The organism is Paenibacillus aurantiacus (assembly GCF_042431225.1).
Classification (GTDB): Bacteria; Bacillota; Bacilli; order Paenibacillales; family Paenibacillaceae; genus Paenibacillus_Z; species Paenibacillus_Z aurantiacus.
In genome coordinates this window covers 173015-222155 of sequence record NZ_JBHMDO010000008.1, presented here as the reverse complement: position 1 = coordinate 222155, position 49141 = coordinate 173015, and the positions used below count along the sequence as shown (strand labels likewise).

The following is a 49141-nucleotide window of genomic DNA, read 5'->3' as shown; positions in this document are numbered from 1 at the left end:
CGCCAGCGTTCGTCCTGAGCCAGGATCAAACTCTCCATGAAAGTTTGTGACTCATTACTTTACTAGCTTTGACATATCGCTCATTGTTCAGTTTTCAAGGAACAAGTTGTTTCTTCTCTTGCTTGGCCGATCGTTTCTCGCGACCGGAATTAGAATATACCATAGGCTCTTCAGATATTGCAACTGTTTTTTCAAAAAAACATTTTGTGCGCAGGTATCGGGTACATACATTCCCCATGATCTCAATTACAAGTCCGGCCTTCTATATAAGAGAACCAGATACACAACGGCACCGATGAAGCCTGCGGAGGCCGTTATTATCCACGCTACGCCTACTACCGTATTCCCCTTGCTGAGCCCGCTCTTCTCGACTGGGGCACTCGTTGCGGCATGACTTAATAGGTAAGTCAGGTCTTCTCCCGCAGCGTTGGCTCTTGCGGATGGTGCGCAAATTGGGTGCTCCCATTCGCCGTTATCATTATTCAGATATAAAAGATACAACTCTTCGTCCGGCGCGTCGCTATTCGTTAACAAATTGCTTTCACTATTATCCGCAATCGTTATTGCCCCCGGCTCCATGCCTTTAAAGCCCTGCATGACTTGAAAGTCTATCCGGCTGCCATCTACTCCAGAATGTTTTTGCTTCACATAGCCGAGCACGACGGCGTCATACTTATTATAGGACTCTTCCACGTTAGTCGCCTGCACGCATTTGGTCGCATAAGCGGATGGAGCCCCTGTCGCCATTATGGACCACGCCAGGATCGCCAGCATGATAAAGCGAAACACCTTATTCATTAAGTACTCCCCTTCCTTGTTCCCCCAACTAATCTAATCCAGTGGTATCCGGCAACAAATTTTTATCCCCCAATAAGCTTAATTCCCATTTACACCCATGTAAAGATGTGCTACTGTTATTTCTATACTTGTAGAAATAAACACTACGCTAAGGGTGAGCCCAATGATCGACGACCACGCCAACATTCAGCAAGCAGTCAAAATTTATAAAGCGCTCGGCGAACCAACCCGGCTTAAAATCGCGCTCCTGCTTATGGAAGAGCAGAACCTGTGCTGTTCCGACATTAACAGTAAGTTGGAATCCGTTGCGGGTTCGACGCTATCCCATCACTTGAAACAATTGACGGAAGCCGGCGTGCTTACGCTGCGCAAAGACGGTACGTACATCTATTACAGCGTCAACCGCGAAGTTGCAGAAAAATACGCTCCATATCTTTTGGAGTAATTTTTTCGGTTTTTATTTCTATAAATTTAGAAATATAGAATTAGTGAATTGTGGGGAGGAGCTAGTCACAATGTCGAATGCTTGGAAGATTTACATGTTGGCGGCGGTTAGTTTTCTGGTCGGAACATCGGAATACATTATCGCCGGCATTCTGGACCGGGTTGCTTCGGACATCGGCGTATCGGTTGGTGCCGCCGGTCAGTTAATTACAGTATTCTCGCTTGCTTATGCGTTCGGTACTCCTGTCTTAATGGCTCTCACCGCCAAAGTTGAGCGTCGGAAGCTTCTGTTCTATGCGTTAGCGGTCTTCGTCATCGGTAATGCGATGGCGGTCGTTCTGCCGGGGTTCGGGTTCCTCATCGCCTCGCGCATCATCCTCGCCGCCAGCACCGGCGTCTTCGTCGTCACTGCCCTGACCGTTGCCGCTAAGCTTGCGCCGCCCGATCGCCAAGGCAGTGCGATCGCCACCCTCGTCATGGGCTTCAGCACATCGCTCATCATCGGCGTTCCCGTCGGTCGGGTCATCGCCGCCAGCTACGATTGGCGTACGATCTTCGGCGGCATCGGCTTGCTAGGCTTGCTCGCGATTATTCTGATTGCTTACGCCATTCCGAAGACGGAAGGCGATGCGCCGATCCCGCTCCGCGATCAGTTGGCGCTGCTGAAGCAGCCCCGCATCGCGGTCGCCCTCTCGATCACGTTCTTCTGGATTGCCGGTTACGCTATTGCTTACACATACATCTCGCCTTTCCTGCTCGAAGTGACGGGCATGAGCGAAAACTGGGTAAGCGCAGGGCTGTTCGCGTTCGGGATCGCCAGCCTCATCGGCTCCAAGCTCGGGGGATGGAGCACCGACCGCATCGGCGTCCCGCCAACGCTTGTAGGCGGCATGCTGCTGCACGCCGTCATGCTCGTCCTCCTGTCGCTCACGGCGCATACGCCGGCACTCGTTTTTCCGCTCCTCATGCTGTGGTCGTTCTCGGCATGGTCATCGGGTCCCACGCAGCAGTATTATCTCCTGACGCTCGCCCCCGAGGCTTCCGGCATCATGCTTAGTTTGAACACCTCGGTGCTGCAGCTCGCCATGGCGGCCGGCGCAGGTCTGGGCGGGATCGTCACTCGCGATGCCTCGCTGCTGTCGGTAACGTGGATCGGCGCCGGCCTCGTCACGATCGCCGCAGGAACAGCCGCGGTATCGCTCGGTCTTGCACGCAGCCGAAAAATCGCCACGGCTGAGCGTCCGCAACGGAACAGCGCTTAAGCGAAGGAGCGGCGGAACCTGACGTCCCGAGCGCAAAGCCAAGCTGAAAGCGGCGGACTGAGGCTCGCACGGGCGAACATACAGGAAGCACGTCGATAGCGCAAAACCGACTCACAAGCACCGCCTATTGCGGAGCTTGTGAGTTTTTGCGTTTCATGGCGCGAGGCTGCGTCATTGGAAGAAAGCGACGCGATACTCGCGCTCGCCCGTCACCCATAGGTATACTAGGACTACGAATATACGAAGGAGGAATTCCGATGGTTGAACCGTACGAACCAGCCCTGACGGAGATGCTCCGCAATTGGCAGGACATGTCGTCGGCCGAAGAAGCCGAGGCCGAAGAAGCGGCCGAACGATTCGAAGCGTCGTTCTACCGGTTCATCGACGCCTTCCGGGTATGGGTCTGGCGACTTGCTTCGCCGCCGGTAACAATAGACGAACTGTTGGCGCTACCCGCCGTCCGGTTGTTGACCGACCGCCTTCCTGCCCCGCTACTGCTGAATTTCGAGACAGAAGCAGAGCTGATCTTGGAACGGCAAGGCCGCGAGGAAGAGGAGAAATATGATTAATGCCATCGAGTTAAAACATGTCCTTATCCCGTATGCCGAGGATGAGCTTGCCGAGGCGGAATCGCTTGAGCGATTTCTTCGCTCCTTGCTCGTCCAACTGCGCCAGTATTGCGATCGACAGCCTTCATTCGCCGATCTCGCACTATGCGTTCGCCGCTGCTTGGATACGGAACCTGCCGCTTATCAGGCTGGCTGGGAGCTGGTCAAACCGCCTAGTAAAGAAGACACATACGGCGAGTATGCGGACGTTGAGCGCATCCTGCATTTTCAAATCGCGGATTTGCGCAAAATGGAAATCGTCGAACAGCGTCACCGCGATCATTTCCTGGGCACGACCTCCCGCATGCCGCATCTCTGGAATAACCTTGACCCCTCGTCATATATCGAAGGCGCCGCATCCGGGCTGGCTGGGGAATATCGCGACGTTCCAGTTTGCGGCTGGCCCGGCATAGCTCGATTCCTTGAGCTGGGTAGATTGAACGAGTCTTGAGGGAAGCGAGGGGAATATCTGAAGACTCGCGTTACCACTTTAGATTGCAGGCTGGAGAGAAAAAGTCGTACAGCGCGCCAGAAATTCAGTTGACAATGATTGGCAGGATGATTATATTTTATTTATCAGTCAATAAATGAATGGAAGGATACAGCAATGACATCGAGAGAAGAAGTCTCGCAGAACCGGAAACAACAGATCCTAGAGGCCGCCGCTTCGCTTTTCGCCGAATCGGGGTATTACAAGACGACTACAGCGGAAGTCGCCCGCCGAGTCGGGGTCACGCAGCCTTATGTTTTTCACTTCTTCAAAACGAAGGAAGAGCTGTATTTGGCCGTATTGGACCAGGCTTCGCGACGCATCCTCGACGCCTTCACAACGGCCGAGGCGCCTCCGGAACAGCTGACGGAAGCGATGGGCGAAGCGTTCACGCGTCTGCTGGTGAGCCATCGCAACGAAATTTTGCTCGTCTTGACGTCCTTCGCCGCGCCGGAACCGACGATCAGGGAATACACGAGGGAGGGCTTCGACGCGGTATACGAACGCATCAAGGCCCGTTTCGAAGAAGCCGGTCTGCCGGAGCCCAGCAGAAAGGCCAGTGAATTCCTCGGGCAGGGCATGGTTATTGCGCTGGCCGAAACGCTGCAACTACCGAAGCTTCTCATCTGGCACGAGAATAAAACGCACGGGTAGCACCGCGCGGCATTCCGAAAAGGCAACAACACAGTCCGTTGGCAAAATGCTGCGTTTCGAACTTGAAACGCAAACCAATTTGCATACGACTGCGAATTGCCTTCTTTTTCGGACACTCATTTATTTATTAATAAATAAAACAAGGAGTGAAGTACACATGTTTACAGGAGCAAGAATTCGCCTTCTGGCGGTCACCTGCGCAGCGCTGTTCATGGCCATGCTGGACAATTTGGTGCTTGGGGTCGCCCTGCCTTCTATTCAACAGTCGTTCGAAGCAAGCATGAGCGATTTGCAATGGTTCATGAACGCTTACACGTTAGCGTTCGCCATTCTTCTAATCCCCTTCAGCATGGTTGGCGAACGTTTCGGTCGCAAGAAGATGTTTCTGGTCGGCGTCGTGCTCTTCACGCTCGGATCCGCCCTCTCCGGACTTAGCGAAAACGCCATCTCGCTCATCCTCTCCCGTGCGCTCCAAGGGATCGGCGGCGCCGCGATCGTACCGCTCAGCTTAACGCTCGTCAATGGCGCATTCCCGGAGAACATGCGGGCCGCCGCGCTCGGCATCTGGTCCGGGATCTCCGGGCTTGGACTATCCGTCGGCCCACTCGTCGGCGGCCTGATCGTCGAAGGCGCTCCGTGGCAGCTCATCTTCTGGATTAACGTACCGGTCGGGATGCTTGCTTTTGCGCTCGGCATGTTCTGGCTGCAAGAGTCCAAGGGCGAGCGCAAACCGATCGACATACCAGGCATCCTGCTCCTCGGCGCCGGTCTGTTCGGCATTATATACGGCCTCGAGAACGGCAACGACAAAGGCTGGGGCTCCGCACTCGTCATCGGCTCCATCGCGGGCGGCCTACTGCTCCTCGCGCTGTTCTACCTGCTGCAGCGCAATAAGCCGCATCCTTTCGTCAGGTTCAGCTTGTTTCGGCGCGGCTCGTACGCCGCGTATATCTTCACCGGCTTCTGGATGAACGCAGGCATCTTCGGCGCGATCTTCCTGCTGACGCTGTTCCTCCAGCAGGGGCAGCAGTATTCCGCGCTGGAAGCCGGCGTCCGCACGATGGCTTGGACCGGGTGCACGATGCTGACCGCCCCGCTCGCCGGCTTCGCGGTCGGCCGCTTCGGCAACCGGGCGCTGCTCGCCACCGGGTTGTTATTCCAAGGTGTTGCGCTAATCGGTTTTAGCGTGCTGGTCGTTACGTTCGGCGTCGATTTCCCGTTCGGCTACCAAGCGCCGTTCATGATGCTCGCCGGCACGGGCATGGGCCTCAGCTTCACGCCGCTTGCCCATGGCGTGCTCTCCTCCGTGCCCGACGCATCCTCCGGCGAGGCCAGCGGCATCAGCAACGCAACTCGCGAACTCGGCGGCGTCTTCGGCATCGCAATCGGCGGCTTGATCTTCCAAAGCGGGGACGCGATCCGCTCCGCCTCCGATTTCGGCGACCATATCGTGCCCGCCTTGTTGACCAGCGCCGGCATGATCGCGCTCGGCCTGGTCAGTGTGCTGCTGTTCACCCGATCACGTGCCGCGAAGGGCGCGAACATCGCGCCGGTTCAACCGGCTGGAGAGGCTTCTTAGCACGGTGCGGACGATCTGGTCGGGGAGTTCTCATAACCCGACGCGGGCGATCGGACCCGGCTAATTCGGCAGCCTAATATCGGCAGCCATATTGGATGGAGCATCCCCCGGCCTATGGTGGCAGATAGATGCGAGAAAAAGCAATCCCTCCCATGCTCCGAGCCGCGCATACCAAACAGGACCTCACCTCATGCGAAGCGCATGGGATGAGGTCCTGTTTCATGGATACCCTATTAGACGCATCAGACGATCGCATAACGACCGCCAGTGCCGATTCCGCCACCGACTTAGATCAGCGGAAAATGGCACGCCACCTGCCTGTCGCCTTCAACAGTACGCAGCAGCGGTTCCTCCGAGCGGCAGCGATCCTGTACATAGGGGCAGCGCGTATGGAAACGGCAGCCCGACGGCGGATTCGCCGGCGACGGCACGTCGCCCTCGAGAATGATCCGCTCCCGCTTGACGCCCGGCGTCGGGATTGCGGACAGCAGCACCGACGTGTACGGATGCAGCGGCTTGGCGAACAGGTCGTCCGTCGGCGACACTTCGACCATTTTGCCCAGGTACATGACGCCGACCCGGGTAGAGATATGGCGAACGACGTTCAACCCGTGCGCGATGAAGAGGTAGGTTAAGCCCAGCTCCTTCTGCAGCTTCATCATCAGATTGAGCACCTGCGATTGGACGGATACGTCCAGCGCGGATACCGCCTCGTCGGCGACGATGAACTTCGGCTCGAGCGCCAGCGCCCTGGCAATGCCGATCCGCTGGCGCTGACCGCCGGAGAACTCGTGCGGATACCGGTTGCGCCGGCTTGCGTCGAGCCCGACCAGCTCCATTAATTGAACAACGCGCGCATCGATCTCGGCGCCGCTCATCCGGCGGTGCAGCTTGAGCGGTTCGCCGATCAAATCGCTGACCAGGAAACGCGGATTGAGCGAGCCCATCGGATCTTGGAAAATGATCTGCATCTCCTGACGCAGCCGCTGCATCTCCTTCGCGTTGGTCGTATGGATGTTCTGGCCTTGGAAAAGCACTTCGCCGTCCGTAGCGCTCTTCAGATTCAGCATGACCCGGCCGAGCGTCGACTTGCCGCAGCCCGACTCGCCGACGAGCCCGAACGTCTCGCCTTCGCGAATGCCGAACGAAATATCGTCCACGGCCTTGACGTTCCCCGTCACCCGGCTAAGCAGGCCGCTGCGAATCGGGAAATATTTCTTCACGTGCCGCGCTTCCACCAAATACGTATCAGTCGCTGTCGCGCTCATCGGTCATGCCCCCTCCTTCGGAAGTTCTTCCAGCCAGCACGCCGCGCGCTGTCCGTTCTTGCCTGGAATGAGCGGCGGCTCTTCCCGGAGGCAGCGGTCCATGACGTACGGGCAGCGCGGATTGAACCGGCAGCCGGTCGGCAGATCGTTGATGCTCGGAATGCTGCCTTTGATCGTATACAGCTCGGCGCCCCGCTCGCCGTCCAATCCCGGAATGGAACGAAGCAACCCGACGGTGTACGGATGACTTGGGTTCTGGAACACTTGATCGACCGTACCTTCCTCCACGATCGCCCCCGCGTACATGACCGCGATGCGGTCCGCAATCTCCGCGGCCACGCCCATGTCGTGCGTAATGAGCAGTATCGACGTCTTCAGTTCGCGCTTCAGCTTCGCCAGCAGGTCGAGGATCTGTGCTTGTACCGTTACGTCCAGGGCGGTCGTCGGCTCGTCGGCGATAATGAGCTCCGGCTCGCAGGCGAGCGCCATCGCGATGACGACGCGCTGGCACATGCCGCCCGACATCTCGTGCGGGTATTGATGCGCGCGTATCTCCGGACTCGGAATACCGACCACTCGGAGCATATCGACGGCCTTTGCCCATGCTTCCTTCTCGCCCAGCTTCTTGTGGGTGCGTAAGCTCTCCGCGATCTGCTCCCCCACCTTGAACACCGGATTAAGCGCGGACATCGGATCCTGGAAAATCATCGCCATCTTGCTGCCGCGGATGCGCATCATATCCTGCTGCTTCTTGCCGGCCAGGTTATCGCCCTTGAACAGCACCTCGCCGCTCTCAATGAAGCCGCCCGCATAATCGATCAGCCGCATGATCGCCAGCGACGTGACGCTCTTCCCGCTGCCGGATTCTCCGACGATGCAGAGCGTCTGCCCCTGCGCAATCGACAACGATACGCGGTCGGTTGCCTTGACGAACCCGTTCTCGGTCTCAAAGCCGGCCGTCAGGTTGCGTACTTCGAGTAAGTTTTGCGTCATTTGCCGAGCCTCCTCCGGGGTTTGACGGTTTTCTTGCGCGGATCCAGCGCATCCCGCAAGCCGTCGCCGATAAAGTTGACCGATAGGACGACGATGAGGATGCAGAGACCCGGATAAACGGCCAACAGCGGATCGACCAACATAAATTCCTTCGCGTTTGAGAGCATGACCCCCCAGCTCGTATCAGGCATCTGGACGCCGAGTCCCAAGTAGGACAAGGCCGATTCACTCAAGATCGCGCCTCCGACCATGAGCGTCGCGTTGACGATGATCGGCGCGGTCGCGTTGCGCAGCAGATGCCGGATGATGATCCCCCAGTTGGATACGCCGATTGCGCGCGCCGCTTCCACGTACTGCATCTCCCGCAGCTGCAGGAACGTGCCTCGCACGAGACGGGCAACGCCCATCCAGCCCGTAAGCGCGAGGATGAGAATCATATAGTAAAACTTCGCATTGAAGATCGCCAGCACGAGAATATTCAGAAACAGCAGCGGGATCGCGTTCATCACGTCGACGAAACGCATGAAGACGGTATCGATCCACCCGCCGAAATAACCGGATACCGCGCCGATGAACGTGCCGATGATGACCGTGCCGATCGCAACGCTGAACCCGACAAGCAGCGAGATCCGGCCGCTGTACAGCAGACGGGACAAAATATCGCGGCCGAGTTCGTCTGTCCCTAGGAGATGGCCGTCGCTGCCGGGCGGCAGATTCGGCAGCATCATGTCGATCTTGGCGGGATCGTACGGAGCCAGCAATGGCGCAGCCAAGGATACGACGATGAAGAACAACAAGATGACCAACCCCGACATCGCGAAAGGATTACGGGAGAACTTCTTCCAGCCGGTCGCCCATAACCCCGGCGGTCGCTTCGACGGCGCGGTCGGACGGCTTGCGCCCGTGAGCGGTGCAGTCGTATTGCTCATGCGCTAGCGCCTCCTTTCCGTCCCAGCTTCACCCGCGGGTCGACGACCGCGTACAGGATGTCCGCGATCAGGTTGCCGATAATGACGAACACCGCAATTATCAGCGTAATGGCCATCAGCACGGAATACTCCCGCTGCGTCGCCATCTGGATGAACAGCCTACCCATCCCCGGCCAGTTGAAGACGCTCTCGGTTAACGCCGCGCCCGCGACGAGAATCGGCAGGTCGAGTCCGAGAATCGTAATAATCGGGATAAGCGCATTGCGAAGCGCATGGCGGAATACAACTTTCCGTTCCCCGAGTCCTTTGGCCCGCGCGGTGCGGATATAATCCTGATCCAGCACCTCGAGCATGCTGGAGCGCGAATATTTGACGTATCCGGCCAGGAAGCCGAGCGTCAGCACCGTTACCGGCAGAATCAAATGCATCACCAGATCGCCAATGTCGCCTTCATTGCCCATCGTATACATGTCCGATAGCGGCAGCAGGTCCCATTTTAGCGCGAACAGCTCCTGCAAAATAATCCCGAACCAAAAGGTCGGCATCGCGAATCCGATATAGGCGATAAAAGAGGCCAGTTGATCCGACAAGCCGTACTCCCGTGTACTGTTGTAAATCCCCCATGGGACCGCAATAATGAGCGAGAGAAACCACGCCGTACCCATCAATATCATCGTATTGCCGAGCGTTGGCCACACCAGATCGCCCACCGGCAAGTTATTCTTGAACGTATAGCCGAAATCGCCCTGCGCCAAATCGCCGAGCCAGCGGAAATATTGCACCGGCAGCGGGTCGTTGAGCCCCAGATTCTCGGCCTGCTGCTCCGCCACTTCCGGCGACAAATTCGGATTGAGGTAAATTTGCTTCGGCCCGCCGGGCGCCGCATGGATGAGGATGAACGTCACTACCGTAATGAGCAGCAGGACGAGGACCGACTGGAGCGTACGGCGAATCAGATACTCGGTCATTTGCTTTCCCCCTTGTCAAATACAAAGGGGAAGGGCCTACTGGACCTTCCCCCTTGGTCAAATCATCTGGATGAAGATATGAAGTTCATTATTCGGCGATCCACCACTTATTGATGTGGAAGAAGTAGCCGTACGCCAGCGTGGATTCCGGTTTGTCCTCTTCCGCGTATTTGATCGTTTTGGATAGCGCCTCCGGCAGACCGTACTGGTACAGGAACACGTAAGGCAGATCGGTCGAAATCTCTTTGCCGGCCTCCGCGTAAATTTTCTTCCGCTCTTCTTGGTCGGCCGTCGAGTAGCCTTTCACCCACAGCTCGTCGAGCTTCTCGTTCTTATACCAGCCAACATTCTGGCCAGTCGGCGGATTGTACTTGGAGGAGAAGATGCTTTCGTTGCCGTTCGGATCCGGGTTGTTCAGCGACCAGGACAGCAGAATCGCTTCGAATTTGCCCGGCGTGACATTCTGGTCGATCCAAGCGGCGAAGTCGATGCCCTTCGGTTTCACTTCGATGCCGACGTCCTTCAGGTTCTGCTGGATAACGGCCGCGACTTGCTCGCGACGGCTGTTGCCCGCGTTGTACTGCAGTTCGAAGGAGAAACGTTGACCGTCTTTCTCGAGGATATTGTCTTTGCCCGGTACCCATCCGTCTTCGGCCAAGAGCGCTTTCGCCTTCTCCACGTCATACGGATACGCCGTCGCGTTCTCGCCCGGATCCGCCCACGAGCCTGGCAGGAACGGCGCGTTCAGCGGAGTGCCCGTGCCCTTCAGGATGTTGTCGACCATGCCTTGGCGGTTCAGCGCCGTTGCGATCGCCTGACGGGTCTTGATTCCGGCGAATGGCGATTTTTTGCTCGCGAAGTTCTCATCCTTGAAGTTGAACGCCATGTACTCGTATTGCGGGCCTGGCGCCAGAATGACGTCGATGTTGTCTTTCGCCTTGACTGTGTCGAGCATCGGCAGCGGGATCGCTTGCGTCAGGTCGACGTCGCCTTTAAGCAGCGCCTGCACTTCGGTATTTTGGTCCGCGTAAATTTTGTACGTGATCTTCTGGATGTGCGGCTTCGGTCCCCAGTAGTTCGGATCAGCTTCGAACGTCAGGTATTGACCGTTCTTCCACTCGGTCCACTTCCACGGGCCGTTCGTGACCGTCTTCGCCGGATCGGAGCCATACGCATTCTTCTCCAGCTCTTTCACCGGCACGTCTTTCAGAATGTGTGCCGGAACCAGAGCCGTGTTAAGCGAATAGAGGAACGGCGAGAATACTTGCTTCAGCTTGATGACCACCGTCTGGTCGTCCGTCTTGGTGATCGTGTCGATCTTGTCGTAGTTGCCGAATCCCGGGGATGCGGCGTCCGGATTGCGGACCGTATCGAAAGTGAAAATCACGTCATCCGCCGTAACCGGCGTGCCGTCGTTCCACTTGGCTTCCTTCTTCAGTTTGATGGTATAAGTCAGACCGTCCTCGCTCACTTGCGGAAGCTCGGCCGCGAGCGACCAAGGCTCGGCAGCGACGTTGCCCTTGCGGTCCAGGTCGTACAGATTCGCTTGAATCAGATAAGCCGCGTCGCCGGAAGCGGTGTCGGAATAGTAAATCGGATTCACCGAAACGATATCGGAGAAGGAGCTGACAACGAGCTCGCCGCCGTCTACGGGCGTGTTCGGGTCCGGTGTAGCTGGGTCTTCTGTCTTCGTTCCGTTGGCAGGAGCATTCGTCGTTGTGTTGTTCGTTTTGGCCGGTTCGTTCGTTCCGCTGTTGCTGTTATTGTTGCCGCTGCAACCAGCCAGCACCGTGCCCGCAAGCGCCAAGATCGAGAGGCAGAGCGTCAGTTTGTTCGGTTTTTTCATGAGTCCACTCCTTCTACTATTTCACTAATTTGAATAGAATGAAAACTTGGTCGATTTTTCTCCGCAACGACGGTGTTAGACGCTTACTTCATGTCTGTGTTATGTAAGTATATCTAACACTTAAAACCCCTTGCACCTCCGAGATTCATGATAATTATGAATAATACAATAAAAATTATAAATAGTAAGTGAATATTTTACAATATCCCCATTAAAAAATGTTAAATTAAAGCCGGAACGTTAATTATATTAACGTTTTAGTTGATTTATTTTTCTGTAATATCCGAACATTTCGTCTAACAGCCTGCGAAGAATTTAGCTTTTATCTAAAAATATGATTCATCTTGCTCCCTTTATGCTAGTTGTCCGGGAAAATTCCGAAACATCCAAAACGGCGCCTTGAATGCGTTTACAATATCCGCAGCAGCGGGCTTTCGGGAATTCGGACAGGTCAGCGAAGTTATTTACCCAATTGCTTCGACTGTCGAATCAGGCTCGCCCTGACATTCGCCGCCCCACCAAAAAAAGACGCCCTCCGGGAGAGCGTCTTCGTTGCCGGGCTATTGTGCACCTCGGCTGCGTTAGGTATTTGTCACGATTGACGATTGTCGTCGCCGCTAATCGCAGCCGCGAACAATTCCGCCAATTTGTGTAAATAATTATAATCATTGTAACCATATTCTTTTTTGCCGATCGGCGAGGACAGGTGGATAACCCCTATCACCCGGCTGCCCCGGATTAACGGGACGAGCATCACGGAATGCCACGCGGGTTCACCTAGTTTCAAGTCTTCCGTCTGGTCCCAATCAATCAAATAAGCGCCGGACTTGGCTTGCACGACCTGCTCCACCAGCCGGGCGTTGAAGGTCGGACGCGCTGCCCAGCCTTCCTCGTACCGCTTGCGGGCATACACGCGCCCCGCCGCCGAACTCTCCCCGAGGCTCGCCGACTCCGTCGTCAGCACGAATCCTTCCGCCGCCTCCAAAATCTCCATGACTCGTCCCAGCATCAGGTACAGCGTTTCTTCCTCGCCCCTCTTCTCGTTGAGCAGTTGAAGCAGTTCCACGAGCACCAGCACGTTGCGCTGATCCTGTACAAGACTGCCCGATACGATTCCCGCCAGTTTGTCGACCCGCTTGGCCGTCTGCCCCATCGCGGCGTCCCAAACGCTGACCCGGTTGCGCCCGGTTTCTTTGGCATGATACAGCGCTTGGTCCGCCCGTTCCTTCAGCTCCTCCCACTGCCGGCCTTGGTCGGGGCAAGCAGCTACCCCCACGCTCACCGTAAGTGAGGCCGATTGCCCGAGCAGCTTCGCTTCCTCCACGCGAACGCGAAGCCGCTCCGCCATGACCCGCGCCTGATCGGCGTCGGTGTCCGGCAGGAGGAAAATAAACTCTTCCCCGCCGTAACGGCAGCATAAGTCGCCTTCCCGCAGCCCTTCCCGGAATAACCGGCCGACCTCGCGCAATATCTCGTCCCCGCGCTTATGCCCATAGCTGTCGTTCACGCTCTTGAAGCGGTCGATATCCGAGAACATCACTGCATAGTTCCCGCTCTGCCGCAGACTCTCGGCAACAAGCTCGCCATGGATAGATTCGAAATATTTGCGGGTGAACGCCCCTGTCAGTTTGTCGACAGCCGACAAGATTTGCAGCCGGTAATTATCGATGGACAACAGTCCGGTCTGCGCCAGCCAGCCACATCGCTCCAAGGTCGTCTCGTCAAAACGATGCAGCGGCGTTCTCGCCTCCAGGTACAAATACCCAGCCGGTTCCTCCTCGCGCCCCGGGCTCCTTCGCGGTAAGGCGGAACGCTCCCCCGGCACGACGCTGCCAGCGTAGATTGGCAGGCACATGACGGCCCGGGCTCCGGGTGGAAGCCGCACGTCCGCGCAGCCGCACGTCTCGCCGAATCGTTCAAAGACGTAGAATCCGCCTCGCCGGGATTTGGCATAGCCAAGCACGTAATCCTGGACGCCCGGCTCCGGCGGCAAGCCGATGACCCGATTGCGCAGCCCCTCCTCGCTTGGCAGCACGAAGCAGAATCGGTCCGCCTGCGTCAGCTTGGCGGCCGTCTCGGCAAGAAGCAGCAAATTCCGCTCGCACTGGTCCGTCTGCCCGGCAAGGGCGGCGCCGATCGACGATGCGTCCCGCTCGTTCTGATGCGCGGCATCCTCTCCGGAAGCAGCCCTGGCCAAAGCCGCGAGCTTACGGAAGTAACCCTCCACGCCCCCGACATCCACTGTCCCGTCTAGCGCCGATGCGCTGCCGGAGCCCTCCGCATCCTGGGGCGCCAAATGCCGGATGCCTTCCTTCAACCGGTCGCGACCGCCGGTCTGCAGGTAGCTCTCCTTGAACGGCTCGGGCACCCGTTCCGTTAACGTATAAAGCGCGTCGAGCGCCAACACGTAACTGCCGCGCGCCTGCTCCATCTCGCCCAAGGCCGAATAAATAACGCCCAGCGCCGAGCGGGCTTTCCACACGAGATACTCCGCATACCCCGCATCGCTGCGCGCGATCGCCTCATGGAGCTTCGCGATACCGGCTCCCCCGCCTTCGCTGCAGCCCTCCAGCCATAACTGTTCAATCGCAAGCCGCTCCGAATCCGCTCTGACCGCGAGCGAAGCGCTCTCTTCGATCAATGACCGCGCTTCCGCAGCCGCCCCCTCGAGCAAAAGCAGGTCCGCGCACTCATGCAGCAGGTAGCGGAAGGTGCGAATATGCTTCGTCCCGCGCAGCTCCGCAAGCACCCGCTGCAGCTCTACGCGGTCCACACGCCTCCCGAGCTGGCAAGATGCCAGCAGACGCGTGCCTTTGCAATGAGCGCGCTCCGCGTCGTGGTAGTCATCGCTAAGCCGGATGCCTTCTTCCGCATGCCAGAGCGCCTTCTCGAATATGCCCATGCGGTAATAGAAGAAGGCCGCACGCTCGTGATACTCCGGCATGACCCAGTAGGAATCGGGGCCTTGCTCCTTCAACAGTTCCTCCGCTTGCAGCAAATACTTGTACGCCTTCTGATAATCGCTCGTCTGCGTATACAGATGAATCCCGCTGATCGCCAAGCCCAAAATCCGCAGCGTGAAATCGTACTCGATCGCCAGCGTCTCCGCACGCTTGAAATAATCGAGCGCCTCCGCGTATTCGTCGACTGTCACGCTGATCTCCAGCAAGTTGCAATAGTGGGTAACCGCATGCGGAGAGCCCGACTTCAGCGCCGCCCACAACGCCTGTTCGAAGTAGTCGCGCCCCGCCTCCAGGTTATCGTAATGCAGCACCTGAATGACGCCCAGACTTGTCAGCGTATTCGAGACGTCTTCCATCCGTCCGGCCTTCCGGCTTAGCTCCATGCTGGTCCGAAACGCGTCTTCGGCTTCCAAATGTTTGGCCATGGTGAGCGAATAAATACCCTTCGCCTTGTACAGCTTGGCCATCTGATCCGGATAGCTCGCCTCGTCCTCCGGGGTAAGGAGCTGCTCCGCGCGGGCCAGCTTGTCGCCGTACTGCGCGTAATCCGCGATCCGGCTGAACGAAGCGGTCGCCTCGAGCAGTCCTTTCTTATAGCCCGTCGCCAGCGATAGCTCCATGGCGCTGTTCAGCAGCTCCTCTGCTTGCTGACGCTCGTTCTTGCGGATGTGCAGCTCCGCGAGCTGGCACTTGATGTCGATCTCTAATTCACGGTCGGCTAGGTCCGCCGCCTGCAGCAGCGCGGCCTCGAACACCTCCAGCGCTTGATCGTGATTGCCTTGGCCCAAATAAACTTCGCCCGTGAGCACTTGCACGCGAAGCCGTTCCCGGCGGTCGCCCAATTCTCCCGTCAGCCATAGCGCCGTCCGCAAATATTGCAGCGCCTGATCCCGCATAGAGAAATTCATAAAGTGATGAACCGCCTTGAAGATCAGCGCCAGCGCCGATGCATGTTCCCCAAGCTGAAGCAGATGATGAATGCGTTCCAGGCGAATCGGATTACTGCCCCCGTAACATTCGCGTCCCAGCTCGTCCGCCAGACGGCGATGCCATTCTGCGCGCCGCTGCACGCTGATCCGGTTATAGATCGCGCTCTTGACGATATTGGACTGGAATCCGCAGCTGCCGCGCCCCACATCGCCGTCTTGCGCGTCCAGCAGCTGCTGGGCTACGAGCTCCTCCAGCACGCCGGCGGCACCTGCTCGCGTCGTCACCTGCTCGATTACCGCGAGCGGCAGATCGCTCTGACAGACCGACATCAGTTCGAGCATCTTGTACGCAGATTCGCTGAGCGAATCCAGCTGCTTCGCGATCGCATCCTCAATGCTAGCCGGAAGCGGGAGCACGCCGTAATCGCCGCGCGCGTCGAACTCGGTCGACCATTTGCCCCGCTCATTGACGTAAAGCTTCTTCTCCGTATGGAGCGCAAGCAATATATGCGTGATAAACCCCGGGTTGCCCTGACTCTCTTCATGGATGCGTCTGGAGAACTGGGGCGGCACCCGGTTCATCCCAAGCAGCGACTTCACCATCTGACCGGTCTGCTCTTCCGTGAAACGTCCAATCGGGAAAGCCTCGGCCCAACCCGAAGCCTGCCAGCGCTTGAGGAAGGGCTTGGCTGCCTCCCCCGCCTCCTGTTCGTTGTAGGCCAGCACGAGGCACAGCGGCAAATCCGTCATTTCTCTGAACAAGTAGTCCAGCCACCCCAGCGTGCCAACGTCCAAGCGATGCGCGTCGTCGACGAGGAAGCACGCCGGCTTGCCGCCAAGCACGTCCCGGACGAATTGGGCCAGCCGAATGCTAAGCCGCAGCCGTTCCTTGTCCTCCGAGAGCGCCGCGGTCGGTTGAACGCCGTGCAGCAGCGGCTCGTCCGGCACTAGCTTGACGAGTTCCGGCCCGTATTGCTCCAGCAATCCGGCGGAGGCTCGGGCAATAAGCTTCTTGATGATCGGCACGATCGACGAGAAGGGGGCCGCGCCTTGAAGCGCAGGCTTCCCCGCGTAAACGCCGATTCGCCGGAAGACCGCCCGAACTGCCAGCTCTTCGAGCAACCGGCTCTTGCCAATTCCCGCTTCACCGGTCACAAGCGCGATCCGCTTCATCGATTCTACGCGCCAAGCGCGATCGAATTGACGGAACAGCCGCTGCTCCGTCTCGGTCCGCCCGATAATCGGAAAGTCCGCCACCATCCGCTCGGTAAATTCCGTTCTTACCAGCGGATAGGCCGTGCCCATAACCGCGTTCACGGCTTGGACAACTTCATAGAGGTGCTCATAGCGCTCGCCTGGGTCTTCCTGCGTCAGCTTCTCTACGATGCGCAGCAAGCCGCTCAGCTGCCGTTCCTCATCGGAGGCGCCTTCGGCGCAGACGCGCTGCGCCCTCTCGAGCGGCCGCCCGATCTTCGCCCCTTCTTCCTCGCCTCCGAGCATCTTGAAGAGCAGCACCCCGAGCGCGAATTGGTCGCTCCGGGCGGTCTCCTCCCGATTCGCGTACCACTCCGGCGACTTATACGGCGTGCCGATTCCCCATTTCGGATGCAGCAGGCGCTCATGCGCGGGCGAAATCACGAGACGGCGGAATTTGATGCCAGCTTCCGGTCCGTCTCCCTGCACGAGAATATGCTCGCCGTTCACGTGCCGATGAACCAAGCCGCGGTCATGCAAATACGTTACGGCGTGACACGCCTGGACGAACCAATCGACGCACAAGCTCCGCTCGCATTGCCTCGCGGCTTCCAGCAGCGTAACTCCGCTTACGTATTCGTAGGCGCAGTACAGCGCCGGCTCCGCCAGCTCGCCGTCCACCGTCTCCACGAGCCCGAATGCATACACCTCCGGAATCGCGGGATACGCCAGCGAGCGAAGCGTCACCATCTCCTCGTATAACGACTCGCCCGTCTCTTCTGCAGATCCGGACTGCGGCATGTAGCGCAAATAAACCATGTTCCCGCCATGCTGCAAATCTCGCGCGGTAAACAGGTTTCCGGATGGATCCCCTTGAACGGGCTGGATAATCTCGTATTGATTATTGATGCGATGCATCCGGAATCACCTCGCTTATCGTGCTGGTCATGGCTCTCGTCGCCATGAAAAAAACGCCCCGCACGGAAAGCGCGGCTGCGGAAAGTTTCAAAGTAAGCTGCTTCCATTATACCACTTCAACGCGCGGGACGAAAAATGAAGCTAAAGCTAAAGCGTTTCGTCAGAAACGCACATCGGAAGCAGCGGCTGTTTCGTCGGAAACGCACATCGGGAAGCATAACATCCGAATAAAAAAAGAGCTCAACCATTTATTCGCCCAGGTTGAGCCCCCACTTGGAAGCGTTAATTCTATTATGTACATGCCGCTTAGGGGGTAGTCCTAAATCGTGGTCGATTTCTTCCCGGGGCTCGTGTTGACTAGAACCGGAAGACTTTTGACGGCACTAATCATCGCCGACTGGCACTGCGGGCAGCATGGCTGTTCCGCGAACGCGAAGTCGTCCCGCATCCAGCCGTTGCAATCGTCATTCGAACACGTCCACACCGCTGTATCCTGCATCGGCACTTCTTCAACAGGTCTTTTCCGTGAATAATACATCGTCGAACCCCTCCTTGGACAAATCTGGGCAAGGCAAAACGCTGGCTATTCCTCTCCAAACAGGTGAAAAAGAAACTGCCCTCAACTGATGTTAAGGGCAGTTTTCGGTTGTTGTAGTTGCAAGAATTGGATTCTTACAGTTTTACAACGTTCTCAGCTTGTGGACCACGGTTGCCTTGTACTACGTTGAACTCAACGCGTTGGCCTTCGTCGAGAGTTTTGAAGCCTTCGCCTTGGATCGCGCTGAAGTGAACGAATACATCGTTGCCGCCTTCAACTTCGATGAAGCCGAAACCTTTCTCTGCATTAAACCATTTTACTGTACCTTGTTGGGACATTGTTCATTACCTCCGCTTGTTAAATGTATACATGACCTTCTATTTTTTGGAGAAAAATAAAATTCACATATTGGACAAGGTTATTATGTGACACAAAATAATAACCCTCTACAATATGTGAATCAGGTCAAAATTTCGATTACGTTTATCGTAGCACATCCATAGTCATTTAGCAATTCTTTTGACCTTGCGGGCCAGAAGAATTTCGCTTGCCGACTTGTGTCCGGAGGTGCCGCGATCATACCCATTCCCTGATCGTTAATTCTCGTTCCCGGCTGAGATCGATGATCTCGCCTTGCCGGTCCACGAGAGGTTTTAAAGGAGCGCTTGAACTGACATAAATAATTTTACCCGGAACGCCATCATTTAATACAACCGATTTTCCGATATGCAATTCCATGATTTGTTTAATGAACACGTGGAGGATATGGGCATGAAATGCCCCCAGCTTGCCATCCCACATCAGCGACAGCACGTCGTAGAATGGCATCGCGCTTTTGTACACCCGGTTGGACGTCATCGCGTGGAACACATCGGCAACCGCGACGATTTTGCTAAAAAAATGAATGTGCCCCGCGTGCAGACCCTTCGGGTACCCGGTACCGTCTTCCCGCTCGTGGTGCTGCAGCGCCACCAGCGCGGTCCGCTCGTCCAAGCCGCTGGCGAGCAGCAGCTCGTAGCCTTGGTCGGCATGTCGCTTCATAAGATCGAATTCCGCCTCCGTCAGTCGCCCCGGCTTGAGCAGCAGCTCGCTTGGGATTTCGGACTTGCCGATATCGTGCACGCTCGCCGCCATCGCAAGCCGTATCAACTCCTGCCCCCGGATGCCCAGCCACTTGCCGATAATAGAAGATATGACGCCTACGGCGAAAGTATGCTTGTATGTGTACTCATCCTTATCTTGAAGCAGCTGGAGCAGGTCGATCAACCGACCATGGCGGGAAGCCATGTCGAGTACCTTTGGCAAAATCCGTTCGTTCACATAGTCGACGGGCAGCTTGCGTCCGGCGGTGACCGATTGAAACACGTGGCGAATGTCAGAGACGGCTTCCATAATGGAAGCCTCCTCTTCGATGAAGAAGGCCGTGACATCCTTACTGCTTAAGACGATCTTGTTCGACTCCAGTAAGCGGAGATGCCCTCGTTCCAGCTGCGTACCCGCGGAGAGAAGAGGTGTTCCGGTCGCCGCGAACACGTCTACGCGCAGACGACGGCCAATGAAACGGTCTAAATTCGAGTCGTCCATGTCGCAGTTCCCCCCTCTCTTCGCAATAATACTGGTCACAGCTTGCTGCGTGCGCGTCTTCCTTCACCAACCACATCATAGCCTGCCCCGGTTAGAATGTTGCTAAGCGTCAGTCTCATAAAAGCGGCGGCGATTACGATTCGATAGGCCATGCGGGCGCTCTCTCCATCAGACATAAGTCCGAATCAAATTATACATGTCGCCAAGCGGCGTCTGATGGTCCGCAAGCCCTGCCTCCCACACGACCTTAGGCATCCCATAAACGATGCAGGACGACTCCGATTCCACAACCACGTGCCCTTTATGCGCCTTCACAAGCCCTGCTCCTTCCAATCCGTCATTGCCCATGCCAGTCAAGATCGCGGTCAACATGCGTTCTCCGAAGATCGGGGCGGCGGCTGATAAGGTCACGTCCACGGATGGCTTATAAAGCCTATCGCTCTCCGCCTCCAGCCGCACGATATACCTCCCGCCCGGTTTCTTCACGATTAGCGTCTGAAAACCCGCCGGCGCAACGAGAATGCGCCCGGCCCGAATCTCATCGCCATCCGCCGCCTCGCACACCTCCAACGGGCACAGCGTGTTAAAACGGTCGGCAAGCGGCTTCGTAAACCCGGGCGGCATATGCTGCACGACTATGATCGCTGCCGGAAAGTCGATCGGAAACCGGGGCAAAATCGCCTGCAGCGCGGACGGTCCTCCCGTTGAAGTACCGATGACGACGAGTTCGATATCCGCCGTCTTCGCCCGAGCCGCCCGGGAACGATCCACGATGGCGACCGGCGCGCTTACAGCCAAGGATTCATCCGGCAGCTTTGCCGTCGCCGCTTCCTTCACCCGCGCCAGAAAGTCGCGAATCAATTCCGGGGACGGCGGATCCTGAAGCAGGTCCGCCTTCAGAAAGAAGTCGACTGCCCCGAGTTCAAGCGCCTTCAAGGAAGCAACCGTCCCGCTTCCGGTCTGGGTGGAGAGCATGACCACCGGGCAAGGCGACGCCTTCATGATCTGGCTAAGCGCGGCTATGCCGTCCATTTCGGGCATTTCGATGTCCATCGTGATGACGTCCGGCTTGAGCCGAACCGCCTTCTCGACGGCTTCCTCGCCGTTGCGCGCGATGCCCACCACGTAAAATCCGGGGTTCGACTCAAACAGCAGGCCGATCGCTCTTCGCATGAACGCCGAGTCGTCTACGATCAGTACTCCGGTTTGTTTCATAGGCCGCCTTTCACCTTTCGATAGTAGAATGTGCTCGGACAGCTGACGGCTTCAAAACCGATTTCGTTCCCGCCGCGCATCGTTTCCGCATGCCCCAGAAATAATAGACCGCCCTCCTGCAGCCGATTGTGGAAGCTCCACATCACCCGCTTGATGGTCGCATCGTCGAAGTAGATCAACACGTTTCTACAGAATAGGATGTCCATCGCGGGCAATTTGGCAATCGCCGTCCCATCCAGCAAGTTCAGCCTCATGAAGCGCACCCGGTCCCGAATGCGCGCGTTCATCACGAACCAGTCTCCCTCCTGGGCGAAATAGATCCGCTTCATCGCATCCGGCGTCCTCCGGAAGCAGAGCGAGTTCCTGTGATATCGGCCGTTCTCGGCGATCTGAAGCACCTTCGCGTTGATATCCGATGCGTAAACCTGAATGCGATCGAGCGGCACGCCCGCGGCATCCAACGCCATCACCAGACTGTACGGCTCCTCCCCGGTCGAACAGGCCGAGCTCCATATATTCACCATCCCTTTGCCGGCAAGTTCGGTCTTCACGAGGCGAACCATTTCGTCCAGCTGCTGCTCCTCCCGAAAAAAGTACGTTTCGTTGATCGTCACGGCGATGATCAGCTTCTCCCATTCCGCCGCGTTCTCGCTTAAATACGAACAGTAATCCAAGCAGGACATATTCAGCTCGCTCAGCCGCCCTTCGATCTTGGACCCCAGCATGCCCAGATTGTCGGTATAGTTCATGCCGCAGTGCGTGTAAATCTTCTCCGCGAGCAATTTCAGCCGCGCGTCCTGCCGTTCTACATTAATGCCAGACATCCTTATCCCCCCATCGCCAAAGACCGGCCGCATCGATGCGGCCGGATGATATTGGCATAATCGTAATTAGATGTGGTCCGCGAAGCCTTCCAGCACGGCAGCCACTTTATCGGCCATCTCGCTCGCTTCGGCCAGCTGCTGGCCGATAAGGGCGACATTCTGCGCGAGCTGCGCTGGCGCATCTTTCGCGCCGGTCAGCTTCTTGAGCTTCTGAACCGCCGTATATTGGGACTGAATCGCCGTTGACGCTTCCTTCGTCATGCCGCGGATGCCTTCGATGGCTCTTGCGACTTCGCGCCCCTGTTTCGCTTGATGGGCGGACGACTCCGTGATCTGGCGCACTTGCTCGCGCGCGTTCACGACGCCTCTCGCCACTTCTCCGACGCTTGCGGCTTGTTCCTTCACGGCAACCGTGACGGAAGCGGCCTGCTTCGTCACCTGGCTCGTCGCGCGGACGATATCCGCCCCTTGCTTCGACAGTTCGGTCGTGGCGACCGTAATCTGACGCGCCTGTTCGCGGGCATTCACGACGCCTGCCACGACTTCGCGCACGCCGCTCTCCTGCTCCTTCATCGCATTGGCGACCAGCTGCGCCTGCTTCGTGACTTCCTCCATCTGGGCGGTCATCAGCGCCCCCTGCTTGGATTGGCTAATCGTCGCGGACGTGATCTGACGCACCTGCTCGCGGGCATTCACGATGCCCTTGATGATCTCCTCGACGCCGATCGCCTGTTCTTTCGTCGCGCTGGACACCATGACCGATTGCCGCGATACATGTTCAACGGCCCGCACGATCTCCTTGCCCTGCTTCGCCTGTTCGCCCGTAGCCATGGTAATCTGGCGTACCTGCTCACGGGCGCTGCCTACGCCCTTGATGATTTCTTCCACGCCGACAGCTTGCTCGCGCACCGCCGTCGTCACCATGGCCGCTTGCTTCGTCACGTTAGCGACCGAAGCGGCGACCGTGCGCGACTGCTCGGCCTGCTCGACAGCGGCCGCCGTAATCTGGCGTACCTGCTCGCGAGCGTTCACGATGCCTTGCAGGACGGATTCCGCATTGACCGTTTGCTCTTTCATCGCTTGCGTGACCAGGCCGGACTGCTTGGCCACGTTCTCGACGGCGCGGACGATGTCCTGGCTCTGTTTCGCCTGCTCAACGGTAGCCACCGTTACTTGGCGCACCTGCTCACGGGCATTGGAGATACCTTTGATAATCTCCTGTACGCCGATCGTTTGCTCCTTCATCGCCTGAGTCACCATCTCGGCCTGCTTCGTTACACTGCCAACCGACTTGACGATCAATTGGCTTTGCTTCGCCTGCTCGACCGTCGCGATCGTCACTTGGCGCACCTGCTCGCGGGCATTGCCGATGCCTTTGATGATCTCCTGCACGCCGATCGCCTGCTCCTTCATCGATTGGGTCACCATTTCGGATTGGCTCGTGACATCGCCCATGGCGCGCACGATCTGCTCGCTGCCCTTGGCTTGCTCCGTCGTCGCCGTCGTGATTTGGCGAATTTCCTTGGTAATGTTCTCAACGCCGACGACGATCTTGTCGATCGCCTTGCCTGTCTCTTCCGCCAGTTTGTTGCCTTGCTCGACTTTGACCGTGCCCGTCTCGATCGCTTTAATCGCATCCGTCGTCTCGCTCTGGATGCCTTTGATCAGCGTCGCGATCTCCTTGGTCGCTTTGGCGCTGCGCTCGGCCAGCTTGCGTACTTCGTCGGCGACGACTGCGAAGCCTTTGCCGTGCTCGCCAGCTCGCGCGGCTTCGATGGCGGCGTTAAGCGCCAGAAGGTTCGTCTGCTCGGCGATATCATCGATGACTTCGATTATGCTGCCGATCTCCTCCGAGCTTTTGCCGAGATTGCCCATGACGCCAGCCGCTTGACGGACCACGTCGGAAATTTCTTTCATCCCGATGATCGATTGCGTGACCGCGCGCTGGCCTTCTCTGGCATCCTGCTGCGCTTCATCGGTGAGCACGTTCACGTTCTGCGCGTTGCCGGCCACCTGCTCGATGGAAGCGGCCATCTCTTCGATCGACGCCGAGGTGTCGGCCGTGGAGCGCATCAATTGCTCGGCATTGCCCGCCACGCCTTGAACGGAACGTCCCATCTGCTCGATCGACGCCGAGATCTGCTCCACGGAACTCGCCGTGCTCTCCGCATTGCCCGCCACTTGCTGAATCGACGCCACCAGCTCCTCGAGAGAAGCAGACGATTCGCGGGCCGAATTCGTCAGACTCACGGCATTGTCGGCTACGCCTTCGACCGATTTGCCCATTTGCTCGATCGACGCGGAGATTTGCGCCACAGAACTAGCCGTGCTCTCGGCGTTACCTGCCACCTGCTGGATCGATGCGACCATCTCTTGAATCGCGTGCGACGTCTCCTCCGTCGATCCGTTCATGCTGATGGCATTCTGCGCGACACCTTTGATGGAGACCGTCAATTCCTCGACCGCGGTCGAAATCTCTTCAACCGACCCGGCCGTGCTCTTGCTATTGCCCGCCACCTGCTGAATCGACGCCGCCAATTCCTCGACAACGGCCGCCGTTTCATCCGCCGAGCCCGTCAAGCTCACCGCGTTATCCGCCACGCCGCGGATCGACTTGCCCATCTGTTCGATCGAGGCGGAGATTTGCTCCACGGAGCTGGCCGTGCTCTCGCTATTGCCCGCGACCTGCTGAATCGACGCCACAATCTCTTGGATCGCGGCCGCCGTCTCCTCGGCCGACGCCGTCAAGCTGACCGCGTTATCCGCAACCCCTTTGACCGACTTGCCCATCTCTTCGATCGAAGCGGAGATTTCTTCCACGGATGCGGACGCGCTCTCGGCGTTGCCTGCCGTCTGCTGAATGGATACTGCCGTCTCGCGAATGTTGTCCGACGTCTGCTCCGCCGCTTTGGTCAATTGAATCGCATTGTCCGCCACCCCCGCGACGGATGCGCTCATCTGCTCGATGGAAACCGAAATTTGCTCCACGGAACCGGCCGTGCTGCTGCTATTGCCCGCGACCTGCTGAATCGACGCCACCATCTCTTGGATGGCGGCTGCCGTCTCGTCCGCCGATGCGCTCAGGGCAGCCGCGTTATCCGCAACCCCTTTGACCGATTGGCTGATCTCTTCGATCGATGCCGAGATTTCCTCGACCGAACGGGACGTGCTCGCGCTGTTGCCCGCGACTTGCTCGATGGAACCGACCATCTCCGCCAGCGCGTCGGACGTCTCATCCGTCGAGCCCCCAAGCGAGCGGACGCTTGCTTGCAGTCCCTCGTATGAATTCGACAGTTCTTCGACATGCTCGGCCGTGTTCTCGAGCGATACCGACTGTTGACGCAGGCTCTCGTTCATGGCCGCGCGCTGGTTCAGCACTTCTCTGAGCTTCGCTCCGACAGCTTTCGCTTGTCCGGAAGCCAACGTCAATTTGCGGAATGTACCGGAATCCTTCATGAAACGCATGCCCATTGATTCTTTGAAACTCATTTCAGTTCCCCCCATGATGTCGTCAATAAAGTATGTTGCAAGCCTAGACAGCTTGAATGAATGCATGAAAAATCTACTTCTTCGACACGCTAGCGTTACGAGCGGATCACTCGGCGTCAGGCGCGCTCCCGATCTTCTTCGGCGTCCCGGCCAACTGGAAGATCCCGGTCACGTCCAGAATGAGCGCCACGCTCCCATCCCCAAGAATCGTCGCGCCCGAGACGCCTTCGATCTTGCCGATATAGGAACCGACCGATTTCACGACAATCTCTTGATTGCCGATCAACTCGTCGACAATAAGTCCAATTCGTTTCTCCGCCACCCCGACGACGACGACGAAGACATGGTCGCGCGTCCGTTTGCGGCGAGGCAGGTTAAAGTGGTCGTGCAGCCACAGGAGCGGGATAACGCGTTCGCGGTTCTTCACCACGGGCTGTCCTTTCAGCGTATAGATGTCGCGCGTCGAATACCGGACGATCTCCACGACGCTGCCCATCGGCAGCGCGAACGTGGACGGGCCCAGATTGACGAGCAGTCCCCGCAGAATCGCAAGCGTGAGCGGCAGCTTGATGATGAACGTCGTGCCTTGTCCCGGCTTCGTCTGCACATCGATCAGCCCGTTCAGCTTCTCGATATGGTTGCGGACGATATCCATGCCAACCCCGCGGCCGGATACATCGCTGATCGTGCTCGCCGTCGAGAAGCCGGGCATAAAGACGAGCTCGATGCACTCCTGTTCCGTCAGCGCGTCGGCCGCCTGCTGCGTCAGCAGTCCTTTGCGTACAGCGGATTGCTTGATGCGCTCCGGGTCGATGCCCGCGCCATCGTCCTCGACGGTCAGCACCACCTGGTTTTCCTGATGCGCGGCCGTCATCCGCACCGTGCCGACGAGCGGCTTGCCGGAAGCCAGACGCGCCTCCTTGCTCTCGATGCCGTGATCGATGGCGTTGCGCAGCAGATGGATGAGCGGATCGCCGATCTCTTCGATGACCGTGCGGTCAAGCTCCGTCTCCTCGCCTTCCATAATGAGGTGAATGTCCTTGTTCAAATTCTGCGACAAGTCCCGCATCATCCGCGGGAAGCGGTTGAACAGCTGTCCGATCGGCAGCATCCGCGTCTTCATCACGCTCTCCTGCAGCTCCCCGATCACGCGGGTAAAATGGTTCGCCACCTGCTCGAGCATCTCGAGGTTCTCATCCACCGGATAACGGTCCCGCAGCAGATGGCCAAGCTGCGTAATGCGCGTCTGGTCGATGACCAGCTCGCCGACGAGGTTCATCATATTCTCGATGCGATCCACGCCGACGCGAATGGTCTGGCTGGAACGCTTCTGCTCCTGCTCCTTGACCGGCGCTGCGCCGGGCGCTTGACGGACCTCCGGCGCGGCAGCCGCCACGGCGATCTGCGGCTCGGAAGACGGAGCTTCCGTCAACGCGTAACGCGCAACCGACACCTTCGATACGTCCATGATCTGCTCAATCTTGGCCTTAAGCTCCGCTTCCCCAAGGCCGGATACGACCAAGAAGCGAAGTTCCGGTACGTCCAGATCCATATGCAGCTCCGGTATTGTCGCGATCACTTGCCCGCCGCTATTAAAGCGCTCTGCGACCACGTAGTAGCGGACCAGCCGCATTTCGCACGTGTCGGCAAGTTTAACCAGGCATTCGTAAGCCTGCATCCCTTCCCGTTCGGCCTGCTTGATCGCCGCGGCGTCTTGTTCGCCAACCTCGAAAGGAGCCTGTCCGCCGCCTTCGCCTTGATGACCCGGTTCGCCGCTGCCCGCAGCAGACCCGCCCGCTCCCGCTTCGCCGGAGCCGATCGCCCGCAGCCGCTCGACGATCCTGTCGGTCGGCGTTTGCGCCTCGCGTTCCGCCTCGATATCGTCGCGAAGCGCGTTCAGCGCGTCCAGACAAGCGAAGAGCACGTTCACGAGCTCGGTCGACACGCGCAGACGGCCTTGGCGAATGCCATCTAGCACGTTCTCCATCTCGTGCGTTAATGTCTTCATCTCGTCGAAGCCCATCGCGGCCGACGAGCCCTTGAGCGTGTGCGCCACGCGGAAGATGCGCTTGATACTTGTCTCGCTATCGCCGCTCTGCTCGAGGGCCAAAATTTCGATCTCCAGTTTCTGCAGTTCCTCGTTCGCTTCGCAGAGGAACGCCTCCATCATTTCTTTGCGGTCAAACAATCGCTCACCCCCTAGCCGGCCAACACGTGTTCAATATTAAGCACGCACGTGATTTCCTCGCCTAATATGCCTATCCCCTGAAAAAAGGTTCGATCCACCGACGAGGCCGTGTCCGAAGGCGGATGAATCTCATGAAAGACCGTCACCTGCTCCACGGCGTCGACGACGATCCCGACCAATTCCTCCTCGAACTTCGCCACCACGATCCGCATATGCTTGCTCTTGGCCGCCGGTTCCATCCCGAATCTTCTGCGAAGGCTGATGACCGGCAAAATTTTGCCGCGCAGGTTGGTGACGCCTTCGAGGAACGATTGGCTCTTCGGAACCGCCGTAATCTCCTGCATCTTGATGATTTCGTAAATTTCGGATATATGAATGGCGTAGCGCTCGCTGCCGAGCACGATCACCACGAATTGCTGCTCTTCCACTGCCGTCTCCACGGCTCCCCCTCCTTGCCTCGTATCGCTTACCTGTCCTCTACTATACCGGGCTGGCGGCGGTCGGTAACCGAAAAAGCCGCGTTGTCCCGCGCAAAAGATTTGCGCGGGACTGCGCGGCTTTTTTTGCGGGATCGGGGTAAAAAAACGGGACGCGCAGCCGATTGCGGAACGGGTTCCCGCGGATCATGACGCTCGTCCCCTTCGCCGACGCACAAAAAACCTTCCACCCTTGAAAAGGCGGAAGGCCTGCGGTTCCTGCTTGTTAACCTAAATGAAATCGTCCGATAGCACGATCTTGAGCTCTCTCGCCCGCACCACGGCTTCGACGCGCGATTTGACGCCAAGCTTCTGGAAAATCTGCGTCAGATTGTACTCGAGCGAACGCTGACTCATTAACATGCGCTCCGCGATTTCGCGATTGCCCATGCCCTTGGCCAAATACTTCAGAATTTCCGTATCCTTGGCGGTCACTTGCGCCGAAGCGTCCGGCTTGTCCCTTCCCTGCACGACCGTATCCCTGCGCAGCTCCTTCAGCAAGTTCAGCGGCAGCACGACCTCGCCCCGCAGCGCGCAGCGAATCGCGGTGAATAGCTGCTCCTGCGTCGCGGTCTTCGAGAGGAAGCCCGATATGCCCGTTTCCATGAACATGTTGAAGTGCGGCGTTATGTCGTGGCCGGTATAAATAAGGATTACGGCTTCCGGCTGGTCAGCCAGCACGCGCTTGGCCAAATCCAGCCCGTTCATCTCCGGCATATAGAGGTCGAACAAGAAGATATCGAACATCTCGGCGCCGATCATACCGAGCGCCTCTTTCGCCGAGCTGCTGATCGTCACGTCCATGTCGCTGGCTTTCTGCAGCATAGCCCGCGTTCCTTCCATTACCGACGGATGGTCGTCGACGATAAGAACCCGAATCATTGTAGGCCCTCCTCTCGGATATCCCCGTTAAGCGGGAACGACAACGTGACGGACAGCCCTTGATCCGGCGAGGTGTCGAAGACGACGGCACCGTTCAGGCTGCGCGCCCGCTCCTGAATGCCGCTTAGCCCCATGCTCGTCCGAGCAGGCGATGTCTGCGGCAGTCCGATGCCGTTGTCATCGTATAACAATTGCAAAGTCGTGAAGTTATCCACCAGCCTGATTCGCACGATCGACGCGTTGGAATGCTTGGTCGCGTTCGCGAGCAGCTCCTGCACGATGCGGTAAAGCGCGAGCGCAAGGTCGCCGGGGAGGTCGTCACGCACGTGGATCGCTTTGAAATCGACGCTGTAATCGGAGCGGAGCTGCGTGATATGGAAGAGCTGCTCGAGCGACGCGACCAAGCCGATCTCCCTCAGCAGCGGCGGGCGCAGTTCGTTGCAGGTCAAGCGAATCTGGTAGACGACGTCCAGCAGCCCTTCCTTGATCAGGAGCAGCTCGTCGCGGCTCTCCTCGGACAGCGGCTCTTCGAGCAGCGAATCCAGCTTCCGATACCAGATAATCTGCTCCTGCAGCGCGGAGTCGTGCAGATCCTGGGCCAGTCGCCTGCGTTCGTTCTCCGACAGCGTGAATAGGAAACGGGAGAACCACGGCGGCGACTCGGAGGCGTCTTTGCGCGTCTTCAACTCGTTCGACAAGTCCTCAATGATTCTGAAATTGTCGTAAATCGTCTTGACGTACCGGATCATCGTCTTCAGCCAGATCCGCTTGGATTCAAAGGTTGCGTTGGCCGAACTCTCGCCGATATAGAGAATATGTTCGCTGCCCTTAAAGACGCCGAGCGACAAATAATGTCCCTCTCCCCAGTCGGTAAGCTCGCCCAGCTTCCGAGCGCCATTCTCGGCGATCAAGTGACTTCTCAAAGCGGCCGTGACCGCGTCCTCCGCCACCCCGTCAGGGTCGGCCGTCAGCGCAATAATCTCGACCCGCTTCACCCCGAGCACTTCCCGGATTTCGCGAAGCAGACGCTGCTCCAATTCCCGAACCGACATAATGCCCATTAATTCTTGGGAGAACGCGTCCAGCCTGAGCTGGAGCCTGGAGTACCGCTCCTCGCTCTCGCGGAGCATCTCGACCGCGCACGCCCGATCCCGCTCGCTCCGCATGCGGGCGGTAATGTCGCGGAACACGCTCAGAATCGCCTGCTGTTCCCCGTATCCGATCGGGGTGCTGGTCGCCTCGACCTCCACCGCCTCGCCGCTCAGCTTGCGCATGCGGAGATTGAGCAGATCCGTTCGTTTCCCGCGCTCCAGCTCCTGCCGGCGTTCGTTCCCCAGCTTCATAAACGCGGGATCGATCAGCTCGATCGGATCGATCCCAATCAACTCCTCCGCCTTGGAGGCTCCGAACAGACGAACAGCCGCGGAGTTAACCATGGTCAGCCGGCGCGCCTTCTGCACGAAGATCGGTTCCGGCGATAGCTCGAACAGAAGTCGGTAGCGTTCCTCGCTCTCCCGCAAGGCTCGTTCGGCCCTGACCTTGTCCGATATGTCTCGCGCGATCACGACCACGTTCTCCACCTCGCCCCGCTCGTTCAAGATAGGCGTGCCGTGCAGATCGACATCGACCAGATAGCCTTCCGCATGCCGATAGCGGGCCTGCATTTGCCGCGGCTTGCGCATGCGCACGATTTCCCCGAGCGTCTCCTTAAGCTGGTCGCGGTCCTGCGAATATACGTAGGCGTATGGCTCCGCTGTGGCGAACTCTTCTGCGCCATAACCAAGCACTACGCGAACCGTAGGCGAGACGTATTCAGTCTGACCTTGGCGATCGGTGACCGTGATCACGTCCCTCATATTGGAGGTGACCAAATGGAATAGCCGGTCCGATTCGGCGTACTGCCGCGCCAACCGTCGTTCCTCCGTCAGCTCGCGGCAGATGGCGAAGATTCCTTGAATCTCGCCGTCCACGGTGATGGGGGTGCAGGATACCGCCCACTGTCGCGGGGGCATGCCCGGCGGCTGTGTCACGATTTCATCGACCGCGGAGTAGCCTTGCACGACTTGCGTCAGCATGCGCTCCGCTTTGGCCCCCTCTTCTTGCGACAAGTACGGGTAGAGCGGCCGTCCCAGCACGTCCTCCATCGGCACGCCGAAGAGCAGCTGCGTCTCCCGGTTAATATCCTTCACGTTGCCCTCCAGATCGAACTCGATGACCGTATCCAGGCTATGATCGAATAAGGAGCGGTAACGCCTTTCCTTCATCATCGCGACGCTCTCCGCTTCCTTGCGCGCCGAGATGTCCACCGCGAGGGCATTGTAATGGCCGATCCCGCCATCCCCGTCCATCAACGGGGCGATGCGCATCTGCACCCATTTGCTCCGTCCCTCCCTGGTCCGAATGCGGTACTCGGCAACCGCCGGCTCCCCGCGCTTGACCATCGCGACTGCCGCTTCGTAGAGATGCGTATCCGTCGTCTCGATCATCGACACCCAGCATCCGGCGGTCGCGAAGTGAGACGGCTCATAACCCGTCAGCGCTAGAACGCCGCGTGAAACAGACAACGTCCCTGACCTGCAATCATACGATCCGAGCGCAATGCCCAAGGCGTGCAGCGTCTCCTCCATCCAATCCGCGCCCGCTAGGCACAGTTGCCCTTTTTGCATGCGTTCGCCTCCCCCCCGTGAACATCCTTTCATGCTGTCCATTGCCTTAGTCAGACTTATTATGGGCCAATCCGGGCCTGCTTTTTCCGGTAATCCCTGCTCGTCCTGCCGTAACTTTCCTGACTGCTGCTAAACGGTGCATCATGCACAGCGGGGGTACTTCGTTTTAGGTGGAGCGGCGCAAAGTGGGGAGCGGACATTGATAACCCCGAGCGCGCCCGTGTATAGTTATTTCATTATGTGAAAGGGACGCGCCGGACCCGGCTCGGTGATGGCCGCTGCCTTTCAATAAGGGGGACGGCTTGAATGGAACAGAAGCAAGAACGCGACTACGCCCGGCTGTCCTGGGCGATGTTCAAGACCGGCGTGCTCGGCTACGGAGGCGGGCCATCCGTCATTCCGCTCATCCGATACGAGGTCGTAACCCGCTACCGCTGGCTGGGAGACGACGAATTCGCGGAAATCCTGGCGCTTGCGAATGCGCTGCCGGGACCAATCGCGACGAAGATGGCCGCCTATCTCGGTTATCGACGCAAAGGAACGTTAGGCGCCGTCGTCGCGGTGCTTGCGCATATCCTGCCTTCGGCAGTCGCCATGATCGCGCTGCTGTCGGTTGTCGAATTAATGAGCGGCTCCGCGATCGTGCAGGGGATGATCGCCGCTGTCATCCCCGTCATCGCGGTCATGCTCGGCGTCATGGCCTATGAATTCGCGAATCGGGCGGTCAAGGGACTCGGCAAGCCGCTTGGCTTCGCGTTCTTCCTGATCGCCTTCGTGCTGCTGCAGGTCGTGGACGTGCAAGACGCGGTCGTCATCGCGCTTTTCCTCGCCTATGGCGCCGTTCATTTCAGAGGTCTAGCCTGGTGGAAAAAGCGCCGGGCGGCACAGTCGCCGGATCGCGGAACGGAAGGTGACGCCCCATGATGGAATGGCTGCGCATCGTGATCGGCTTCTTCGTCGCCAACGTCCTCGGCTACGGGGGCGGTCCGGCTTCGATCCCGCTGATGTATCACGAGATCGTCGACCGTTACCACTGGACGACGGATAAGGAATTCTCGAACATCCTGGCGCTCGGCAATGCGCTGCCCGGCCCGATCGCGACCAAAATCGCGGCGTTCGTCGGCTATGACCAAATCGGGATCGTCGGCATGGCGCTCGCGCTCGCGGCGACGGTCGTCCCTTCGGCCGTGGCGCTCATCATCCTGCTGAACTTACTGCAGAAGCACCGTCAATCGCCGGTCGTCAAAGGCATGACGCTGCTCGTCCAGCCCGTCGTCGCCATCATGATGGTGCTGCTGACCTGGCAGATGGGCCGCACGTCCGTCGAATCGGCCGGCCTCTGGCAGTCGCTTGGCATCGCGGCAGTCGCGTATTGGGCGATGGAACGCAAGAAGATCCACCCGGCGATCGTCATTTGCATCGCGTTCGTCTACGGGGCGTTCGTGCTGTCGGGCGTACTGTTCTAAACTTGCCGCATGCGAGAGGTTGGAACCGCTTGGTTCAGGGCCCTTCGCTGCCGCATCAGGCAAAGAAGCCGCATCCCAGGCCGGGATGCGGCTTCTTGCTTCTTATTCAGTTCCTGTGGGCTGCATCGACTCTTACGTCCACGCCCAGAAGAATCCGTCGCGGTCCCAGGCGATTCTGCCCCGGTGCAGCTTGCGGAAAGCCATCTTGACTTCCTTCGCGAGCGACGCGTTGCCGCTTTCGTTCACGAAGACGAACTGTTCGCCGAACTTGTCCTTCACTTGCGCGATGGCGTCGCTCTGGGCCAGCGTCCCGTGAAAACGGATCGTCTCTACCATCCAAGCGGCCACATCCTGCGCGGTCGATGTATCCGGCATCTCGAATTCCCCTCCTTCGCGCTCTAGCTGTCCGTAACGTTAGTATAGGCCAGATCGGCGCGAGAAGAAACTCGCCTACTTCGCAAGCCTGCCACCGAGTTCATCGGCATCCGCTTATGAACCGGATGACTTCCTCAGCAGCTTGCGGATAACGGGCGCCAGCCGGTCGGCCATTTGCGACAACCCCAGGTCCGTCGGATGGATGCCGTCGACGAAGCAGTCCTGCCCGTGCCGGTCGATGAGCGTCTCTCCGTCGAGGAAGTGAATGTGCTTGTCGCCTGCGCGTCGAAGCTCCCCAATGAGCTCGGTCTGCATCCGCTTGCGCGTCTCCTGGGCTTGCCGAGACGCCTCGTCGAATCGCTGTTTGGCGAACATGATCCGGGAGAGGAGCAGGATCGGCACCTGCGCATGCGTCTGCCGGTACAGCCGGATGAACGCCGGCAGCGTCTGCGCGTACAACTCCGGCGTGACGCTGTTCGCCTCGTAGTCGAGCACCAGCAGCGCCGGATCGGGGATCCGGGCGATGTTCTGTGCTAGCTCAGGCTCGCCTTTGCCGCTGCCGGAGAAGCCCAGATTAATGAATTCGCGATTAATGGCGCGACTCAATATATTCGTGTAGCACATCCCCGGACGCGACGCGCAAGCCCCTTGCGTGATCGACGTTCCATAGACGATCACGCGGCCGGACTCCTCATAGGGAGCCGGCGGCTCGATAACGGCACCCGCTTCGAGTCCGACGAGCACTTCTTCCACGCCTTGATAGAGCGGGAAGTTAAGCACGATGCTTCTGCGTTCCCGGCTTCCGTTCTCGAATAGCAGTGCCGTATAGGCCGCCGCCTTAAGGTCGAACGTCGCCGTCGCGCGATAATGGAGTTCACCGTCCTGCTCCTCATAGCAGTCGAAGCCGCATTGGCCGGTGGCGGGCATATGGTACATGTTCGCCACGCCGGACAGCTTGACTTGCACAGACAGGACGGGCGAATCGGTGCGAAACCGGATTTGTCCCCCTGCGGTATGATTGGCCAGCTGGTCGACGGCCGCGGGAATCGGGTAAGGCGGGCGCGACGGCAGGCGGCGGTAGATTCTCTCCTGATCCAGCCACGGAAATCCGTTGACGACGAAGGGCGGTTCTTGCGGCGAATGCCAAGTCAGATCTGCGATCTCGATCACTCCTCTCCCGATAAATAAGCGTGTTTGCCACCTTCCTATTCCCCTTATTCGGCCTAAGCGAAACAGCAGGCCGCTTATGAAAACCCCCTAAGAAGCAGAACCTAGTTCCCTTGCATGCCATCGAGCGGGAAAGAAGTCATATTAGGCCGCCGGATATTCTTCCGCCAACAATGGCAGATTAAGACGAAAGACTGCCAAGAGGTGACACCATGAAGAAAATGGCTTCCGCCTTGTGCATCGCCGCCCTTCTCTGCGGCGCGGCCACGCCGGCCGCATCCGCTGCCTCGCCGACCGTCAGCCTGCGCAACGTATTCCGCACGATGGACGCGAGCGTCAATTATAACGCGGCGAACAAACAAATCGAGGTGAACCGGGACGGCGTTCAGCTCGTGTTCCGCGCCGGCTCGAATATTGCTTACAAGAACGGCGTCCCGGTGACGATGGATACGCCGATCCGGACCGACACCAAGACGGGTCTGGCCATGATTTCCGTCTACGCCATCTACCCGCTCGCGAAGAACTACCAATCCGAGCGCCATTACATCGTGCAGAGCGGCGATACGTTGTCGGGCATCGCCAAGAAATACGGCGTTACCGTCACCAAGCTCAAGGCATGGAGCGGCTTATCCAGCGATCTGATCGTACCGGGCGAACATATTTTTACGATGGATCCGAACTACGTCGTGGAAGCGGGCGATACGCTGTTCAACATCGCCGCTAAATATGAAACGACGGTCGCCGCGATCAAGCAAGCGAACAATCTGACGAGCAACCTGATCACGCTCGGCCAGCTGCTCTATATTCCGCCGGAGCAGTCCGTGCCGAAGCCGACGCTGTTCGCCGACGGGCAATTCCCGCTGCTCAGCGACACGTACACCCCGTTCGGCAATACCTACGGCGACGCGCGCAGCTTCTCGCTGAACCAGACCGCCCGCGTGCACGAGGGCAACGATATCGAAGCGCCGGAATCGACGCCGATCTTCTCGGCCTACGACGGCAAGGTCGTGCGCAAAGGCTGGAGCACGCTCGGCGGCTGGCGGCTATCGATCGAGACGCCCGACAAAAAGCACGTGTTCTACTATGCGCATCTTTCGGCCTACGCCGCCGGCATTACGAATGGCGCGACCGTCAAGAAGTCCCAGCTGATCGGTTACGTCGGCTCGACCGGTTACGGCCCTGCCGGCACGCACGGCAAATTCGTCTCCCATCTGCATTTCGGCATCTATGATTCGACGACGGCAAGCTGGAAAGCGATGAACCCGTACACCTATCTGAAATGGTGGGAGAAACAGTAACCTTCGGGCAAGTCCCACGCGAGCGGAGGTCTCCGTCACCCCTAATGAGGCAAAAGACCCCCTCCTCCATAGGGACTTCTCCCCCTTAAAATCGAATTCTCCCCCAGCTTGAAAATTGCTAGATTTTTATCCCATCCACTAGAGATTTTTCCCCCTTATCAGAGAAATGGGAGTTACATACAATTGGGGTGTACAGCAAGCTTAACCACCAATAGTAGTCGCTACACTATTATCTAAGGGGGATTTGCAACGTGTCAAAAAGATCAAAAATGCTTCTCGCCGTTTCCATGGCGAGTGTGATGCTCCTGTCCGCTTGCGGCGGCGGCAACAACAATGGCGGCAATGCTGAAAGCGGTGCCAAAGCGCCAGCAACCAATGCCGGCACCAACAACACCGCGAAAGAGGAAGAGAAGCCGGCCGAAGCCGAGCCTGTCTCGCTCCGCGTGTTCTCGACGTTCGGCGGCACGGACACCGCCCGCGAAGCGTTCCAAGCATTGCTCGACGATTTCACCGCCAAATACCCGAACGTCACGATCAACAATGACGTCATGTCCGCCAACGACGACGGCTTCCGTACGAAAGTCAACACGGACATGAACAGCGGCAACGAACCGGACCTGCTGTTCTACTTCGTCGGCAAAGACGCCGAAGGTTTCGTCAACGCCGGCAAAGTCGTGCCGCTCGACGAGCTGCTCGAAGCGGACGCTACGTGGAAGAACGGCTACCTCCCGACGGCGCTTGAGTCGGTTCGCCAGCCGGACGGCAAGATCTATGCCGCTCCACTGACCGGCTTCTACGAAGGCTTGTTCGTCAACAAGAAGATTTTCGCCGACAACGGCCTGGAGCTTCCAACCGACTGGGCAAAAATGACGGCGGCGGTAAAGGCGCTCTCGGCGAAGGGCATTATCCCGCTCTCCGGTCCATTCGACCAATCGCACTATCTGATCGAGCACTCCATCCTGTCCGGCGCCGGCAGCGAAGGCCAGAAGGCCGGTCTGAAGAACGGCGTGAATCCGGATTGGGAAACAGGCCTCGCGGCGCTGAAGGAACTATATGACCTTGGCGCGTTCCCGAAAGACGCGGCTACCATCGACCTGGGCATGGCGCAAAACTACTATTCGCAAGGTCTCGCAGCCATGATCATCGAAGGCTCGTGGGCGCTTGGCGGCTTCGAAGAAGGCGTGAAGAACAACACGACCGTTCTTCCGTTCCCGCAAGTTCCAGGCGGCAAAGGCACGGGCAAAGACATCGTCGGCGGCTTCGGCACAGGCTTCTACCTGTCGAAGAAAACCTTCGATGATGCGAAGAAGAAAGACATGGCAGTCGCTTTGATGAAACACCTGACTTCGCCAGATGCCATCAAGAAGATCTCCGAAGCGAACGGCGGTACGCCAGCTGCCGACGTACAACCGGAAGGCCTTGGCCAAGCAACGCTCGACGGCTTCAAAATGGCGGCGGAAGCGACTTCCATCAACGCGCCAATCGACAGCCAGATCGATCCGGAAACATTCACGACGATCCGCGCCAACATCCAACCGGTCGTGAAAGGCGAGAAAACGCCGAAAGCAGCCTTGGAAGAAGCGCAGAAGATCGAAGCTTCCAAGCAATAGTCGAATCGCATCAGGCAGCACGCAGCACCAATAGGTAAGCATTCCGCCGCCCCTCTGGCTCCATGGGCGGCGGAGTCATTTCTACGTATGTACGCCAAACTAAATACCGAAGGTGATGGAATGAAGGGCGATCGCAAGTATATCTTTTTATTTTTATTGCCGGCGGCACTGCTAATGTCCGCTTTCGTGTACTACCCGTTCTTGAAAAGCGTCTATCTCAGCTTCTTCCGCACCACCGGTTTCTTCGACAAGAAGTTCGTCGGATTCGAAAACTACCAGCGGATGTTCTCGGATAGCTTACTGGGCGCAGCTACGCTCCATACACTTGAAATCATGCTCTACGTCGTCGTCTTCCAGGTCGGCATCGCGCTTGTCCTGGCCGTCATGGTCGACAATATCACGAAAGGGAAAGGATTCTTCCGCACCGTCTTCTTCTTCCCGATCGTCATCTCCGGCGCGGCGGTATCCCTGCTATTCGTCTTGATCTACAACTACCAGTTCGGCTTGCTTAACGGCGCGTTATCCAAACTGGGCTTCGAGAAAATTTTATGGCTTAGCGAGACCGGCTCCCTGAAGGCCGTCGCCATTCCAACGGTGTGGCATTATGTCGGGTTCTACTTCATTCTGTTCCTTACCGCAATGTCCAAAATTCCGTCCGACTTCTACGAAGCGGCCAAGCTCGAAGGCATCACCGGCTTCAAGAAAACGATTCACATTACGATTCCGTTGATTATTAGCGATATTAAAGTCGTCCTGATCCTCGCCATTACGGGTACGCTCAAAGTATTCGACTTTATCTGGATTCTGGCGCGCGGCCAAAACGGCACGGAAGTGCTTGGAACGTATATGTATAAGAAAGCAATGATCGATCTGAACTTCGGCTATGGCTCCACGATCGCGGTCTACATCGTCGTGTTCGGCGTTGTTCTGTCCTTGATCACCAACCGGTTGCTGAAAAAGGAAGATATCACATATTAAGCGTTCATAGGGGTGTTAGGTAATGCAGCAAACTCATGCAGGGACGCCTAGGCACGTGGAAACCGCCGGCAGAAGGTCCTTCTCCTTCGGTTCATTGTTCACTTATCTATGCCTGATTCTCTGGTCGCTCACCACGATCTACCCACTGCTGTGGATCGTCAATAACTCGTTCAAAATCTCCCGGGACGTCATGAACAATTCGTTCGCCATCGCGCTCAAACCGGTCATGACCAACTACACGAACGCATTCGACCGGATCAGCATCGGGAAAAGTTATATGAACAGTCTCATTATGTCCGTCAGCACCGTTCTGCTCGTGCTGATCTTGGGCGGACTGGCGGCTTATATCATCGCGCGCTTTAAGTTCCGCGGCAGATCGGCCGTTTACTCCATTCTGGTCGCGACGCTGCTCATTCCCGCATTCGCAACCGTCGTACCGGTCTATGAGCTGCTAATCAAATGGAAGCTGGTCAATACGTACTGGGGCCTCATTCTTCCCCATACGGCGGGCAACCTGACGTTCGCCATTCTCGTCATCGCCGCTTACATGTCCACCATTCCGAAAGATCTGGAGGAAGCGGCTTTCATCGATGGCTGTAACCGCCTGACCATGTTTACTCGGATTTTCCTGCCCATCTCAAGACCCGTATTCGCTTCGGCGAGCATTTTCGTCTTCTTGTGGTCGTATAACGATCTGTTCTCCGCCCTGATCTTCGTGAACAAAGAGAGCGTGCGGCCGATCGTGGCCTTGCTCAATGAAATCAGCTCGCAGTACGGCACGGATTTCGGTCTCATGGCCGCGGCGGTATCGCTAACCGTTATTCCGGTCATGATTATCTATCTGTTCATCCAACGCTTCATCGAGAAAGGCATGACGGAAGGCGCAATTAAAGGATAATAAGGCAAATCCATACGTCCGATCGCCACGCGCAGGCAACCGCAGCCTGGGGCGAGCGGGCGGAATTGTGCACGAGGGCAGCCCCACAGGTCGCAGGACCGGCGGGGCTGCCCTTCTCATTGGGCGGCTTTGTCGCCCATGTGCCGCAGGCCGCTTCGCACCAAAAGGCCGTCCGGGGCATTAACTATTCATAAGCCGACCATTAGGCGGACATTGCCGTCTTAAGGGAGAAGACCCGCATGACCAAACGAAAACAGGATGCTCGTCAAAACGCGGCTGCGGCTGTTTCAGCCGCTACAGCCGCCGCGCCTTCGAACGGAGTACCCGCGTCGGCCAGACTCGCCTTGATCGGCGTGGCCATCTCGACATTCGGCGACGCGCTCTCCACCCTGTCGGCCGCGCTGGCCATCGAGGAAGCGGAAGCCGACAACGCGGCTCAGATGCAAGCCGATCGCGAGCAGGAAGAGAAGCTGGCCGCCATGCAGAAGCAGATCGATTATTTGACCCAAGAAGTGGCTCGACTCGCGCAGAAGTGAGTCCCGTGCCATGACGCGGCTCGTTCGGGAGCCCAAGGTGAAACGGCTGCGCCGTCCTTCAGCGGCGAGGCGCGCTTCATTCCGGATCAGCTGATTGGTTTGCGTTCACAATCCGAAGATTGGGAATGCAGCATTCAGCGACGAGAAATACAAGATGATTTATACGCGTGAAACTTATAAATTTCTTGTATTTGATCGAAAGAGCCGCCGGTCGCCCGGCGGCTCTTCGATGTCCTATATAGAACGCGCGCGCTGCGCCTTGATCAGCGGCGCAAATCGCGAATGCCCGTATGCGCCGTCACGACGATCTCTTCGAATCGTTTGTCATCCCGCTTGGAGGAGAGGAACGTCCCGACGAACGCCCCGAGGAAGCCGAGCGGAATCGAGATAATACCCGGGTTCGTGAGCGTAATCCACGGCGTCCCGACGAAGATCGCCTTGCCCTCCACTGGACTCCACACGTTCGGACTGACGGCCACCAGCACGAGCGCGCTGATCAGTCCGACGAGCATGCCCGTGATCGCGCCCGAGGTATTGAACCGTTTCCAGAAGACGGTGAAGACGATAACCGGCAAGTTCGCGCTCGCCGCGACGGCGAACGCCAATGCGACCAGGAACGCCACGTTCAGCTTCTGCGCGAACAGCGCGAGCAGGATCGAGACGACCGCCACGCCGACCGAAGCCAGCTTCGCCGCGCGCACCTGCTCCTTCTCCTTGGCCTGCCCTTTACGCAGAATATGGCTGTAGAAGTCATGCGCGAACGCGGAGGCGGCGGAGAGCACGAGCCCCGCGACGACGGCCAGAATCGTGGCGAAGGCGACCGCCGAGATGAAGGCGAAGAGGAATTCGCCGCCGAGTGCCTTAGCTAGCAACGGCGCCGCCATGTTGCCCGCCGCGTTCGCTTCGATGATCGCCGCTTCGCCGACGAAGGCGGCCGCGCCGAAGCCGAGGAACAGCGTCAAGACGTAGAAGACGCCGATGACCCAGGTCGCCACGACGACCGATTTGCGCGCGGTCGGCGCATCTTTGACGGTGAAGAAGCGAATGAGAATATGCGGCAGTCCTGCCGTACCGAGCACAAGTGCCAGATTGAGCGAGATCGTGTCCAAGCCATTGGCAAACTTGTTGCCCGGATTCAAGAACTTCTCCTTCAGCGACGTGACCGTGCTCATCTCGCTGAACATATGGCCGATATTGAAATCGAATTTCGCGAAGACGATGAGCGAGATGATGAGCGTGCCCGCGATGAGCAGCACGCACTTGATGATCTGCACCCAGCTCGTCGCGGTCATGCCCCCGAAGACGACGTAGACGGTCATCAGGACGCCGACGATGAGCACCGAAGTCGTATAGTCCAGGCTCGGAATGAGGAGCGAGATCAAGGCGCCCGCGCCGACGAGCTGCGCGATCATGTAGAAGATCGAGATCACGATCGAGTTGAGCGCGGCCACGCCCCGGATCTTCTTGTTGTCGAACCGGGCGGCAATCATATCCGCCATCGTGTATTTGCCCAGGTTCCGCAGCGGCTCGGCGACTAAGTAGAGGACGACGAGATAGGCGACGAGGAAGCCAAGGCTGTAGAAGAAGCCGTCGAACCCGAACAGCGCGATCATCCCGGCGATGCCGAGGAATGAGGCGGCGGACATGTAATCGCCCGCGATCGCAAGGCCGTTCTGCCAGCCGGTCAGCTCGCCGCCGGCCGTGTAGAACTCGCTCGCGGTCTTCGTCTTCTTGGACGCATAGTAGGTGATGACGAGCGTGCCGAGCACGATAACGAGGAAGAGCAGGAAGGCGGTGCTCATGATTTGCCACGCCCCTTCTGCTCGCCCGAAGTCTGCAGCTTAATCTGCTCGCATATGGCGTCGAACTCGGTGGATTTGCGGGAATACAGAGAGCAGAGCGCCCAGGTCATAATGAATTGCGAGAAGGCGAATATCCAGGCCCACGAGATGGAGCCAATCGCCTTGTTGTTCAGCACGTCGGAGTATGAAGTCAGAATCGGAAGCGTGAAATAAAAGGCCAGGAAAAACAAAGTGAGCGGAACGACGAATCGTTTCTTCTTGGCCATCAGCTCGCGGAACAGCTCCGAACGGACGACCTCGCCGTAGGTTGGACGTTGATTATTCAAGCTTAGATCCCTCCGATACATATAGTGCGCGCCAAATCCCGACCTCATGTAAGCGCTTTACCATATTATACAGCGGTCCTTCGCGCCTGAACCATTCCAGGTGCGAAACGTCGGATTCAGCGACTCACCGACCGAAAATCCCTCCTGAACGGCTGGCTTCGAGGGATGAAGAAGCCTAGAGGGAGCGCTGGGCCGAGGGGCGGTCGACGCCGCACGGCGCGGTCATCCCTCGCCGGAGAGCAGCCGGATCATCTCCTTGGCCGCGACTCGGGAGACCGGGATGCACGTCCGGCCCGCCCCCTTGAGCAGCGCGTTATAGGCACCGTTAAACCACGGCTCGATCGCTTCGATGCCATCCAGATTAATCAGGTAGCTGCGGTGCGGACGGAAGAACCCTTCGCCGAGCCGGTCCTCCAGCTCCTGTAGTGTCTGCTTGGTCACGAACGTACGGCCGTCGGTCAGATGGAGGCGGGTGCTCTTCTCCTCCTTGACCGCGTAGAGGCATTGCTGCGCTTCGACGACGACCATCCGCCCGCCGTCTTCGATGAGCAGCTTGCCGCGCTTGGGAACCGGGGAAGCCGATACGGGCCTGAATACGCCGTCCCCGGCCGATGCCGCTTCGCGAGCCGGGCGGCGCAGCGCCGCCCGGCTGCGGATGCGCCCGAGCGTCTGGCTCAGCCGCGCTGCCTCATATGGCTTGAGCAGGTAGTCGACAGCGCCTAATCGAAAGGCCTCGATCGCATGCCGGTCGTAAGCGGTCGTAAAGACGAGCAGCGGCATCTCCGCGCCGGCGGCGAGCCGCTGCGCCGCCTGGATGCCGTCCATCTCCGGCATCTCGATGTCCATGAAGACGACATCTGGCTTGTGCTTGGCTGCAAGCTCAAGCGCGGCCGCCCCGCTAGCCGCCATCTCGAGCAGTTCGATATCCGGTTCTTTGGCGAGCCAATACGCCAGTTCTTCCCTAGCCAGCCGTTCGTCTTCCGCGATGAGAATGGTCAGTTTCATCCGCCAGGTGTCCTCCTTTGTCATCAAGCAGCGTGAAGCTTACGCGCGTTCCGCCCCCAGCGAGGTTCTCGAAGCGCAGCGCGGCATCCGCGCCGAGCAGCGCCTTAAGCCGCTGATTCACGTTATGGATGCCCAAGCCCGTGCTGCCGCTCCCGCTGATCGGCATCTCGCCCAGTGCGTGCCGCAAGTCGGGCGGGATACCGATCCCATTATCCTCGACGGCCGCGCATACCCGGTCGCCTTCCCGCTTCAGCTCCACTCGTATCCATCCTCCGCTGCTCTTGCTGCGAAGACCGTGCTGCACGCTATTCTCCACGAGCGGCTGCAGCGTCGAAGGCGGGAGCATCACGTGCTCAAGCCCCTGCTCGACCACGCACTCCACGACCAGCCGATCGTCGAAACGGGCGCGGATAATCGTCAGATAGGCGTTTAGATACTCGATCTCCCGATAGAGCGGGATGAGTGAAGACTGTGTCATCGTCAAGCTGCTGCGCATGAACTGCGCCAGTTGTACCGTCAATTGGCGCGCGTTCTCCGGGTCGATCCGGATCAGCGTCACGATGGAGTTGAGCGTATTGAACAAGAAGTGGGGATGGATCTGCGCCTGCATCGCCCGCAGCTCCGCGTCCCGCCCCATCTTCTCCAGCTGCTCCGCCTGCATGATCGTCAATTGGCTCGCGATCAGCCGGCTGAAGCCGCTGGCGAATTCCAGCTCGATCTTGCGAATCTGCTTCGCACTGCGGAAATACAGCGCCAATACCCCGGCAGGCTGGCCCGATCCGCCGAGCGGCACGAAGACCGCCGCGCCTAGATCGTTGAACAGCCGCGGCTCCTGCCCCTTGCGCGCCAACGTCTGAATCCGGTTCGTCCGCAGCGCCTCGCGGGCGAACGGCTCAGCCATGAATCCGGCCGGGTCCGGATATCCCGGTCCTCTATAAGCAAGCAGCCGTTCCCGGTCCGTCACCCCGACCGCATCGGCCTCCAGCTCGCGCATCAGCACGGCCGCCGTTGCCCGAGCCGCCTGCTCGCTCATCCCTTCCTTCAGATGCGGCAGCACCATCTCCGCGATCGTGAACGCGCGCTGCATCTGCAGCGCGCCAGCCCGCTCTTCCTCGCGGAAGGCCGCCCGCACGAGCGCCACGAATAGACAAATGCCGACGCTGCTCGTCAACACCATCGGAAGGCCGACTTCGTTGACGAGCACGATCGATAAGGGCGAGGAGGTCGTAAAGACGAGCACGAGCCCGGTCTGGAGGATCGGCGCGAAGACGCCGATAAACAGCGACTTAGGCGGCGCGATAATCCGCTCCTCGTGGAAGAAGCGCGCGATCAGTCCAGCCAGGAGACCAAGCAACGGCATGGAGAAGCCGAGCGAGTCGCTGGCGACGCCGCCCATATAAGCCGCGTGGATTCCCGTAATCGCCCCGGCCCCCGCCCCGATGAGCGCGCCGCCAAGCAGGCCGCCGAGCACGACGCCGACGAGCGCGGAATGGGCCATCATCTCGCTTGGGCCGAGCGGAACGGCCAGGAAAGAAGCGGTAACGGCATCCTTCCCGACGACGACGCCCGCGTATGTCCCCGCGATGCCGATGAGCCCGAACAATATCGCCAACAGCACCCCGTTCCAACCTTTCGCCGGCCGATCCAGCACGCGCCGAATGAGCGGAATATGCGTCAAGCCGAACATGAGCACGAGCAGCATGCCCATCCGCTCGAATAGAAGCAGCGTTAACTGTTCGATGAGTCCATCCCCCTACTGAAGATATCGCATCCCTTTCATGTAAGCGCATTAATTTCCTTGTTATCAAGCATACCCGCATCTCGTTTTCCCTGCAATCGGTCGATTGGGGCAGACGGACGCCGTGGGACGACGCGATTACGCCCCACAAGAAGAACGGATTCATTAGGAAGCGCGAAGCGGGATGCGAATGAAGGACAAATCGAACAAGCCGCCTTGGGGTTCGTTCGAACGTCCAAAACGGCCATATTAGAAGTTCCCCATGGTCCTCGAGCGAAAGGCCGGGGCGTTCCTTTCGGAACGGCTTCGTATCGCCCATCCCCTTAACGCCCGAAATAAGCCTTCGCCATTCTCTTCGGCGCGACTAAGCCCCAAGCCGCCTCGATTAATGCTTTGGCCTCCCCGTCCTTCGCCGCTTCCAGCCGAATGTGCATGTAACTCAGATGCGCGAACCCCTCCGGCACGCGGTACGTCTCCGGTTCCGCGCCTACGAGATGCGCGCGCTCCTCCTTCACGGTCTTGACGGTAAGCGTGCGTCCATCCGCTTGCACGATGGCGAAAATCTTCCCGTTCACGCGAAACGACGGCTTGCCATCATGATCCGCCTCCTCCGTCCCCGGCAGCGCAAGCGCGATCGCCCGCGCCTCGGCTATATTCATCGCGATTCCTCCTTCCTTTTCGCTCTCCCCCATATTCGTCCATAATATTTCAAATCCCTCCCACGGCTAAGACCGCCCTCGGAAAATGAGAAAAAGCCAGCCTCCCGCATAGGGGAATGCTGGCTTCGCACGCTCGCCGTCTACGGCTTGAGCACAATCTTGATCGCGTCGTCCACTTTGTTGTTGAAAATGCGGTAGGCATGCGCGGCATCGTCGAGCGGAAGCCGGTGGGTTATGATGTCCGTCGGGTCGAACTTCCCGTCCTTGATCATCCGGTACAGCTCCGGCATGTAATGAATGACCGGCGCCTGCCCCATCTTGAGCGTAATGTTCCGGCTGAACAGGTCGCCGAACGGGAACGCGTTGTAGTTGGTCCCGTACACGCCCGTCACCTGTATCGTGCCCGCCTTGCGCACCAGCTTAGCCGCCATGCGGAACGCGCCCAACCCGCCGCCCTGCAGCTTGAGCAGCGTCTCCACCTTCTCCAGCACCGTCTTCTCCGCGTCGAGTCCGACCGCGTCGATGACGACGTCCGCCCCGCCTCCGGTCTCTTCCTGCAAGCGACCGAGCAGCTCGTCTTCCGTCTTGAAGTTGTACGTCTCGACCCGGTTCGTGCGCCGCGCATGCTCCAGCCGGTAATCGACATGGTCGATCCCGATGACCCGCTTCGCGCCTTTCATCCAGGCGAATTTCTGCGCAAGCAGACCGACCGGCCCGCAGCCGAGAACGATCACGGTATCGCCGGGCTTCACGCCGGCGTTCTCGACGCTCCAATAGGCCGTCGGCACGATGTCGGAGAGAAACAGCAGCTTCTCATCCTCCATCTCCGCGTCCTCCGGCACTTTGAACGGAATGAAATTCCCGTACGGCACCCGCATATACTCGGCCTGCCCGCCCGCGTAACCGCCGAATGTCTCCGAGTAGCCGAAGTATCCCCCCGTCTGACCGTGCAGGAACTCGTTGGTATTATCGCACTGGCTCTCCAGCTGATGCTGACAAAACCAGCACGCCCCGCAGGCGACGTTGAACGGGATGATGACCCGGTCGCCCTTCTTCACCCGCGTCACGTCCCGGCCAACGGCCTCTACGATGCCCATCGGCTCGTGGCCGATGACGAAGTCTTCCGGCATGTTCGGTATCTCGCCGTTATAAATGTGGAGATCCGACCCGCAGATGGTCGTCGTCGTAATGCGCACGAGAACATCGTCCGTCTTCTGCAGCGTCGGGTCCGCTACCTCTTTGACTTGCACGTTCTTGATGCCTTGAAACGTTAAGGCTTTCACCGGTTGTCCCCCCTCTGGCACTGACTCTTCCAGAGTTTTCCCCGTTGAGGGCAGGATATTCGGCCGCAGCGATTCAGCGCTTCCAGACGTCGCCGAACTCCTTATGCCGGCGAAACAGCGCGTGCGCGAACGAACACGCCGGCACGATCTGCTTGCCGGACGCCCGCGCATGATCGACCACCTGCCGAACCAGCTCGTCGCCGAGCTTCTGGCCGCGCATCGACGGGTCCACGTAGGTATGGTCGATAATCAGCGTATCCGGACCATCCTCGGCGTACGTAATCTCGCCCACCGCCGTCCCGTTCTCTCGTATAATGAAGCCGTTGCCTTCTTGCAGCGTCTCCCGCATATTCATTCCTCCTTCGGTTCATCGCTTCCGCTTCACTACTAGTATGCATCCTGGCCAAACAGGCGATGCCGCCCAAGCCGGTTATTGCGCCCGCGCCGCCGGCAGGTCGATCACCGCCGTCGTCCCGGCGCCCACCCGGCTGTCGATGATGAGGCTGCCGCCGTAGCTGTCAAGAATCTGCTTGCAGACGACAAGCCCGAGCCCTGTCCCCGTGCTCTTCATCGTGAAGAACGGAACGAACAGCTTCCGCAGCGTCTCCGCCGACATGCCCTTGCCGGTATCCGCGATCCGAATGCGGATGCGGTCGCCCTCTTCCGCCGCCGTGATCGTAATCTCCCCGCCGCCCTCCTGTGCTTCCAGGGCGTTCTTGCTCAGGTTCAACAGCACCTGCTTGAAGTGATCCCTGTCGATCGCGACATGAAGCGGGTGCGCCGGCAGGGCAGCCGTCACGCGAACGTGCTGCAGCTGCGCCTCCGATTCGAACAAGGGCAAGACCTCTTTCATCACGTCCTGCACGACGATCGTCTCTTTGCGAAGGCCTGCAGGTTTGCCGATCAGGAGCAGCTCGCTGACAATAGCGTTAATACGGTTCACTTCCGTCTGAATGAGCGCGAAATAATACTGATCCCGCTCATCGGTGTACTTCTGGCTGAGCAGCGAGATGAAGCCTTTGATCCCCGTTAGCGGATTACGGATTTCATGCGCCGTCCCGGCGGCGATCGTGCCGATCAGCTTGAGTTTGTCCGCTTCGATCCGCGCGAGCTCGCGGTCCAGTCTCTTCTTCGCCAACATGGCCCTGACCAGGAAGAAGACGCAGCTGAGGATGACCAGCATGGCGGCCGCGTAGATCAAATACGGCTTCCAGACCGCATTCGCGTAGTCCATGGCGAGCGTCGCCTCGACCTGCCACGGCACCGCCTCGAGCAGAATGGACGAGGAGACCGTGCGGCTGCCCGTGGGAAGGTCCCTTGTATCCAGCAGCACGTGGCCGGCCCGGTCATACATCCGCACGTTCTCGCTCCGCACCAGATGCTGGATGCCCTTCTCCAGCTCGCTAATCTGGAGACTGCCGATAATGACGTGCCGAACATCACCCGAAGGCGAGACAATGGGCGTCGCGATCGAGACGTAGTACTGCCCCGTTCCTTGGCCGAAATGCGGCTCCGACACTTGGCGCTTGCGCGTCAGCAGGGCCAGCTTGAACTCCGCCCGTCCGGCAATATTGCCTTTGACCTCGGACGGGTTGGACGAACAGACGATGCTGCCCTTCTCATTGGCGATATAGAAACCGGAGAAACGCGGATCCACGCGGTGGGTAGCGACGAGCATCCGCTGCGTCAGCCCGCCGTCTTCCGCTTCCCCGCTCAAGTAAATCGACAAGCTCTCCATCCGGCCGATCGTCTCGCTGAAGAAGCTCTCCACATAGAGCGCATGCACGCCCGACAGCTGCCTGGCCTTATCCCTCAATTCGTCGTAGGCGCTGTTCGTCTTCATATGCAGAAACGCCCAGCTGAACAAGCCGAACGGCACGAGGACGATCAAGAAATATAATAGTCCGGTCTGGCGGGTTGATAGTTGATTGGCGTCTATAGTCAATTTTGACAATAACTCCTTATGCTAGGATAAAAGGCATAGCCCCCCACTTGTATCATAGCAGTTGGCCGGCCGGGAGCGCTACAATAACGTGCTTGCCACATCAAACTGCCGCAACGTAGATCCGCCCCTTCATCATTCGATAAGCCAGCTCCCCGCCGTTATCGCGGCTGTCCCCGATTACCTGCACGGTCTGGCCTTCTCCCGGCACCAGCCTCATCGTCGTCCCGCCCATGCGCACGACCGCTTCCTTGTGCACGGCATCCCATGCGACAGTCCCTTTGTCCCGCACCCATTCGCGCAGGGGCACCCAGGCGCCGACCCGCTCGCTCGCCTGCTGCTCTGCGCGCGCA

Annotated in this window: 41 protein-coding genes (1 of these 41 only partly in view); 13 read left to right on the top strand and 28 right to left on the bottom strand. The window is 58.5% G+C overall.

Annotation, left to right across the window (positions count from 1 at the left end):
• Positions 1–246 precede the first annotated feature (246 nt).
• Complete coding sequence (locus ACFFSY_RS04230) at positions 247–798, bottom strand: hypothetical protein (RefSeq protein WP_377490357.1); 552 nt, start codon at positions 796–798, stop codon at positions 247–249.
• A 163-nt stretch (positions 799–961) separates the two neighbouring features.
• Between ACFFSY_RS04230 and ACFFSY_RS04225 the strand changes: the two genes are divergently transcribed.
• The 6 genes from ACFFSY_RS04225 to ACFFSY_RS04200 all read left to right on the top strand — a co-directional run bounded on the left by ACFFSY_RS04225 (position 962) and on the right by ACFFSY_RS04200 (position 5835).
• On the top strand, positions 962–1243 hold the full coding sequence (locus ACFFSY_RS04225; RefSeq protein WP_377490354.1) for an ArsR/SmtB family transcription factor: 282 nt from the start codon (positions 962–964) through the stop codon (positions 1241–1243).
• Positions 1244–1313: 70 nt separating this feature from the next.
• Positions 1314–2504 carry an MFS transporter gene (locus ACFFSY_RS04220; protein ID WP_377490351.1) on the top strand — a complete coding sequence of 397 codons (1191 nt, stop codon included), beginning with the start codon at positions 1314–1316 and terminating at the stop codon, positions 2502–2504.
• A 257-nt stretch (positions 2505–2761) separates the two neighbouring features.
• Positions 2762–3073 carry a hypothetical protein gene (locus ACFFSY_RS04215; RefSeq protein ID WP_377490348.1) on the top strand — a complete coding sequence of 104 codons (312 nt, stop codon included), beginning with the start codon at positions 2762–2764 and terminating at the stop codon, positions 3071–3073.
• A complete protein-coding gene (locus ACFFSY_RS04210; RefSeq protein WP_377490346.1) occupies positions 3066–3563 on the top strand; it encodes a hypothetical protein in 498 nt (165 codons plus the stop codon). The genes ACFFSY_RS04215 and ACFFSY_RS04210 overlap by 8 nt, the downstream gene beginning before the upstream one ends.
• 156 nt (positions 3564–3719) lie before the next feature.
• On the top strand, positions 3720–4256 hold the full coding sequence (locus ACFFSY_RS04205; protein ID WP_377490343.1) for a TetR/AcrR family transcriptional regulator: 537 nt from the start codon (positions 3720–3722) through the stop codon (positions 4254–4256).
• A 157-nt stretch (positions 4257–4413) separates the two neighbouring features.
• Positions 4414–5835, top strand: coding sequence for an MFS transporter (locus ACFFSY_RS04200; protein ID WP_377490340.1), 1422 nt, complete (start codon positions 4414–4416; stop codon positions 5833–5835).
• Positions 5836–6122: 287 nt separating this feature from the next.
• On the opposite strand, the gene ACFFSY_RS04195 is transcribed toward ACFFSY_RS04200, so the two are convergent.
• From ACFFSY_RS04195 to ACFFSY_RS04120, 16 genes are all read right to left on the bottom strand, one after another.
• The gene (locus ACFFSY_RS04195; protein WP_377490337.1) at positions 6123–7103 is read right to left on the bottom strand and encodes an ABC transporter ATP-binding protein; all 981 of its coding nucleotides are present in this window, start codon (positions 7101–7103) and stop codon (positions 6123–6125) included.
• A gap of 3 nt (positions 7104–7106) precedes the next feature.
• Positions 7107–8096 carry an ABC transporter ATP-binding protein gene (locus ACFFSY_RS04190; RefSeq protein WP_377490334.1) on the bottom strand — a complete coding sequence of 330 codons (990 nt, stop codon included), beginning with the start codon at positions 8094–8096 and terminating at the stop codon, positions 7107–7109.
• On the bottom strand, positions 8093–9025 hold the full coding sequence (locus tag ACFFSY_RS04185) for an ABC transporter permease (RefSeq protein WP_377490331.1): 933 nt from the start codon (positions 9023–9025) through the stop codon (positions 8093–8095). Before ACFFSY_RS04185 ends, ACFFSY_RS04190 begins: the two co-directional genes overlap by 4 nt.
• Entirely contained in the window at positions 9022–9993 is a 972-nt protein-coding gene (locus ACFFSY_RS04180; RefSeq protein WP_377490329.1) for an ABC transporter permease, read from the bottom strand. Before ACFFSY_RS04180 ends, ACFFSY_RS04185 begins: the two co-directional genes overlap by 4 nt.
• Before the next feature lie 88 nt (positions 9994–10081).
• Entirely contained in the window at positions 10082–11839 is a 1758-nt protein-coding gene (locus ACFFSY_RS04175; protein ID WP_377490326.1) for a peptide-binding protein, read from the bottom strand.
• A 592-nt stretch (positions 11840–12431) separates the two neighbouring features.
• Positions 12432–17843 (bottom strand): diguanylate cyclase, encoded by a 5412-nt coding sequence (locus tag ACFFSY_RS04170; RefSeq protein ID WP_377490323.1) that lies wholly within the window; start codon positions 17841–17843, stop codon positions 12432–12434.
• Positions 17844–18162: 319 nt separating this feature from the next.
• Positions 18163–18381, bottom strand: a complete 219-nt coding sequence (locus tag ACFFSY_RS04165) for a cold-shock protein (protein ID WP_377490319.1) — start codon at positions 18379–18381, stop codon at positions 18163–18165.
• Positions 18382–18515: 134 nt separating this feature from the next.
• A complete protein-coding gene (locus ACFFSY_RS04160; RefSeq protein WP_377490316.1) occupies positions 18516–18719 on the bottom strand; it encodes a cold-shock protein in 204 nt (67 codons plus the stop codon).
• Between the two features lie 238 nt (positions 18720–18957).
• The gene (locus tag ACFFSY_RS04155) at positions 18958–19965 is read right to left on the bottom strand and encodes an HD-GYP domain-containing protein (RefSeq protein ID WP_377490313.1); all 1008 of its coding nucleotides are present in this window, start codon (positions 19963–19965) and stop codon (positions 18958–18960) included.
• 168 nt (positions 19966–20133) lie between these two features.
• Complete coding sequence (locus ACFFSY_RS04150; protein ID WP_377490310.1) at positions 20134–21180, bottom strand: protein-glutamate methylesterase/protein-glutamine glutaminase; 1047 nt, start codon at positions 21178–21180, stop codon at positions 20134–20136.
• A complete protein-coding gene (locus ACFFSY_RS04145; protein ID WP_377490307.1) occupies positions 21177–22004 on the bottom strand; it encodes a CheR family methyltransferase in 828 nt (275 codons plus the stop codon). Before ACFFSY_RS04145 ends, ACFFSY_RS04150 begins: the two co-directional genes overlap by 4 nt.
• Positions 22005–22070: 66 nt before the next feature.
• Complete coding sequence (locus ACFFSY_RS04140) at positions 22071–25493, bottom strand: methyl-accepting chemotaxis protein (protein WP_377490304.1); 3423 nt, start codon at positions 25491–25493, stop codon at positions 22071–22073.
• A 106-nt stretch (positions 25494–25599) separates the two neighbouring features.
• Positions 25600–27681, bottom strand: a complete 2082-nt coding sequence (locus tag ACFFSY_RS04135) for a chemotaxis protein CheA (RefSeq protein ID WP_377490301.1) — start codon at positions 27679–27681, stop codon at positions 25600–25602.
• Between the two features lie 11 nt (positions 27682–27692).
• Complete coding sequence (locus ACFFSY_RS04130; RefSeq protein WP_377490298.1) at positions 27693–28121, bottom strand: chemotaxis protein CheW; 429 nt, start codon at positions 28119–28121, stop codon at positions 27693–27695.
• A gap of 267 nt (positions 28122–28388) precedes the next feature.
• Entirely contained in the window at positions 28389–29039 is a 651-nt protein-coding gene (locus ACFFSY_RS04125) for a response regulator (RefSeq protein ID WP_377490295.1), read from the bottom strand.
• On the bottom strand, positions 29036–31705 hold the full coding sequence (locus ACFFSY_RS04120; protein ID WP_377490292.1) for a PAS domain-containing sensor histidine kinase: 2670 nt from the start codon (positions 31703–31705) through the stop codon (positions 29036–29038). The genes ACFFSY_RS04125 and ACFFSY_RS04120 overlap by 4 nt, the downstream gene beginning before the upstream one ends.
• A gap of 306 nt (positions 31706–32011) precedes the next feature.
• Here ACFFSY_RS04120 and chrB point away from each other — a divergent pair, with 306 nt between their 5' ends.
• Positions 32012–32629, top strand: a complete 618-nt coding sequence (gene chrB / locus ACFFSY_RS04115; protein ID WP_377490289.1) for a chromate efflux transporter ChrB — start codon at positions 32012–32014, stop codon at positions 32627–32629.
• The gene (gene chrA, locus ACFFSY_RS04110) at positions 32626–33171 is read left to right on the top strand and encodes a chromate efflux transporter ChrA (protein ID WP_377490286.1); all 546 of its coding nucleotides are present in this window, start codon (positions 32626–32628) and stop codon (positions 33169–33171) included. The genes chrB and chrA overlap by 4 nt, the downstream gene beginning before the upstream one ends.
• A 132-nt stretch (positions 33172–33303) precedes the next feature.
• Here the strand turns inward: chrA and ACFFSY_RS04105 are convergent, their stop codons facing one another.
• Both ACFFSY_RS04105 and ACFFSY_RS04100 read right to left on the bottom strand, forming a co-directional pair.
• A complete protein-coding gene (locus ACFFSY_RS04105) occupies positions 33304–33546 on the bottom strand; it encodes a DUF6953 family protein (protein WP_377490283.1) in 243 nt (80 codons plus the stop codon).
• Between the two features lie 114 nt (positions 33547–33660).
• The gene (locus ACFFSY_RS04100) at positions 33661–34716 is read right to left on the bottom strand and encodes an SGNH/GDSL hydrolase family protein (protein ID WP_377490280.1); all 1056 of its coding nucleotides are present in this window, start codon (positions 34714–34716) and stop codon (positions 33661–33663) included.
• A 209-nt stretch (positions 34717–34925) separates the two neighbouring features.
• Between ACFFSY_RS04100 and ACFFSY_RS04095 the strand changes: the two genes are divergently transcribed.
• From ACFFSY_RS04095 to ACFFSY_RS04075, 5 genes are all read left to right on the top strand, one after another.
• Entirely contained in the window at positions 34926–36011 is a 1086-nt protein-coding gene (locus ACFFSY_RS04095; RefSeq protein WP_377490277.1) for a LysM peptidoglycan-binding domain-containing protein, read from the top strand.
• A gap of 251 nt (positions 36012–36262) precedes the next feature.
• Positions 36263–37621 carry an ABC transporter substrate-binding protein gene (locus ACFFSY_RS04090; protein WP_377490274.1) on the top strand — a complete coding sequence of 453 codons (1359 nt, stop codon included), beginning with the start codon at positions 36263–36265 and terminating at the stop codon, positions 37619–37621.
• A gap of 174 nt (positions 37622–37795) precedes the next feature.
• Complete coding sequence (locus ACFFSY_RS04085) at positions 37796–38599, top strand: carbohydrate ABC transporter permease (RefSeq protein WP_377490271.1); 804 nt, start codon at positions 37796–37798, stop codon at positions 38597–38599.
• A gap of 22 nt (positions 38600–38621) precedes the next feature.
• Positions 38622–39497, top strand: a complete 876-nt coding sequence (locus ACFFSY_RS04080; protein ID WP_377490268.1) for a carbohydrate ABC transporter permease — start codon at positions 38622–38624, stop codon at positions 39495–39497.
• 239 nt (positions 39498–39736) lie between these two features.
• Complete coding sequence (locus ACFFSY_RS04075) at positions 39737–40033, top strand: hypothetical protein (RefSeq protein WP_377490265.1); 297 nt, start codon at positions 39737–39739, stop codon at positions 40031–40033.
• A gap of 263 nt (positions 40034–40296) precedes the next feature.
• On the opposite strand, the gene ACFFSY_RS04070 is transcribed toward ACFFSY_RS04075, so the two are convergent.
• The 9 genes from ACFFSY_RS04070 to ACFFSY_RS04030 form a co-directional block, all read right to left on the bottom strand.
• Positions 40297–41835 carry a solute symporter family protein gene (locus ACFFSY_RS04070; protein WP_377490262.1) on the bottom strand — a complete coding sequence of 513 codons (1539 nt, stop codon included), beginning with the start codon at positions 41833–41835 and terminating at the stop codon, positions 40297–40299.
• Positions 41832–42182, bottom strand: a complete 351-nt coding sequence (locus tag ACFFSY_RS04065; protein WP_377490375.1) for a DUF485 domain-containing protein — start codon at positions 42180–42182, stop codon at positions 41832–41834. The genes ACFFSY_RS04070 and ACFFSY_RS04065 overlap by 4 nt, the downstream gene beginning before the upstream one ends.
• Positions 42183–42383: 201 nt before the next feature.
• Entirely contained in the window at positions 42384–43166 is a 783-nt protein-coding gene (locus ACFFSY_RS04060) for a LytR/AlgR family response regulator transcription factor (RefSeq protein WP_377490259.1), read from the bottom strand.
• Positions 43123–44868 carry a LytS/YhcK type 5TM receptor domain-containing protein gene (locus ACFFSY_RS04055; protein WP_377490256.1) on the bottom strand — a complete coding sequence of 582 codons (1746 nt, stop codon included), beginning with the start codon at positions 44866–44868 and terminating at the stop codon, positions 43123–43125. Before ACFFSY_RS04055 ends, ACFFSY_RS04060 begins: the two co-directional genes overlap by 44 nt.
• Before the next feature lie 359 nt (positions 44869–45227).
• Positions 45228–45563: an MmcQ/YjbR family DNA-binding protein gene (locus ACFFSY_RS04050; RefSeq protein ID WP_377490253.1), complete on the bottom strand. Its 336-nt coding sequence runs from the start codon at positions 45561–45563 to the stop codon at positions 45228–45230.
• A gap of 140 nt (positions 45564–45703) precedes the next feature.
• Positions 45704–46846, bottom strand: coding sequence for a zinc-dependent alcohol dehydrogenase (locus tag ACFFSY_RS04045; RefSeq protein ID WP_377490250.1), 1143 nt, complete (start codon positions 46844–46846; stop codon positions 45704–45706).
• A 73-nt stretch (positions 46847–46919) separates the two neighbouring features.
• Positions 46920–47195, bottom strand: a complete 276-nt coding sequence (locus ACFFSY_RS04040) for a GNAT family N-acetyltransferase (RefSeq protein ID WP_377490247.1) — start codon at positions 47193–47195, stop codon at positions 46920–46922.
• 81 nt (positions 47196–47276) lie between these two features.
• Complete coding sequence (locus tag ACFFSY_RS04035; RefSeq protein ID WP_377490244.1) at positions 47277–48791, bottom strand: ATP-binding protein; 1515 nt, start codon at positions 48789–48791, stop codon at positions 47277–47279.
• A 100-nt stretch (positions 48792–48891) separates the two neighbouring features.
• Positions 48892–49141, bottom strand: the final stretch of a protein-coding gene (locus tag ACFFSY_RS04030) for a polysaccharide deacetylase family protein (protein ID WP_377490241.1). It continues 908 nt past the right edge of the window; 250 of the gene's 1158 nt are visible here — the last part of the coding sequence; its start codon lies off the right edge, out of view; the stop codon is at positions 48892–48894.

Excerpts from the sequence above, each read along its gene's own strand:
- ACFFSY_RS04230 (WP_377490357.1), bottom strand. The coding sequence starts at position 798 with ATGAATAAGGTGTTTCGCTTTATCATGCTGGCGATCCTGGCGTGGTCC.
- ACFFSY_RS04225 (WP_377490354.1), top strand. The coding sequence starts at position 962 with ATGATCGACGACCACGCCAACATTCAGCAAGCAGTCAAAATTTATAAA.
- ACFFSY_RS04220 (WP_377490351.1), top strand. The coding sequence starts at position 1,314 with ATGTCGAATGCTTGGAAGATTTACATGTTGGCGGCGGTTAGTTTTCTG.
- ACFFSY_RS04215 (WP_377490348.1), top strand. The coding sequence starts at position 2,762 with ATGGTTGAACCGTACGAACCAGCCCTGACGGAGATGCTCCGCAATTGG.
- ACFFSY_RS04210 (WP_377490346.1), top strand. The coding sequence starts at position 3,066 with ATGATTAATGCCATCGAGTTAAAACATGTCCTTATCCCGTATGCCGAG.
- ACFFSY_RS04205 (WP_377490343.1), top strand. The coding sequence starts at position 3,720 with ATGACATCGAGAGAAGAAGTCTCGCAGAACCGGAAACAACAGATCCTA.
- ACFFSY_RS04200 (WP_377490340.1), top strand. The coding sequence starts at position 4,414 with ATGTTTACAGGAGCAAGAATTCGCCTTCTGGCGGTCACCTGCGCAGCG.
- ACFFSY_RS04195 (WP_377490337.1), bottom strand. The coding sequence starts at position 7,103 with ATGAGCGCGACAGCGACTGATACGTATTTGGTGGAAGCGCGGCACGTG.
- ACFFSY_RS04190 (WP_377490334.1), bottom strand. The coding sequence starts at position 8,096 with ATGACGCAAAACTTACTCGAAGTACGCAACCTGACGGCCGGCTTTGAG.
- ACFFSY_RS04185 (WP_377490331.1), bottom strand. The coding sequence starts at position 9,025 with ATGAGCAATACGACTGCACCGCTCACGGGCGCAAGCCGTCCGACCGCG.
- ACFFSY_RS04180 (WP_377490329.1), bottom strand. The coding sequence starts at position 9,993 with ATGACCGAGTATCTGATTCGCCGTACGCTCCAGTCGGTCCTCGTCCTG.
- ACFFSY_RS04175 (WP_377490326.1), bottom strand. The coding sequence starts at position 11,839 with ATGAAAAAACCGAACAAACTGACGCTCTGCCTCTCGATCTTGGCGCTT.
- ACFFSY_RS04170 (WP_377490323.1), bottom strand. The coding sequence starts at position 17,843 with ATGCATCGCATCAATAATCAATACGAGATTATCCAGCCCGTTCAAGGG.
- ACFFSY_RS04165 (WP_377490319.1), bottom strand. The coding sequence starts at position 18,381 with ATGTATTATTCACGGAAAAGACCTGTTGAAGAAGTGCCGATGCAGGAT.
- ACFFSY_RS04160 (WP_377490316.1), bottom strand. The coding sequence starts at position 18,719 with ATGTCCCAACAAGGTACAGTAAAATGGTTTAATGCAGAGAAAGGTTTC.
- ACFFSY_RS04155 (WP_377490313.1), bottom strand. The coding sequence starts at position 19,965 with ATGGACGACTCGAATTTAGACCGTTTCATTGGCCGTCGTCTGCGCGTA.
- ACFFSY_RS04150 (WP_377490310.1), bottom strand. The coding sequence starts at position 21,180 with ATGAAACAAACCGGAGTACTGATCGTAGACGACTCGGCGTTCATGCGA.
- ACFFSY_RS04145 (WP_377490307.1), bottom strand. The coding sequence starts at position 22,004 with ATGTCTGGCATTAATGTAGAACGGCAGGACGCGCGGCTGAAATTGCTC.
- ACFFSY_RS04140 (WP_377490304.1), bottom strand. The coding sequence starts at position 25,493 with ATGAGTTTCAAAGAATCAATGGGCATGCGTTTCATGAAGGATTCCGGT.
- ACFFSY_RS04125 (WP_377490295.1), bottom strand. The coding sequence starts at position 29,039 with ATGATTCGGGTTCTTATCGTCGACGACCATCCGTCGGTAATGGAAGGA.
- ACFFSY_RS04120 (WP_377490292.1), bottom strand. The coding sequence starts at position 31,705 with ATGCAAAAAGGGCAACTGTGCCTAGCGGGCGCGGATTGGATGGAGGAG.
- chrB (WP_377490289.1), top strand. The coding sequence starts at position 32,012 with ATGGAACAGAAGCAAGAACGCGACTACGCCCGGCTGTCCTGGGCGATG.
- chrA (WP_377490286.1), top strand. The coding sequence starts at position 32,626 with ATGATGGAATGGCTGCGCATCGTGATCGGCTTCTTCGTCGCCAACGTC.
- ACFFSY_RS04105 (WP_377490283.1), bottom strand. The coding sequence starts at position 33,546 with ATGCCGGATACATCGACCGCGCAGGATGTGGCCGCTTGGATGGTAGAG.
- ACFFSY_RS04095 (WP_377490277.1), top strand. The coding sequence starts at position 34,926 with ATGAAGAAAATGGCTTCCGCCTTGTGCATCGCCGCCCTTCTCTGCGGC.
- ACFFSY_RS04085 (WP_377490271.1), top strand. The coding sequence starts at position 37,796 with ATGTCCGCTTTCGTGTACTACCCGTTCTTGAAAAGCGTCTATCTCAGC.
- ACFFSY_RS04080 (WP_377490268.1), top strand. The coding sequence starts at position 38,622 with ATGCAGCAAACTCATGCAGGGACGCCTAGGCACGTGGAAACCGCCGGC.
- ACFFSY_RS04075 (WP_377490265.1), top strand. The coding sequence starts at position 39,737 with ATGACCAAACGAAAACAGGATGCTCGTCAAAACGCGGCTGCGGCTGTT.
- ACFFSY_RS04070 (WP_377490262.1), bottom strand. The coding sequence starts at position 41,835 with ATGAGCACCGCCTTCCTGCTCTTCCTCGTTATCGTGCTCGGCACGCTC.
- ACFFSY_RS04065 (WP_377490375.1), bottom strand. The coding sequence starts at position 42,182 with ATGTATCGGAGGGATCTAAGCTTGAATAATCAACGTCCAACCTACGGC.
- ACFFSY_RS04060 (WP_377490259.1), bottom strand. The coding sequence starts at position 43,166 with ATGAAACTGACCATTCTCATCGCGGAAGACGAACGGCTGGCTAGGGAA.
- ACFFSY_RS04055 (WP_377490256.1), bottom strand. The coding sequence starts at position 44,868 with ATGCTGCTCGTGCTCATGTTCGGCTTGACGCATATTCCGCTCATTCGG.
- ACFFSY_RS04050 (WP_377490253.1), bottom strand. The coding sequence starts at position 45,563 with ATGAATATAGCCGAGGCGCGGGCGATCGCGCTTGCGCTGCCGGGGACG.
- ACFFSY_RS04040 (WP_377490247.1), bottom strand. The coding sequence starts at position 47,195 with ATGCGGGAGACGCTGCAAGAAGGCAACGGCTTCATTATACGAGAGAAC.